This window comes from Vibrio rumoiensis 1S-45 (assembly GCF_000286955.2).
GTDB lineage: Bacteria > Pseudomonadota > Gammaproteobacteria > Enterobacterales > Vibrionaceae > Vibrio > Vibrio rumoiensis_A.
Genome location: NZ_AJYK02000012.1, coordinates 1 through 57,671, shown reverse-complemented (window position 1 = coordinate 57,671; position 57,671 = coordinate 1). Strand labels below are relative to the sequence as shown.

The following is a 57,671-nucleotide window of genomic DNA, read 5'->3' as shown; positions in this document are numbered from 1 at the left end:
CTATTGCTCAATTAACGACGCATGGTGATATCACCACGATTGTACTTGAAAATGAATCGCAGACTCGCCTGACCTCCAAAGACGATCCTTTCACTCTCGTCAATCAGTACCTAAAGACCTTATTACCAGCAATAGAGCCAATTGATGATTTCCCTTTTATTGGCGGTGCATTGGGTTACTTTAGTTACGATTTAGGTCGTCGAGTTGAATCATTACCCCAATTATCACACCAAGATATTCCGACCGCAGAGATGGCCATAGGCTTATACGAATGGGCATTGATTGTCGATCATCAAAAGCAACAGGCACATTTTGTTGGAAAGAACATTAAACAGCACCAAGCATGGTTAGAAAACCAATTTCAAAATCATTCTGATTCCGTATCGAAAGATTCGAAATTTAGACTGATTTCTGACTGGCAATCCAACATGTCGAAAGACAGTTATATTGAAAAGTTTAATACCATTCAAGAATACCTACGTTCTGGTGATTGTTATCAAATCAACCTAGCTCAGCGTTTCAAAGCGCAATATCAAGGCAGTGAATGGCAGGCTTATCAGGCATTAGAAACCTCTAATCACGCCCCTTTCTCTGCTTTTATACGCACCGGTGAAATTGCGGTGATGAGCATTTCGCCAGAACGATTTTTGGAATTAAATCAAAATAGTATTGAAACAAAACCAATAAAAGGCACGCGACCTCGCTCACCATCATTGGTCGAAGATCAACAACTCGCGCATGAACTCAAGCATGCTGAAAAAGATCAGGCAGAAAATTTAATGATTGTTGATTTGCTTCGGAATGATATTGGTCGTGTCGCCAATCCAGGCAGTGTTTCCGTTCCTGCTTTGTTTGAAGTTGAAAGCTTCCCCGCGGTGCATCATTTGGTGAGCACCATACGTGCTATACTCGATAAAGATCAAACAGCTAGCGATCTCCTGCGTGCATGTTTCCCTGGTGGCTCGATTACCGGAGCGCCTAAAGTTCGCGCAATGGAAATAATAGAAGAATTAGAACCCCATCGACGTAATGTGTATTGCGGCAGTATTGGTTATTTTAGTCGATGCGGTAATATGGACAGTAATATCACCATTCGCACGCTTATTGCTTACCAACAAAATTTGTACGCATGGGCTGGTGGCGGTATTGTTGCAGACAGTGATGCAGAATCGGAATACCAAGAAACTCTTGATAAAGTTAGCCGAATTCTACCCACTCTATCTAAGCTTGAATAATGTATATATCCAAACGACTTAGGTATAACCAAGACATAAATGCTTAATATTCAACTAAGGAGTATTCATGAATAAACAAGATTTATTACGACAGTTTTCTTTGAATATTCCTAGCTATTATCAGCCAGAAAGTTTGAATAGAGTCGCTCACTTGAAAAGTGAATCACTTCGAAAAGCAGCAGTGCTCATTCCATGTGTTGATCGCAAAGAAGGGCTGTCTGTCATTTTTACAAAGCGCGCTTCCCATTTAAAAAACCACCCGGGGCAAATTAGTTTTCCTGGTGGTAAGTATGAAGAGTTAGACCCTAGCCTATCTCACACTGCATTGCGCGAAGCCCATGAAGAAATTGGTTTGTCACCTTCTCAAGTTCAACTGATAGGTCAACTTCCCGAACTCACCACCATCAGCCGTTTTAGCGTGACGCCTTTCATGGGGATTGTAGACGAAAGATACAGCAGCCAAATCGACAAGAATGAAGTGGATTATATCTTTGAGGTGCCTGCATCTTATCTATTCGATCCTAGCAATCTGTTTACTAAGACATTGCAAGTTAAAGGCAAGCAACATCAAATCTTCGCCATTAATTATCAAACGCATTTTATTTGGGGCGTAACCGCTCAAATTATTCAAGCATTACAGGTGCAATTACATCACTCTATTTATCAACAACACCCATCATAATCCCTGCCTTGAATGACGCCTCACCATTCATTAGTTGAAGTACCAATAAACCTCATTTTATTAACCAAAAAATAACAATAAAAATTACATTTACTCATCAAAAGAAACGAGCTGTTTATCTCTGTCGTCATGCATTGTGCTCAATAAAGTGCCATTGAGTAAATAGCCATCAATTCCTATAGATTTATTGTTTTTTCGCATTAGTTTTTCTTATTATTGTTGTGTCATTTCCGTGATACAGCGCAAGTTATGCAACAACTCTGTAAAGTTTGCAATATTAATTGATTTTGATCCTGTTTTTATGGCTCGAAATAAGGATAATCCACGCCAATTCTTCCTGTTCCCAAAATTAAGAGAATTCAATAATGCAAACTAACACAGTAAATACTGCTCAAGAGCCTTCTACGGTATCAAGCAAGTGGACCTACAAAGACTTTTCTTGGGTCTTATCTTTATTCGGTACCGCCGTTGGTGCTGGTGTTCTTTTTCTTCCAATTAAAGCGGGTGCGGGCGGTTTTTGGCCACTTGTCATTTTGGCATTAATTGCCATGCCAATGATTTGGCTGGCTCACAAAGGTCTAGCTCGTTTCGTTCTTTCCGCTAAAAACCCAAATGCTGATATTACCGATACTGTCGAAGAACATTTTGGTAAAACTGGCGCAACGATTATTACTTTTGCTTATTTCTTTGCCATTTACCCTATCGTCTTAATCTACGGTGTGGGCATTACCAATACGGTCGATTCATTTTTAGTCAACCAACTCGGATTTGAATCTATTCCTCGTTGGTTATTATCTGGTGCTTTAATCAGTTTAATGACTTGTGGTGTGATCTTTGGTAAAGAATTGATGCTAAAAGTGACATCAATGATGGTGTACCCGCTTGTCTTCATTTTATTAGCGCTTTCTATTTTCCTTATTCCAGAATGGAATACTTCTATGGCTGAAGTAACACCAAACTGGGGTGAAATGCCAAAAATCATCTGGCTTGCCATTCCAATTATCGTTTTTTCTTTTAACCACAGCCCTATTATTAGCCAGTTTGCTAAAGAGCAACGCCGTGTTTATGGTGACAACGCGGTAAAGAAAACCGATATGATCACTGGCGGAGCAGCAACAATGCTAATGGCATTTGTTATGTTCTTTGTATTTTCAGTGGTGCTTTCTTTAACACCAGAGCAATTAGGTGAAGCTCAATCGCAAAACATCAGTGTTCTGTCTTACCTTGCAAACATTCACTCTTCTCCAATGATTTCGTATTTAGGGCCTATCGTTGCTTTTGCTGCGATCACTTCTAGCTACTTCGGCCACTTCCTTGGTGCTCATGAAGGCTTGGTGGGTTTAGTGAAATCACGTTCAAACATGACTGAAACAAAAGTTAACAAAGTATCGTTATTGTTCATCGTGTTAACCACTTGGGTCGTTTCTATCATCAACCCAAGCATACTAGGTATGATCGAATCAATGGGCGCACCAATGATTGCAGCCATTTTGTTTATCATGCCTATTTACGCAATGCGTAAGGTTCCAGCAATGGCGAAATTTAAAACATCACATTTTGCACAAATCTTTACAGCAATGTGTGGTGTTGCAGCTATTACTTCTGTAATCTACGCCTCTTTTTGAAATATGACGCTGTCTATATAGATATTTCAACTATAATTCAGCTAATCAATGTGAAGTCTCAGAAACAAAATAACAAAGCTGTTATACATGAAGCAGCATAGTAAAAAAATTAAAGCCTCTTAATCCAAGAGGCTTATCAGAGGTAATAACATGATCAGTGTTTTTGATATCTACAAAATTGGCGTTGGCCCTTCTAGCTCTCATACTGTTGGCCCAATGAAAGCCGGTAAACAATTTATTGATGATCTTCATGGTCTTGGTAAGTTGCATGATATTACAAAAATTACTGTCGATGTTTACGGTTCATTATCACTGACAGGGAAAGGTCACCATACTGATATCGCAATCATTATGGGTCTGGCAGGTAACACGCCAGAACACGTAGATATTGACGCCATTCCGAGCTTTATCGCTCGCGTGAATGAAACGGAACGCTTACCGCTTGGCGTGCATTGCCATACGGTTGATTTCCCAAAAGAAGGTGGAATGAACTTCCAGAAAACCAATCTTTCTTTGCATGAAAATGGCATGACCATTCATGCGTGGATTGGTGATGAAGTGGTTTTTTCTAAAACTTACTACTCTATTGGTGGTGGTTTCATTGTCGATGAAGAGCAATTTGGTAAGAAAGTAGAATCAGCTATTCAAGTTCCTTATGAGTTTAATTCCGCTAGTGAACTTCTGAGTCTATGTAAAGAACACGGTTTATCAATCAGTACGTTGGTAATGAAAAATGAGAGTGCACAACATTCGCAAGATGACGTTCACACTTACTTTGCCAATATTTGGAAAACCATGCGCGACTGCATGGAAAAAGGTATGAATACGGAAGGTATTTTACCGGGTCCACTGCGTGTTCCTCGTCGTGCATCTGCCCTTCGCCAACAACTACTAACGTCTTCAAATACATCAACAGATCCAATGGCAGTGATCGATTGGGTCAATATGTATGCGTTTGCGGTTAATGAAGAAAACGCTGCCGGTGGTCGAGTAGTAACCGCGCCCACTAACGGTGCGTGTGGCATCATCCCAGCTGTTTTGGCTTACTACGATAAATTCATCCAAACCGTCACGGAAAAAGATTACATTCGTTATTTTGCCGCTTCCGGTGCAATTGGTGGCTTATACAAACAAAATGCCTCTATTTCTGGCGCTGAAGTGGGTTGCCAAGGTGAAGTGGGTGTGGCGTGTTCTATGGCTGCAGCGGGTCTTGCGGAACTTCTCGGCGGTAGCCCTGAACAAGTTTGCATGGCGGCTGAAATCGGCATGGAGCATAACTTAGGCTTAACCTGTGACCCAGTTGCTGGCCAAGTTCAAGTTCCTTGTATCGAACGTAACGGTATCGCGGCCGTTAAAGCAATTAACTCAACTCGTATGGCAATGCGTCGTTCATCTGAGCCGCGTGTATCACTTGATAAAGTCATCGAAACCATGCTTGAAACTGGTAAAGACATGAACGCTAAATACCGTGAAACATCACAAGGCGGCTTGGCGGTAAAAGTTATTTGTTGATATTAGGCACGAAATTCTAGGTCCTAGAAAAAACAAAGGCGCACGAAGTGAAAACTTACGTGCGCCTTTCTTGTTATGAACTTCTTGTTATGATCAGTGTATCGCTAACGGCAAACACTCTATGATCCAGTATACAAGGGAGTACTTTTAGCCTGCTGCCGCTACAAATGCGATTTCTACCAACAATTCTGAATTAGCTAATTCGGCTTTCACACACGCTCGACTTGGTGCGCATCCTTCAGGAAACCATGCTTCCCACTCTTTATTAAAGGCGTCGAAATTGGCAAAATCAGTGATGTAGATGGTGCACGACAATACACGAGATTTATCACTACCAACACTGGCTAGCATTTCTTCTGCTTGAGCAAAAATTTGTTGCGCTTGACCACGAACATCCGCGGTGGTGTCTGAATCCGCTACTTCAACAAAATGCGCAATACCATTATAAACGGTCACATCTGACCAACGTGCGCATGGGTTAATACGGGTAATGCCCATGTAATCTCCTAACTTATGACTTTCTGTTAAATTACTTTTCTTTCATTGTGTTGCTGAACATTACTTGGGTTCGAGTATCGCCTTCAAATTTGCTTCAAATGCAAAGCTAACTGGCTGTTCAACAATGATGGTGCAATTATCTTGATCACCGACAAGGTGTAAGTTTAACGGTGCTTGGCTCGCTTGTTCTAATTGTTTGTCGGAAAAACGAACGCCAACGTATTCATACACCACACTGTCGGACTTCACATCTGGTTGGTAGATTTTAACATCGTAAGTTTCGCCCTTATCATCAAAGGCTTTATTTAATTCGTAAGCGCCACGAGAAGATTTCAACCTTACATATAATTCTGTTTGGTGATTTCCATTCTGATAAACCGAAGTACGATAGCGGTAACCTACCCCATCAAATTTATCGTCACATTTTGCCCAATACGAAGCAGTTTGAAGATCGCGGCTTTTGGTGATCGGATCGATTTGATAAGTCATATTTTCATTAACATCAGTGGCCGATCGTACCGACACTTGATCGCCATCAATGCTAGAACAACCAGCAAGCAGACCAGTAAACGATAAAGCTAATATCGTAGAGTATTTTTTCATGCTACGTTCTCAAAATTAGGGGGTACTTTTAAAGATAGCCATCAAAGGATTGGTTCGAAAGCAATAAAATAACAAATATTGTCTACTTAAGTAACTTTAATCGGTAACAAGATTAACCTGTAAACAAGCACTTTACGCTATCAAACATTGAACTCAAATCGCCATTCTCACATTTCTTTTATCGCTATTTTTGCCTCCTATCGCATCAAATGAAATTCAAACCATGAAAAATGCAACGAAACGCACAATAAAGGTTGAAGCAGATGCTGTGATAGGTAATATGTCATTACTTGCCACTATGAAATATATCGAATATTTTTCGAACAATAGTGCTAATAAATCATAAAATAGTTTGCTCACTCTACCCTCGGAAATGACACCTTTAGCTGTAACCACAGTTTTCGGTTAATCCTGAACCGAACGAGCATTTAATGGAGAATACACATAACATGACTTACGCGCCTGTAACAGACGTATTAAGCGGTAAATTACCAGTAGACAGTGAAGTTACTGTCCGTGGCTGGATCCGTTCACGTCGTGATTCCAAAGCTGGAATCTCTTTCCTTGCCATTTACGACGGCTCTTGTTTCGACCCGATTCAGGCCGTGGTCCCTAATGAGTTAAATAATTACAATGATGAAGTCCTAAAGCTGACAACCGGTTGTTCTGTTGAAGTGACGGGGACCATTGTTGAATCTCCAGCAAAAGGTCAAGATTTTGAACTGGCTGCGACCGCAGTAAAAGTGGTTGGTTGGGTTGAAGATGCCGACACATACCCAATGGCAAAAACTCGTCACTCAATCGAGTACTTACGTGAAGTGGCTCACCTTCGTCCACGTACTAACGTGATTGGTGCAGTTGCTCGTGTTCGTAACTGTTTATCTCAAGCCATTCACCGTTTCTACCATGAGCAAGGTTTCTTCTGGACATCGGCTCCGCTTATTACCGCATCTGATGCCGAAGGCGCAGGTGAAATGTTCCGTGTATCAACTCTGGATCACAACAACCTTCCGTTAGACGACAAAGGCAATGTTGATTACAACGAAGATTTCTTCGGTAAAGAAACTTTCCTAACCGTATCTGGTCAATTGAATGCGGAAGCTTACGCATGTGCATTAAGTAAAGTGTACACTTTCGGTCCGACTTTCCGTGCGGAAAACTCAAACACCAGTCGTCACCTTGCAGAATTCTGGATGGTTGAACCTGAAATTGCGTTCGCGGATCTGAATGACGCAGCAAAACTGGCTGAAGACATGCTGAAGTATGTATTTAAAGCGGTACTTGCTGAGCGTCGTGATGATCTTGAGTTCTTTGCTTCTCGCATTGATAAAGAAGCCATCACGCGTCTAGAGCAATTTGTTGACGCCGATTTTGCTCAAGTAGATTACACCGATGCCATTCAAATTCTAAAAGATTCAGGCCGTAAGTTTGAGTTTGATGTTGAATGGGGTATCGATATGTCTTCTGAGCATGAGCGCTACCTTGCTGAAGAACACTTCAAAGCACCGGTTATCGTGAAAAACTACCCGAAAGACATCAAAGCTTTCTACATGCGTTTGAATGACGATGGTAAAACCGTTGCGGCCATGGACGTTCTTGCCCCTGGCATCGGCGAAATCATCGGCGGTGCACAACGTGAAGAGCGTTTAGATGTACTTGATGCTCGTATGGTTGCAATGGGTATCGACCCTGAGCACATGTCTTGGTACCGCGACCTACGTCGTTACGGCACAGTTCCTCACGCTGGCTTCGGTCTTGGTTTTGAGCGTCTAGTGTCTTACGTAACTGGTATGGGCAACGTTCGTGACGTGATCCCATTCCCACGTACACCACGTAGCGCAAACTTCTAATCTTTTTAAAAGATAAATAACGCCATACTAAAAAGCCCGCTCAATATGAAATTGAACGGGCTTTTTCTATTACTGATTCAAGTAAGTGTCTTTAATAACCAATCTCTATGCCCAAAACTGCAGCTTCAAGTAAAAGGGTTATCACGATCAAATTAAAGAATTAGATATAGAAAGCTTCAACCGTGCCTTTTAATGTGATCAGCATTGGCTGACCAAAGCGGTCTTTTGCTTTTGGTGAAGCAATTTTCACCCAGCCTTCACTGATGCAATATTCTTCAACATCAGTACGTTCTTTACCATTAAAACGAATGCCAACTTGGTGATCAAAACATTCCGCTACGAAATGAGGGCTACGAGAATTCCCAGAAAGGCGATCGGGTAAGGTTGGTTTTGAATTAGTATCGCTCATGCTTATAGACCTGAAATAAATAAAAGTGCGCCATTGTAGACAATACATGCCTGACGCTCAAGACTTGAATCGTTTAGGTTTCTAACTGCTTAAGTTTCTAAAGGCTTATATTTACAGCGACTGACCATTAATCAATAACCGTTTTACGCCCAGCCAATAAACCTATTGAACCTGCAGTGGCACATACTATCACTATCATAATAATGACTGCCCCCCACCCATTTTGAATACTATGCAAATAGCCACCTAACATTGGGCCAATTGCTGCTAATGAATAACCAATAAACTGCGCCATCCCAGATAAGGTCGTTGCTTGTAGTGGGCTACTGGTTCTTAAGCTAATAAAAGACAAACCAAGAATAAACCAAGCGCCCGAGCACAATCCTAATAAAAATGACCAAGCATATGAAAATTGGGGTAAATATAATAAGCCTACCGAACACACTCCTGCGATGAAACAAATGCTGAACGCGGGTAGACGTTGGTCATTTAATTTAGCCATAAGAGGAATAATAAAAATGCCCGGTAATGCGGTACCGATTTGAAAGACACCATGAACAATACCTGCTTCTTCAGAGCTAAACCCCGTTTGAATCAATATACTCGGCAACCAAGCTATTACGGTATAAGTAAAATAAGATCCTAGTCCTAAATACAAAGAAACTTGCCACGCTAGTGCTTTATTCCATAAATTGACTGGCTTAAGATCCGAATTATTAACTGTTGTTGGCTTACTGTTATGCGGTAATTGCGGTAACCAAAAAATCATTGCGATAAACGTTAAGATGGAAAGTGCCGCCAGTGCACCTTGCCAGCCTAATTGATAATCATTGGCTAATGGAATAGAAAAAGCAGATGCAGCCCCCGAAGCAATCCCCATCGCAAGCACATAACTGGATGTCATAATGGCGACTTTCATTGGAAAATCACGTTTCACAACAATTGGCAGTAAAACATTACCAATGCTGACCCCAACACCAATAAGTGCAGTGCCTATAAAAAGCGCGCTGACATTACCTACCGAACGAAACAACAACCCAGCAGCGATAAGTACCAGGGCTGAAAAAATGGTGTACTCAAGACCAAATTTTTTGGCTAAATAGGCAGAGGGTGGCGCAAATAAAGCAAAACCAATAAGTGGTAAAGTGGTAAGCATGCCAGCTTGAGTTGCCGATAATTGAAATGATTGAGAAATCAAATCAATCATAGGTGCAATACCTGTCACCGGAGCTCGTAAGTTAGCTGCGATCAAAAGCACACCAATCACTAAAATCATGGTTTTATTTTTCGGGCTCATCAAAGGTTTAGAAGTGCTAGGCGATGTTGGCATGGTTTTCTCTATCGTTATTATTGTATGAGAAGTGAAACACGAATAACGATGAAGCTCAATCTTCTACTGAGTTATTTCGTAATACCGTTTAACATTGGTGGTCACTTTTCCCCAATGTGAAGCTTTCACCCTCTTTTGGTGTAATTCAAAAGCAGCTGTATCAATAAACTCTTCATATACATTAAATTTTTGTGGATTCAATGTGCATTGGGTGACATTAAAGACTAAACACCCGGGCTCTTCTAAAGTGAGACGCTGATGATTCACTAACTCAGCTAACACAACAGACAAATCCTTTGTCGGTATTATTATGTGCCCTTTTAAGGTGACTTTTGACATGGATATTCATTCCTTATTTGACATAAATACTCAAGGGTAGACTTTTTTAAAACGCTCACAAACTAACATCATGGTGTCATCAAATTCGATATTTTCTTGTTGGCACTCTTTTTCGAAAAAATCTCGATGGCTCATTTTCCAGTGATCCAAGCTTTTATCTCCTTCACCTTCTTGGAAAGCGAATTCTTCAGTCATAGCATTGAATGGTATTTCAAATACTTCTGTTGTTTCAATAATGCATTGAGGTTCACCTTGCCAGTTAAGAACTACCTGTAAGTGACCAACCGTGGGTACCGGTTCATTGGCAACGTCATACCAATATTTCAAACTACAGGTTGCGGTTTTTTCGCCTTTTACCACAAGATCTGCACAAGTATTTGCATCTTTCTCTGTTGAACAAAAATAATCAGCACTAAATGAGGTGTAACGACGGCGTAGATTTTCATTAAGAGCAAAGAGGTAATGGTTTAAAAATGATTTGGTTTGAGGTGTCATAGTCCAGTCCTTGGATTCATTCGAATAATGAAGAGTAAACGCAACTTGTGATCCTGTCATGACGTTATGAATTTTAAAGATTAAAAATGTTAACAATGACCATAAATGTCGGGTTATTTTGTTCAAAACTCGTCTTTACTTTAAATTTCTAGAGTAGATACGCATTGTAAGTAAATTAATTACACTGAATGCCCTTTGTTATAACGATTTACGGTTGTATCCGCGCGCTTATGGCGGTATAAATAATCGAATTATTTACTCATTTACATGGATGGAATTATGTTTGAAAAAGTACCTGCTGCACCTGCTGACCCGATTCTTGGTTTAACGGAAGAATTTAAGAATGATTCTCGTGATACTAAAATCAACTTAGGTGTAGGTATCTACAAAAACGAAGATGGTCAAACACCGGTTCTTGCGACAGTGAAAAAAGCAGAAGCTACTTTATTAGAATCTGAAAAAACCAAGTCTTACCTAACAATTGAAGGTACAGCTGAATATGGTCTAGCCGTACAAAAATTATTGTTTGGTGCTGATTCTAAGATTGTTACTGAGAAACTCGCAAAAACAGCCCAAGCACCGGGCGGTACGGGTGCGCTTCGTGTAGCGGGTGAATTTATCAAGCGTGAATTAGACGCCTCTAAAATTTGGATCAGCAACCCAACGTGGGCGAACCATTTTAGTGTGTTTGAAGCAGCGGGTCTGGAAACAGCGCAATACAATTACTACAACGCAGAAACCCACGATAAAGATTTTGAAGCCATGCTCGCAAGCCTTCAAGAAGCCCAAGCGGGTGATGTCATCCTTCTTCACGGTTGCTGTCATAACCCAACAGGCATCGATCCAACTGCTACTGAATGGGAACAACTGGCTAAACTGTGTGCAGAGAAAAATCTATTGCCTATGTTTGACTTTGCTTACCAAGGTTTTGCAAAAGGTGTTGAAGAAGATGCCTCTGGTCTTCGTACTTTCGCACAATATTGTGATGAGATTTTAGTGGCAAGTTCGTTCTCTAAAAACTTCGGTTTATACAATGAACGTGTTGGTGCTTTCACATTAGTGGCAGCGACATCAGAAACGGCAACCACCGCATTTTCTCAAGTGAAGAAAATCATTCGTTCAATCTACTCTAACCCACCGGCACACGGAGCAGCAGTAGTAACACAAATTTTGAACGATGGAGCCCTTCGCGTAGAATGGGAACAAGAAGTCGCTGAAATGCGTGACCGTATTCAAGAGATGCGTACCCTATTCGTTCAAACGTTAAAAGATGAAGGCGTGACTCAAGATTTCAGCTTCATTGAATCTCAAAACGGTATGTTCTCTTTCTCTGGTTTAAATAAAGATCAAGTGGCTCGTTTGAAAGATGAATTTGCTATCTACATTGTCGGTTCTGGTCGTATCAGCGTTGCTGGCATGACCAAAAATAACATGGGCCCACTTTGTAAAGGTATCGCAGCCGTTTTATAGCGTTTTTCCTTACGTATATCGTATCAAGATAAAATTGCCCCTAAAGACCAGCACCTGCTGGTCTTTTTTATTTGTTTACATTCATCGTTACTTTCGTTAATTCCTACAGTCCAATCCATTCATCCAGCACATGTTTTATGGATTCGATAGCAGCCTTACCTTCAATGTATCGTAGGAAACATCTGAAAAAAACCAACCAACTCAAAACAAAGCTGCAAAAATTCCTGATAAATGTGAAAGTTTTACCTATGAACGCCTTTCTACTGAATTAGCCCATCTAATTTGTGCTTTGATTGGAATATCACTTACTGGAAATATGTATGCTTAAAAAATTGATAATACTCGCTACTGCAATCTTACTTATAGGATTGTTTTTCGCTTTTGATTTACACCAGGTTTTAACCTTAGATGGGTTAAAGGCCCGCATGGATGACTTTAGCAACTGGCAACAGCGTTCCCCTGTATTGGTCGCAGTGGGCTTTTTTCTAATTTATGTATTAGTAACCGCACTTTCATTACCAGGTGCAGCAATACTCACACTGGCTGCTGGTGGATTATTTGGTTTAGCCACTGGTTTAATCATTGTTTCTTTCGCATCAACCATTGGTGCAACACTCGCATTCTTAGTATCGCGTTACTTGCTAAGAGAGTCGATTGAAAAGAAATTCTCTGCACGTTTAAAACCAATCAATGAAGGTATAGAAAGAGACGGCGCATTTTACTTATTCACTTTACGCCTAGTCCCTATCTTTCCATTTTTCTTAATTAACCTATTAATGGGTTTAACTAAGATCAAAACCATTACCTTCTACCTTGTAAGCCAAATTGGGATGCTTGCTGGTACGGTTGTGTTTGTAAATGCCGGTACTCAACTGGCTCAACTGGATAGTTTACAAGGCATTTTATCTTTCAACTTACTATTCTCTTTTGCATTACTAGGAGTCTTCCCTTTGGTAGCGAAATCGATCATCTCATCAATCAACAAACGTCGCGTCTATGCAAAATGGACAAAACCTAAAAAATTCGACCGCAATATGGTAGTCATTGGCGGTGGTGCAGCAGGTTTAGTGAGCAGCTATATTGCCGCTACCGTTCGTGCAAAAGTCACGTTAGTTGAAACTCATAAAATGGGTGGAGACTGCTTAAACTATGGGTGTGTTCCAAGTAAAGCGATCATCAAAAGCGCCAAAGTGGCAGAGCAGTTCCGCCATGCTGAAAATTACGGTCTGGATAACCACAACCCTACTTTCTCAGTTAAAAAGGTCATGCAGCGTGTGCACGATGTTGTGGCTCAAGTAGAACCGCATGACAGCATTGAACGCTACACAGGTTTAGGCGTAGAAGTCAAAACTGGATATGCCACCATCATTGACCCTTGGACAGTTGAGATCAAAGCTCAAGATGGCAGCACAGAACGCTTAACCACTCGCAGTATTGTTATTGCAACCGGTGCGCGTCCATTTGTTCCGCCACTGCCTGGTTTAAATGATGTGGGTTATGTCACCAGTGATACGTTATGGGAAACCTTTGCCGAACTCGATACCCCACCAAAACGCCTTGTTGTATTAGGCGGTGGACCAATCGGTTGTGAACTATCCCAAAGCTTTGCTCGTCTTGGTTCAAAAGTGATTCAAGTTGAAATGGCTGATCGCATTATGCTACGCGAAGATTTAGAAGTATCTGAGCTTGCACATAAAGAATTAACAGAAAGCGGTGTTGAGATCCTAACTGGTCACAAAGCACTTCGCTGTGAACTGCAAGGTGATAAAAAAATCATTGTTGTAGAGCATGAAGGTCAAGAAATTGAAATTGAATTCGACCAACTCCTTTGCGCTGTGGGTCGCTCTGCTCGCCTTGAAGGCTATGGGCTTGAAGAATTAGGTATTGAAACCAACCGTACTGTCCAAACTAACGATTACCTTGAAACCTTATACCCGAACATTTTTGCCGCGGGCGATATTGTCGGTCCTTACCAGTTTACCCACGTTGCCGCGCACCAAGCTTGGTTTGCTGCTGTGAATGCTCTATTTGGTACCTTTAAGAAGTTTAAAGTGGATTACCGAGTGATCCCTTGGACAACCTTCATCGACCCAGAAGTAGCGCGCGTAGGCTTAAATGAGACAGAAGCAAAGCAACAAGGTATTGACTACGAAGTCACGCGCTTTGAATTTGAAGAGTTAGATCGCGCTATTGCTGAAAGCAGCACCAAAGGTTTCATCAAAGTGATCACACCGAAAGGTAAAGACACGATTTTAGGTGTGACGATTGTTGGCCAACAAGCCGGTGATTTGATTGCGGAATTCGTTCTTGCAATGAAGCATGGCTTAGGCTTAAACAAAATCTTAGGCACAATTCACGCTTACCCTACTTGGGCGGAAGGAAATAAATATGCCGCTGGTGAATGGAAGCGAAACCATGCACCACAAACCATCTTAAATTGGTTAGAGAAATATCATACTTGGCGTCGTGGTTAAGCCACGCCAATATTTGGGGAGAGATTATCTTTCCCCTTATTTATTAATAATGTCTCTTACCTTATTCGATAAAATCAGGAATTGTTATGCCAGTACAAAAGAAAAAACTTACCTTTACTAATTCTCAAGGCATTGAGTTAGCTGGGCTTCTCGAATTGCCAGAGCAGCCTACCGCCTTCGCATTGTTTGCCCATTGCTTTACCTGCGGAAAAGATGTGTCATCTGCCTCTCGTATTGCTAGAACACTCGCAAGCCAAGGCATTGCTGTTTTTCGATTCGACTTCACAGGGCTTGGCAGCAGTGATGGTGATTTTGCCAATACTAACTTTTCTGCCAATGTTGAAGATCTTGAATCAGCAGCAAGTTACTTGCGTCAAAACTACCAAGCTCCTGACTTTTTAATTGGTCACAGTTTAGGTGGAACTGCTGTGCTTGCCGTTGCCGATAAAATCCCTGAGATTAAAGGTATCATCACCATTGGTTCCCCTGCAGAACCAAGTCATGTACTCAAGCAATTTGCGAATGATATTGATGAAATCGTCGAACAAGGATGTAAACAAGTCGATTTAGCTGGTCGTCCGTTTTCTATCAAAAAGCAATTCATTGATGATTTGCAAGAATATACTTTAATCGATCGTATCGCGAATTTGCATAAACCATTATTGGTTTTCCATTCTCCTATCGATAAAACCGTTTCAATTGAACAAGCCAAGAAAATCTACACCGCAGCGAAACATCCGAAAAGTTTTGTTAGTTTAGATAAAGCGGATCACTTGTTAATGAACAAGCAAGATGCAGAATACGTTGCAACAACGATTCAAGCTTGGGTACAACGCTACCTTACCATTTCAAGTAAGATCGAAGCGCCAACCACACAAGTTGAAAGTGGTCACGTTGTGGTAACAGAAAAAAACCATGCATTCTTACGTAACATCATTACCGACTCACATGAATTCCCATCCGATGAACCTATACGAGTTGGTGGCAGTAACTTAGGGCCGACCCCTTATGATTTACTATTAGCCTCGTTGGGATCGTGTACCTCAATGACATTACGCATGTACGCTAACCAAAAGAAATTCAATATCACTAAGATTGAAGTCAAACTGCGCCATGACCGTGTTCATAACGAAGACTGCCAAGCCTGCCTTGATGGAAAATTCGTTCAAGATGTCATTTATCGTGAATTGATCATTGAAGGTGATATTACTGAAGAACAACGCCAACGCATGCTACAAATTGCCGATCGCTGCCCTGTTCACCGTAGCCTACATAATGAAATCGATATTCAAACCGTGTTAGTCGATTAATCGTTAGAGTCTTGAAGCTCTAGCTAACCAATATAAAACGATGTGAGCTTTCTTTAATGATCGCTTCCATCGTTTTTTCTTTTTCTGTGTTCTTTTTCTGTGCTGTTTTCATTACTGACCTCGTTCATTTAGAACGCTTTTAAGATTAATGCTTTAGTTCCTTTTCTCGATTGCCTATAGTTACACAAATTCAAAAATGCAGTCGTGACCCTAATGGAAGCTGAATTACAAGAAATCCAAAATTTTCTCGCCCAATATCCACCTTTTGATGCATTGCCAGAAGATAAGTTAGCCTATGTTGCCAACAATACGGAAATTGCTTATTACCGTGAAAATACCCCCATCATCAAATTCGGCGATCATATCAAAGATTTATACATGGTGCGTTCTGGTGTCGTCGAAATATACCGTCGTAAAGGTGAGCTATATAACCGATTAGATGAAGGCGATATTTTCGGTCAGATGGGATTATTGATGAACGGTAAAGTTCGCCTACCTGCGACCGCAATTATGGATTCATTAATCTACTGCATACCGGAAGAGGTCTTTAACGACCTGTATGAAAATGAAGATACCTTTGCTGATTTTGTTGAAGTTGAAAATAACGCTCGCTTGCGCCAAGCCATCTCAGACAATAAAAACGCCAATGATTTAACGACATCAAAAGTAAAAACACTCATTACCCGAGAAGCCTTTACATTAAACAAAACCCAAACGATTCAAAATGCCGCCAAGCTGATGGCAGACGAAAACATTTCTGCACTATTAATCGTTGATGAAGCCATCCAAATTAATGAAGACAATGACAGCCAAGTCATCGGGATTATTACCGATCGGGACTTATGCACACGCGTTCTTGCTGAAGGGTTAGATCCTAATGCTCAAGTCAGTGAAGTGATGTCACACGAGTTAATATCATTGGATCACAATGCGTATGTGTATGAAGCCATGTTGGCAATGTTACGATGTAACGTTCACCACTTACCTATTCTCAAAAATAAACAACCCATCGGGATTATTGAAGTCTCCGATATTATCCGTTACGAGTCACAAAACAGCTTATTGCTAGTGAATCAAATCTTCCATCAGCAGTCTATTGATGACTTAGTTACCATTTCCGAGCAAGTCAAAGACTGCTTTGTGCGTTTGGTACATGAAGATGCCAATTCGCATATGGTAGGCAGTGCGATGGCCGTAATCGGTCGCAGTTTTAAGCAGCGTATTATTGAACTTGCAGAGGAACAATTAGGCGAACCCCCTATTCCATATTGCTTTCTAGCCTTAGGTTCAATGGCTCGTGATGAACAATTAATTGTAACGGATCAAGATAACGCGATCATTTTAGACAATAGCTACGATGCAAACTTACACAATGAATATTTTGCAAAGCTATCAGAATTTGTGTGCCAAGGGCTATCACGTTGCGGCTACCTGTTGTGTACTGGTGACATCATGGCAACCAACCCTATGTGGCGTATGACTCGTACTGAATGGGAAGAATGCTTTGCCGATTGGATTGATAATCCAAACCCGAAAGCATTACTTAACAGCTCAATCTTTTTTGATCTTGATGGTGTCTACGGGCGCGTAAAATGGGCTGAACATCTCAATGGTTTTATCGTTCGAAGAGCAAGTAAGAATAATAAGTTTTTAGCGTGCCTTGCGAGAAATGCCATAAGCCGAACTCCTCCACTCGGTTTCTTTAAAGAATTCGTCATGGAAAAAGATGGTCGTCATAATAATTCAATCAACCTTAAGCGTCGTGGTACTGCTCCATTAGCGGATCTGATACGAGTGCATGCATTAGCCGTAGGATCACGCTCACAGAACTCATTTGAGCGCTTAGATGACATCATTGAAGCCGGCATCTTACCTAAAGGTCGTGCGGAAGACTTACAAGATGCCATGGAATACATTTCAATGGTGCGCATTCGACATCAAGCATTAGATGTTGAAAACGAGGTCGAACCCGATAACAACATCGAACCTGAAAACATGTCCGATTTTGAACGTCGTAATTTAAAAGATGCATTCCAGATCCTCAGTAATGCACAGAATTTCATTAAGTACCGATATCATGGTAATTCATTTAAGAATTCCCCACCTCCAGCGACTAAAACTGCGCCGATACGTCGCAAGCGTTAACTAGGAAGTGATCATGAAAAATAAGCACCCCTTAGTTCAGCTTGATCCTAAGCTCACTTGGCAGCAATACTTTGTACAGCAGCAAGAATCGGCCAGTAATGGGTTATTAAAGCAGTTCTATCAAGCAGGTGTTATCGATCCGAATACTTTGCTATCTGAAGTTGAATTTGTCGCTTTAGATTTTGAAACAACCGGGTTGGATGTTGAAAAAGATGGCATCATCAGCATTGGACTGATCCCTTTTACACTCAATCGTATTTACTGCAAACACAGTAAACACTGGTTAGTGAAGCCTAGAAAACCACTTAATGAAGATTCTGTTGTGATCCATGGCATTACCCACAATGACTTATCCGATGCACCAGATTTACGTCGAATTCTAGAAGAAGTATTAGATTCATTAACCGGTAAAATTGTCGTTGTACATTACCAATATATTGAACGTCAATTTTTCGATCGCGCGTTAAAAGAACGAATAGGTGAAGGCATTCTTTTTCCCATGGTCGACACACTTGCCATTGAGTCAGCAATCCAAGCGAAAGCCGTTAGTGGCTGGTGGGATAAGTTACGTGGTAAAAAGCCGGAATCGGTGCGATTAGGTACAAGTAGAAGTCGTTATCACCTCCCTGCTTATCAACCTCATCATGCTTTGGTTGACGCCATTGCTACCGCAGAATTACTGCAAGCTCAAATTCTGCATCATTACAGCCCAGACACACCAATTAAAGATATTTGGTGTTAAGTTAGGTTTTTAATCTTATTTGTATCCTAGTTTAAAACTCAAATAAAAAAGGTTGGCGTGATGCCAACCTTTTGTTTTTTTAAATATATACCATTATTTCGAGGAACGAGGTTCTGTTCTTAAACCAAGTACCAAACTCACACACATAATCAACAGTACAAACACAAAGGGTAATGCTGTTGAAATGGCTGCAGCTTGAAGTGCGGCAATCGCGTTGCTGCCACCAACCCAAAGCAATGCAATTGCTACCGCACCTTGGATCACAGCCCAAAAAATGCGCTGAGGAACAGGTGAATCGATTTTACCACCAGCAGTGATACTATCGATAACCAACGAACCTGAATCTGATGAACTCACAAAGAACACCAAGATAAGTAAAATAGCGACACATGAAATTACTTGGCTCATTGGTAATGCATCAAACATTTGGAACATGGCCATCGTCGCATCATTGAAACCATTTTGACCTAACATGCCAATTTTGTTCACGAGTTGATCAATACCGACTCCGCCAAATGTTCCCATCCATACAGAAGTAATGATGGTTGGGATTAACAATACTGCAGTCACGAATTCACGAACCGTACGGCCACGTGATACACGAGCAATAAACATACCCACAAATGGTGACCAAGACATCCACCAAGCCCAGTAGAAAACGGTCCAACCATGCATCCAACCTTCATCTGCGCGGTTAAACGGGTTCGACAGTGGAATGATGTTTTCTACATAACTGATAATAGTCTCTGGCACAGTACGTGAAACCACTGCGAAACTTACAGCTGCAACAAATACTAATAAGATTAATGCAACGATCATATTGATATTACTAATCAGTTTCACGCCACCATCAATGCCGCGGACAACGGAAATGGTCGTCAAAATAGTCACACCGATAATCACAATAATTTGCAATCCAACCCCCGACTCAATGCCAAATACATGGCCTATACCGCTTGCCGCTTGTTGTGCACCAAAACCAAGTGAGGTGGATAAACCAAATAAAGTCGCTAATACTGCAAGAATATCAATGATATGCCCAGGCCAACCCCAAGTGCGATCCCCTAAAATAGGGTAAAAGATCGAACGAACAGAAAGTGGTAAGCCTTTGTTATAAGTAAAGAAGGCTAAAGACAAAGCCACAACCGCGTAAATCGCCCAAGGATGTAAACCCCAGTGATACATTGTCGCGCCAAGAGCCATACGTGCCGCTTCTGGAGTATTTGCAGCAACATTCAGTGGAGTACCAAACCAATCGGTATAATAAGCAGCCGGTTCAGCCACACTCCAAAACATTAACCCAATCCCCATACCAGCCGCAAAAAGCATCGCAAGCCATGATAGATAAGAATGTTCTGCTGTCGCCGTATCGCCACCTAAGCGGATTTTCCCGAATGGAGAAACGATTAATAACAAACAAAAAACGACAAAAATGTTACCCGCAATAATAAATAGCGAGTCAAAAGTGTTAATAATTGAATTTTTTATGCCATCTAACGCTGTTTTTGCGGTTAATGGATCGGCGACAAGCACACCAATTAAGAAAAGAAGAATCAAACCGGCACTAATGGTGAAAACGGAGTTATGCACATCAAACCCCCATTTTTGGACATTATCTTGCCCAACTGTATAGTCAGTGCTGTCTATACTGTATTTATCTATACCTTTTGTCATACAACCTCGTTCATTTGTGACACAAAATGTGTTTATGCTAGCAGGGAAATATTTCGCCCACTAAACAAAAAAGACTAAACACACATAATATTGACGGCTAAATCCTAACGATCGTGTCAGAAAAATCCACTAAAACCCATGAAAACAAGGTTTATTCGTTTAAAAAATAAACGATTATTGTTAAGTTATGACAATTATTCCCACTATTTTAATATTCAAATGACAATTGAATTATATTTCGCTCACTAAACATCGTCTGTTTTAAGCGGATAATAGGCCTTTTTCAACCGCGTATTTCGTCAATTCAGCCGTCGAGTGTAAATCTAGTTTGTGCTTGATGTTTTGTCTATGTGTTTCCACCGTTCGGTAACTAATATTCAATACTTTAGCGATTTTCTTGCTACTTTCACCTTGCGCGACCATTTTTAAAATCATATCTTCACGACGACTTAATGGGTTAATTTTTTGTGGAATGGGCGGAATGGATTGTGTAAACAAGGTTTGAGTGACGGATTCGCAGAAATACGTTGAGCCTTGATAGACGGTTTTAATCGCTTGGATCAATTTATCTGAAGAAATGTCTTTTAACATATAGCCCACTGCTCCCGCTTGCATCACCTTCATGATGTATTCACGGTTGTCATGCATCGTTAAGATCAGTACTTTCACATCTGGAAAATGTGCTTTGATCTCTGCTGTCGCTTCCAATCCAGTACAATGAGGCATACTGATATCCATTAAGACTACATCCGGCTTACTGGCTCGTACCGCTTCTACCGCTTCAATACCATTACTTGCCGTCGCCACAACATCAATATCATGTTCCAGTTCTAACCGCGCAACAAAACCATCCAAGACAACTTGGTGATCATCAACCACGACAATGTTTATTTTTGCTTCACTCATAATGCTCATACCTCCTTTTCATTCACACTTATCTGTCCATGATGGAGAATTTTTGCAGATTTCATGTCCATTTCTAATAATACCGTTATTTCTGTTCCGCCACCGCGTTCACTGTTTATATCAAAATCCCCTCCAATGAATTCAACACGCTCTCGCATATTCCGTAGCCCTATTCCTTTCTTTTTGACGATATCATTCAGTTGAAAACCCACTCCGTCATCGCGAACAATCAGTTGAATGGTATTTTTTAAACTTTGTAAACGGATATCAACATTGGAAGCGTACGCATGCTTTTCAATATTGGTCAGGGATTCTTGAACCACTCGATACAATGTCGTGCTAATTTCACTATCGATAGAGCCAGTTCTTAATTGAATGTCTCGATGAATAGGAAGCTGAGAGTGTTCAGAAAAGTCATCCAATAACGAATTTAATGCTGCTTCTAAACCTAGATCATCGAGTGCGCTGGGTCTTAAATTATGAGAAATTCGTCTTACTTCTAATATTGCCGTCTGCAGAGAAAGCTCAGCCTTATTGATTTGAGATAAGGTCCCACCATCCATCTCCGGCTTTTGTCCCATTTTGTGAGACAGTATATCCAAATGACATTTACTCGAAACCAACAGTTGGTTAATACCATCATGCAATTCGCGGGCGAGATGCTTTTTCTCATCTTCTTGAAATAAAACCGTTCGGTGCACCAATTCTTTTAAGCTTTTATCCGCTAATTTATGCTCATGAAGATTAATGGCAAGTGTTAAGACAATAATGACTGCAACCGTTACGGCTAATAAAGCAACAACCGAAAAAAAAGTGGCTTCAATGTTTTGATTGATGCTTTTAGTTAACTCGACCACTTCCCTTTCGATATCATCAATATATAACCCCGTTCCCACCATCCATTCCCACTTTCCGAGCCAAGTCGCGTAGCTCAGTTTTTCTTCCATTTTACCGCTGCTCGGCTGTTGCCATAGGTATTGGTGAAAGCCGCCCCCTGTTTGAGCTTCAAATAACAATGCTTGGATTAAATAATTTCCATTATTGTCTTGCAGGTTGATGAGGTTTTTTCCAATTAGCTCAGGTTGTGTTGGGTGAACAAGATTAACCCCATCTTTATCGTAAACAAAAAAGTAGCCATCTTCCCCATAGCGTAAATTATTTAAAATCGTCTTCACTTGGCGCTTAGCAGCATCATCCGTTACGTCTGCTTTATCATACACATGATTAATCGCAGCCATCGCCAATTGAAGATTGTCTTGCAGAGCATGTTCTCGCGATTCAAGCAGTTTGGCTCGGAAAGTTTCAATCTCTTTTTGCCCTAATGATTTTGTTTGGTGCACAAAGATCCAACTAATACTGGCAGTGACACACAGTAAAGGAATTAAAGCGAGAAGAAATAATTTTACTTTTAATGGCATTCCATTTGCCTAATGTTTGATCCAATTCATTTATTGATAGTAGCAATTTTCTAATTCATTCAAGAATAAACAAAAAGAAACCCCGCGATTGCTCACAAAACAATACACGGGGTTAAGAGTTTTCTACTCAATCTGTTTGAGTATTTTGATATATTTTAAAAAGCAGACATACCGTAGAACTCAGGTACGACTAACAATGAAATTAACACCGCAATCTGAATCAAGATAAAGGGCATGACACCTTTATAAATATCTCGCGTCGTAATGCCATTGGGTGCAACCCCTTTTAAGTAAAAAAGGCTAAAACCAAATGGTGGGGTTAAGAACGAGGTTTGTAGATTCATCGCAATCAAAATACCAAACCACATCATGTTAATGCCCATCAACTCAGCAACTGGTACTAAAATTGGCACGATGATGAAACAAATTTCAATAAAGTCGATAAAGAAACCCAACACCAAAATAACCAACATCGTCACAATCAAAAAGCCCCATTTGTCGCCCGGTAATGATGTCATCCACTCTTCGACGAGGTAATCACCACCGGTGTAAACAAACGCCATTGAAAACGCGGTTGCGCCAAGCAAAATCGCGAATACCATCGCAGTCACTTTGACCGTTTCTTGCGCACTTTCGTACAACATCTTCCAACTAAATTGACGATATAACAACGCAAGAACAATTGAACCTGCCCCGCCTAATGCCGCCGATTCTGTTGGTGTTGCAATGCCTGCAAAAATTGAACCTAAAACCACCACAATCAGAAGCAAAGGTGGAATGACCGCAAATAATGCCTTTCGTACTTCTTCCTTGCGCGAAACATTATCTTCACGCGTCATGCATTGCGCTTCTTCAGGGTTTAACTTCGCATAAATTAAAATATAAATAACATAAGCCACCACTAAAACTAAGCCCGGCCAAATCGCGGCATGGAATAAATCACCAACAGGAACACCTAATACATCGCCTAGTAAAATCAGCACAATAGAAGGTGGAATGATTTGCCCTAGGGTGCCCGATGCGCATATCGTTCCGCAGGCAAGTCCCTTGTTGTAGTTGTACTTCATCATTACTGGCAAGGAGATCAATCCCATTGCCACAACCGATGCACCAACTACCCCAGTAGAAGCGGCAAGTAGCACACCAACTAATACCGTTGAAATGGCGATACCGCCACGAATGCCACCAAACAAGCGAGCCATCGATTCTAACAACTGCTCTGCCAATTTGGTTTTTTGTAAAACAAGTCCCATGAATACAAATAAAGGTACTGCCATCAATACCGTATTTTGCATGATGGATTGAATTCGATACGGCATGAAGGCAAACATTTCTGGCCCTTCCGCCCAAATTCCAAATATCAGTGCAATACCACCAAAGGTAAAGGCAACTGGAAAACCAATAAGGAGCGCAAACAAAGCGACGATGAACATGACAATACCGATCATGATAAACCTCCTTGTGCATTGGCTGCTTTATCTTCTTGGCCAAGTTCTGGGTGCATTGGATTGATCAAACGATTAATAGAATTAAGTAGCATGCCGATACCACTGATCGCCATACAGAAAAAAGAAAGAGAAATCGTCGATTTAATAATCCAACGATAAGGTAAACCGCCCGGATCACCTGAGGTTTCACCAAGATCATAAGACTCTTGAGCAAAGTTAACGCCATACCAAGCGACTAATAAGCAAAATGGCATCAAAAAGACCAATACTCCGAATATATTAATGATCGCGCGAGTACGAACGGAAAGGTTTTCATAAAGCACATCGACACGAACGTGACCACTAGTGCGAATGGCGTAAGGTACGCCTAATAAGAACACCACTGAAAATAAATGCCATTCCATTTCTTGCATGCCAATCGACACATCATTAAAGGCATAACGCATCACGACGTCATAAACGACATTCAACATTAGTAAAATAAATAGCACACTGGCTACCCAGCCGAGCAAGTCACCAAACCGGTTAAACCCTCTCTCTAGCTTTAGCAATAAGCTCATTTCTCACTACTCCTTGAGAATGAATCCTTCCTATACCTTCCAATAAGGTAGGTATTCAAATGACGTAAATAATCAAAACCGCAAAGCCACATTGTTATCTTACGGATAAAAGGCTTTGCGGTTTCTCATCATTACCGTTCTACATTGTTTAACGGCTATTTAGCTTCGTTATCCAAGTAAGCTTTGGTTGAAATATCCGTCCACGCGCGCACCTCTTTTAAGTATGCCGCTTGCGAAGCTTGAATTTCTTTCGCTAATGGATCTTGAGATGCATGCTCTTTCAACAATTTATCATTAGCAGCACGTAACGCGTCCATAACTTCTGGCGGGAAGTCTTTCACTTTTACGTTCGGGTATTCGGTTTTAATGGATGCCCAGTTTTTGCCACTTTCGTGTACCGCTTGAATGTACATATCGTAGGCTGCTGTCTTCATTGAAATACGTAAGATTTCTTGTAGATCCGCAGGCAATTTTTCCCACACTTGCTTGTTCACAAGGAATTGAAGCTCTGATCCTGGCTCATGCCAACCTGTGTAGTAATACGGTGCAATTTTGTGGAATCCCATACGCAAATCCAGTGATGGACCAACCCACTCCAATGCATCAATCGTGCGGCGTTCAAGTGCTGTATAAAGCTCACCCGGGGCTATATTAGTTGGTTTTGCACCTAGCTCTGCCATGATTTCTCCGGCAAAGCCTGGGATACGCATTTTCAACCCTTTAAGGTCATCGACTGAATTGATCTCTTTTTGAAACCAGCCACCCATTTGAAACTCAGTGTTGCCACCAGGGAAAGATAAAAGGTTATGAGGGCTATAAACTTGGTTCATCAAGTCCATACCACCGCCATAATAGAACCAAGCATATTGTTCAGCAGGTAGCATGCCAAAAGGCATAGAAGTGAAATATAAAGTGTTAGGTACCTTGCCTTTCCAATAATAAGAACCTGAATGTCCCATATCATATTGGCCAGATTTCACCATATCGAACACACCGAGTGGCGCTTTATGCTTGTTAGCGGAATCGATACGGATTTCTAAACGACCATTCGACATTTCATTGGCCATTTTTGCCATGTTCTTGGTCGCATCGCCAAATATTGGGAAGTTTGCTCCCCATGTTTCAGCCAGTTTTAAGCGGTAAACTTTTTCGGCAGCAAATGCTTGAGTCGAAAACATGGCTCCCGTTGCCATTGCAACAATAAGCGTCTTTTTTAAGGCGCTTTGCGCGATCCTTTTCATTACATTCATTCTCGGCGTCCCTTGTTATTATAAAAATGCATTCAAAGACTAGAAGTATTTTAATAATTTCAAATCAGGATAATTACGCAAAAGAAATGATTCAGGCAAAAGAACCCATAAGCCACCTCAAACTAAAGTATTACGTATATATACTTACATAAAATATTAAAAATGATTTATATCAATGCTTTAATATTTAAAGATTAAAACTTACTACGTACTTTTAGGTAGGTATTATTTCTTGTTTTTTCTACTTATCAATTTAACAAATTGAGATATTGGTCTATTAATACTCTAATAAAACAAAACCCCCACTTAATAGAAAGTGAGGGTTTTATCGAATATTGATTGATTAAAGCTTCAATCTACTCGTAATTAAGCCAATTTATAAGTTACTTTGTTGCCCACTGCTTCTTTAATTACAAGATTTTCTTCAACTAACTTTTTCAAGCCACCGGTTGCCCAAGCTGCGGCTTTTGCATCTTCTTGGCCTGCTTCAAGACCAATGTTTTTAGGGCTAATACCGTCAGAGTTGGCAGCAACGATATCTAATACTTGTTGTTGTTTTGGTGTTAGTTTTACATCTTGAGATGCTTCTACGGCAGCTTCAACAGCAGCACTGGCAACTTTATCAACTTTAGCCGCAACAGTTTTTACTTTTACTGCCGCTTTTTCTGCTTTAGGCTTAACCTTTTTTACGGTTTTTTCAGCCGTTACTTTGGTTGCTTTAATTGTTTTTTTAAGTTTAAGTTGTACATTGCGCTTATGTGCAAGTCTCATTGAAGTTCTCCACAAGTCACTAAATTTAGTGTGGTAAAAAAAAGTTGAACGGAGTTATAACAAAAACCAAATCAAAATTACAGCTATCGGTTAAAAATTGAGCTAAATTACTATTATTTTATTGAAATGAGCTGAAAATCATCGATTGTCTGCAATTTTATTCATAATGTGATATAGCAAAAATAGTTGAAGTCATAGCAGGGTTAGAAGCACCCAAAGTCCCATGAGCCTAGTTTCCTACACAGTTAAGGTAAGTGAATGCTGCCAGAAAAGTTGCACCTTCACTTAAGGAAGGTAAACGTCAGTTTTTAAATCTAACTTGATTCTTTCCCCACATCACTTTTACCGTCATACTCAAATTACTTGGGTATATATTTTGCTTAACAGACTTCGTTATTAGGGGAAAAATGCCTACAACTCAACTTTTCCAACCTCAACCAAACATCCCCTTATGGGTAAAATACGCCTTATGGGCCGCGATAGTAATGATGAGTTTTATCATTGAAAGTTGGTTGAACCTGAAAGTGGCCTCTTTATTTTTTGCTACTGCATTAATTCTATTATTTGCCCTCAAGCAATATGTGTACGGACAAAATTTAGGCTTTACCTTTACTGAAACACATTTCCAACAACATTTATTTAAAGGTGGTTGGGTCTTAAATTGGACCAATATCCAACGCATTGGTGAGTGTTCGTATGATTTTCAAGGTTGGTGTACCCCTATTCCATGGATCGGTATTGAGATAAAAGAATATCAAAGTTGTATTGAACGTATGAGCCCTAAAATCATTACTCAAATTCTTCTCCATCAACGCAGTTTATTAATGGTCGGGCTAAAGCAGCATGGTAGACAAGGTGAGTTTGAAGATTTTGTTATGAATGATACACCCTATACACTCCCAAATGGACGTCGCTTATTAGGTTTACAAGCAATGCTAGCCAATAGAATGGCGATCCAAAAAGAATTATGGGGATTTGATTTGTTTATCGCAGAAGGTGATTTAATTAAATCGAAAGAAGTGTTCATTGGAATGGCTCGCCGCTATCTAGCTGCCAGCCATAACCATCAAGAACAGGATTAATATTGTGGCATTTCATCGGCAACAAATGGATTCGTTTTACGTTCCTGTCCAAATGTTGATTCTGGCCCATGACCGGGAATAAATCGGACTTCATTTCCTAACGGCCATAATTTGTTTTTAATGCTGTTAATCAAGGTTTGATAATCACCTTTAGGGAAATCGGTACGGCCAATTGCGCCATTAAAAAGTACATCCCCTACAAAGGCAATATTGGCGGATTGACTGTATAGCACGACATGACCAGGTGTATGCCCGGGCGTATGAATAACTTGCAGAACTTCCTCACCAAATTCGATGGTATCCCCCTCTTGCAGCCATTGTGTTGGCTCAAATGGGTCTATTGGTGGAAAGCCAAACATCTGACTTTGATTCATTAAGCCTTGTAGCCAGAATGCATCATCAATATGCGGCCCTATAACAGGAACATTCATTGCTGATTTAAGCTCTGGCGTGCCTCCAACATGATCAAGATGTCCGTGGGTCAATACGATTTTTTCAAGCGTCACACCAAGTGTATTGATGATGGTGATTAAGTGCTCCACTTCACCACCGGGATCAACAATGACCCCCTTCATGGTTTGATCGCACCAAACAATAGAGCAATTTTGTTGGAAAGGTGTCACGGGAACAGATTGGTATTGAAGGCTCATAATGGACTATCTCATCGGAAATTAATGGCAACTCATGCTCGAAACATTTTGTTCGACACTTTATGATCGAAACTATGCCAGTTCAGCCATCAATTAACAAGTCAGAGGGATTCGATAAGCCTCTTATCAACTGGGGATAGCATTCCAATGGTTATCCCAGCGAACCTTGGAATTATGATGCTGAATTTCGTTGATGGGTTTTCTAGTGACAACCTCACCAGAGCCTGAACTTACATAGAAACGCCCTTGGTGAGCCACCACGCCTGAAGCATCTGGTAACGGGTTTAGTTCTAGGAGTTTATTTTGTGATATTGACCAAATACCATAGCAATTACCCGGTGGTGATGTCGCAAGTACGTAATCATCAACCACCGCAATACTGGCAATATAATGATTAAACATAGCCCATTCTTCAGGTTCTGCATTTAATAGCGTTAACTCACCATCTCCTTTTTGCATCGCAATTAAAGAAGGGTAATCATCCGGTTCGCCACGATATTGTTGCCCACATAAGATTAAGTCATGCTGATCATAGCCAAGATGTCTTATGCTTAATTTCTTATCTGCCAGCCCAACTTGGCAGGTAATATTTCCTTGGCTATCTAGACGAGTTAATGTCGGCTGCATGGTATCAAGATTCAATGGTTCACGACCATATGTATGCACACCACCCACACCAACGGCATAGCTCCCATTATTCAAACGAATAATTTCATGCGGGCCGATCCCAATGCCATGCCATTCGTCCACTTTTTTATAACCGTTGTTGACATCATAAACACCAATCAAGCCTTGGCTTGTTTCTTGAATGCCTTGTGTTGCCAATAAATACTGTCCATCGAGGCTGAAAACGCCATGACCATAAAAATGCCGATTGCCTTCTGCTTGAATAAGCTGCTTTTTCTCACCAGTGTTATAATCAAACACTTGAAAGTAACTGCCTGGTCGACGAGCAAAGGCAACCGCATCGGTAAAGCCCATGGTACTCATCTGACTAATCGCCACCCCATGCGCTCTTTCTGGCAGCGGTATTTGAAAAATAGGATTGCCTTGCCAATCTGCAACCACACTGTGAAACTGCTGATTAAAGCCGACTGAATTGCCAATTAATGCTGCTTGCGGTTGATTGTTTTTTTGATAGAGCCAACTTAGCCCACCTAATGCCGTTGCACCGCCACCTAGAGCGGCAAGCATCAATAACTTTCTTCTTTTTGCATCAACGGAGTGGTCTTTACTTAACGTCTTATCCACCGACTTAGTCTCCATCGGTGGAGTTAAACCCAACCACAACACCTAGTTCAACGGCCGCTTCATCATGCAATAAGTATTTAATCCGCTCGAGTTTGTTGTATTGCGCAAGCGCTTCTCGATAGCCATCTTTGGTTTGCAGCATATCAAACAAGCTGCTTTCTTTTGGCCAAGTGCTTAACGTCTGATCAAATTGCGCGGCTAAACGATCAGCCAAATCAACATTTCCTTTAAGCCTTAATAGCGCATCTAACCCCTTCCCATTTGCAAGGTAAAGTTCACGAAGTGCTGCTACATTAGACTTAATCAACGCAAGAGATTGCTTTGAACGCCAAGCTTCTGAGAAATAAGGGCGTGGATGCCCAATTTTTGCTAACGGACGGCTCATTTTTTGCAAAACAAAATCCAATTGATTCATTAATAAACCAAGGTATTCCGCTTGCCATTGATCCTGATCATACGAAGCCCAAGGGTTCACTTTCCATTGTTGTTCAATCGTTTCAGCATTATTTTTTAGGTTATCACTGACTGCGTTAACCAATGTACAAGCCGATTTATTGCCTTTAGAAAATTCAGAATTAGTGTCAAAAAGTAACCACTCTAAGCCACTTAAGCCTTGCACAGTAACGCTTTGCTCGGCAATAGAGCTTGCATTCCACAAGGTATTATCTTGTAAAAGTTGCTCCATCTTACGACCAGTAATATTTTTCTTATCCGGCCAAAATTGAATATTCCAACCCAACGAAACCGCTTCTTGTGGCCCTTTTGCTTGTCCTTGTAATGACATCCAAGCATGCATTGAATCTAACCACTTAGCTTGAACATCACTCAGTGTCATGTTTGCTTCCGGCGAACAGTATTGGGAAACCGACGTTTGTAGGTTGCTGACTGTCGAGGAAAATTGCTGTGCAAAATGTTCTTCAATTTGATGAACTTGTTGCTGACTATTTGAAGGCTCAGACAAATTTTCAGCAGTAGAATATGAAGATGTGGTGTAATAAATCACACCACTTAATAGGCTCACTGAAACGACAACGGCTAGTGTTTTGAACATAATGACTCCATCAAAACGGTTTAATTTATAGCGAATTCAAAAAAGCGATCAACGCGGTGCGATCTGCCTTACTTAAATTCAACACTTTATTTTTTGCAGCTTGTGCTTCACCACCATGCCATAACACCGCTTCCATGGCATTTCTGGCGCGTCCATCATGTAAGAAATAGGTGTGACCATTCACTTCTTCTGTATAACCAAGCCCCCACAACGGTGGAGTTCTCCATTCCGTTCCTGTTGCTAGAAACTCAGGACGATGATCAGCTAAACCTTCTCCCATATCGTGCAGTAGCATGTCAGTGTATGGGTGAATCGTTTGTTCAGACAATGAAGGTAATTCTTCACGTTTAGCGGTTTTTATTTCCGGTGTATGACAAGAGGCGCAGCCAACATCTTCAAATAGTTCCTGACCACGCAGCACTGAAGAGTCAGTGGTGCTACGGCGGATCGGCACAGCTAAATGTTGTGAATAAAATTCCACAAAATTCATTATCTTATTGCTCACTTCAACGTTTTCATCATCAGGGCTATTACCATTAGGTAACTCAGCACAAATGGTTTGCTTGGGTGAACAATTTTCAGTGGGGAATAAGGTGCTGGTTAACCCTAAGTCACCATTAAAGGCTGCTGCATCTTGTTGAATAAGCGTAGGTTGCCCTGCTTTCCAACCAAATCGGCCGACAGCGGTCGATTGAGTTTGAGCGTCCCATACTTGATTTAACTTACCGGAGATCCCTTTGCCTTCTTTGGCCTGCAGCTCCGCAAGTTGCTGTAAGGTTTCTACCGATATTGATTCAAGTAAACCTAAACCAATCATAGGCGGGGCAACACGTGCTGACAGCATAGTATCAGGGTGCAACTCACCGTAATTTAAGTCGTGCAAAATTAACTTAGGTTTTCTTAATTCAATTTTCTCACCATCGCTGAAAGTCACATTAAATTTTTCATATTCAATTTTAATTTTACCTTCAGGTTTAGCGTTTGGAATCGCAAAATCTTCAAGCTGGTCGCCATAAGTGGGTTCGGGGATCACACCAGATTGAATTAACTGTTGTTTTTGCGCATCCGTTAATGCGGGAATACTCATTCTCACTAACATGGATACCGCTTGATCTTCTCCTTCTTCAGGAGGGTGACCACGACCATCTTTTATGTGGCAATTTTGGCAACCATTGGTATTGAATAATGGACCTAAGCCATCTCTTGCATCAGTCGTTGCCGGTGCTTGAACCCATGGATTACGAAAAAAACTATTACCCACACTAAAGTCTAATCGTTTAGAGATAGGTAAATTATTAGAAGGCATGGAAAACGCATTACTGCCTTGTTTATTCGTGCTGGTATCGCCACCAGATTTAACACCATAAGCGAATGCAGTTGTAGGAAGAGTGAAACATAAGAGGGTTGTTAAAAAAGAAAGTTTCATGGTACATCCTGTAAGGGCTCATATTACAGAGCCCTTTTCCATTTTCTAAAGATTAAAATTCATGATCAGCGTTATCTGGGCTTAGGCTTGTGATCCCAATTAAAGCCGCTGCTTTTTCAATCGCTTCAGTTTGTTTAACTAACGCATTGATTGACGCATTCACCAGTTCATTACCCACTTTGTTATTTGAAGCAATAAGTTGATCAAAGTGTTGGTTGTCTTTTTCAGCAGAATCAACCAATGTATGAACTTGATTGCGGGTGGCATCAAATTGTTCTGCAATTTGTTTTGCCGCTGCCGCATCTTTTTCTGCAACAAGATCTTTAATGCTTGCGCCTTTTACTACCGAGCCATCTACGCGAGTATAACTGCCGTTAAATACGTTGTAGATACCTTGTTCATTATAAAAATGTGAGTTGTGAGTATTATCAGAGAAACAGTCATGCTCGTCTTCTGTCGAGTTTGCTTCCAATGCCACTTTCATACGCTCACCAGCCAGTTCGCCTAATGAAAGTGAGCCCATACCGAACATCATCTTGCGAATACCATCTTCTGCCGGCTGGCTTAATAGTTCACTGCGATAATTGTCTTTACCTTCCGCAGCCCATTGCGCTTTCATCCACTCTAAATCTTGTACAAGCAACTGAGTTGCCGCTTCAAGGTATTGAGCACGACGGTCACAATTACCATTCGTACAGTCTTTACCTACTACATAGTCAGTGTATGGACGGTCACCAGCACCCGCTTGTGTACCCTGTAGATCTTGACCCCACAATAAGAACTCAATGGCATGATAACCAGTTGCCACGTTGGCTTCCGATCCTGCTAATTCATTCAAATTAGCCAAAAGCTCTGGTGTGATTTTAGATGCATCAATCTTGTCAGTACCAACTTGGATCGATTTATTCGCAATAATGTTAGCTTGTGCACCTTCATTACCAAGCTCAAAGTGATAGCCTTTAGCAACATAATCGATAAGCCCTTCATCTAAAGGCCACGCATTAAGCTGCCCTTCCCAATCATCCACGATGGCATTACCAAAACGGAAGGTTTCAGATTGTTGATAAGGTACTCGAGATGCTAACCAAGCTTTACGTGCTTGTTCAAGGGTTTGTTGTGATGGCGATTTAATCAATGCATCTACAGATGTCTGTAGTTGTTTCGCCGTGATAGAGGCATCATCAAAAACAGCATAAGCAAGGTCTGCGTAGTTTTTAACGACATCTTTTTGTTCTACAGCGGCAAATGCAGAATGACTGCCAAGCAGTAAAGCTGAAGCAATAATATGAGATGAGTTGAGTTTAAACATAGTTCTTCCCTGAATAAATACAGATGATAGTAAAAATAGTTATCATTAAGATATGAGTTTCGAAATCATACTTACTTACAGAAAATTTACAACTGTAACATCTATGATTATTGGCAAGTAACTCAATATTGATGGAAGAATAAGCGGTAGGTATATACACAGACATAAAAAAGGCCTCTGAGAGGCCTTTGGTTTTACTTTTCGAATTTCAGTCGATGTTTGCCATGGGAAGCTTTTGCTTTCAAATAACTTTCATTGCCATGTTTCATATGAACATGGGTAGGAATAACTTCTTCTAGTTCAATTCCAAACTCTTGTAATTCTTTCATTTTCTTTGGGTTATTGGTGATCAATTTGATTTTCTCAATCCCTAAGGCCTTCAACATTTCAGCGGCTTCGGAAAAATCACGTAAATCATCACCAAATCCAAGGTGATTATTCGCTTCATAGGTATTCATCCCTTCACTTTGCAAGCGATAGGCATCAATTTTGTTATACAAGCCAATACCACGCCCTTCTTGGCGCAAATACAACAATATACCGCCATGTAAACCCATTTTTACAATGGTCTCATCCAGTTGTTCGCCACAATCACAACGTGATGAATGGAAAACGTCACCCGTTAAGCATTCAGAATGCATACGAACTAATGGGGCTTGCTCAGATTTATCAGCCGCTTGAAAGATGATTGCGACGTGTTCTTTATCTGTTTTAAGACCGTGGAAGGACAATAATTCTGCATCAATATCACTTTTAGAGCCAACTTTAAAATCAACTCTGGCACGAACTTCAGCCATACTTCTCTCACTTTTATTATTTTACCAATTGCCATCATTGGTATTCCCCACACTTCCGTTGACAGCATAAAATGAGGGATAAATCACATAGCAAATTATTTTGTTATAATATAACGTTTAACTGAGTAATCAAGTAAAACCTCGACGGAAACACACATTCTCAAGACTCGCCATATGGTATTCATTATTTAATAATACGGTGGTTCTGGTGATGTTTCTATAAAATGCAAAAATTGATATAAAAAAACCGGAAGCTTAACACTTCCGGTTTAATACGTTGAATGATTAAGCTTATCGCTTATTCTTCATCGTTTGAGTCAGTTTCAGCAGCATCATCAGTTGATGGGTTGCTTGACGTTGGTTCTTCAGAAGCGTCCGAATTTTCAGCGTTTCCTTCACCATCAATAAGCACTTCATCTTCGACTTCTTCGATACGTTGTAATCCTACAACTTTCTCATCTTCTGAAGTACGAATCAGTGTCACACCTTGAGTGTTACGGCCTACTTGGCTCACTTCTGATACACGAGTACGTACTAAAGTACCTGCATTCGTAATCATCATAAACTCATCTGCATCTAGCGCCTGAACTGCACCGACTACTTGCCCGTTACGCTCAGAAACTTTAATCGATACAACACCTTTAGTGCCACGTCCTTTGGTTGGGTATTCAGTAATCACCGTACGTTTACCATAACCATTTTCAGTTACGGTAAGCACATCGCCACCATCGCTGACAGGAACAATCAGTGATACCACTTGATCGCCTTCTGCTAAACGAATACCACGTACACCAGAAGCAGTACGTCCCATTGCACGGACATGACCTTCACTGAAGCGAACCACTTTACCCTCTTTCGAGAACAGCATGATTTCATCTTCACCGTTAGTAATGTCAACACCAATAAGGGAATCATCTTCGCGTAGATTTACTGCAATTAAGCCGTTAGAACGTACATTCGCAAAGCTTGCTAACGATGTTTTCTTAACCGTACCGTCACCCGTTGCCATAAAGATAAACTTATCTTCGCTAAATTCAGTCACAGGAAGAATTGCGGTAATACGCTCGTTCTCTTCTAATGGAAGAATATTGACAATTGGTTTACCACGAGCATTACGGCTCGCAAACGGCAGTTGGTATGTTTTCAGGCGATAAGTTTTACCACGAGTCGAGAAACATAAAATATTATCGTGGGTGTTAGCAACAAGTAGACGTTCGATGAAATCTTCATCTTTCATCTTGGTTGCACTCTTACCTTTACCACCACGACGTTGTGCTTCGTAATCGCTTAGAATTTGGTATTTAACGTAACCTTCGTGAGAAAGTGTGACAACTACATCTTCTTGTGCAATCAACTCTTCCATATCGATATCATGCACAGCAGCAGTAATTTCGGTACGACGAGCATCACCAAAGCCTTCACGAACCGCTTCTAATTCTTCACGAATCACTTCCATCAAACGCTCTGTGCTTGAAAGAATGTGAATTAATTCAGCGATTTCATCAAGAAGTGCTTTGTATTCATCAAGAATTTTCTCATGCTCTAAGCCCGTTAGACGGTGTAGACGCAATTCAAGAATCGCTTGTGCTTGTTGCTCGGTTAAGAAGTATTCACCATCACGGATACCGTATTGGTCTTCCAACCAATCTGGACGTGCTGCATCTGTACCTGCTCGCTCAAGCATGCCAGCAACATTACCAAGCGGCCAACCACGAGAAACCAAACCAATTTTAGCTTCTGCTGGCGTTGGAGCATTTTTGATAAGTTCGATAATTTCATCGATATTTGATAAAGCAAGAGACAAGGCTTCAAGGATATGAGCACGATCACGAGCTTTACGTAATTCAAAAATCGTACGACGAGTGACGACTTCACGACGGTGATCAACGAAACACTTAAGCATTTCTTTTAAGTTGAACAATTTCGGTTGGCCGTTATCAAGAGCAACCATGTTCACACCAAACGTCGTTTGCAGCTGAGTTTGAGAGTACAAATTGTTTAAAACAACCTCACCCACAGCATCACGCTTACACTCAATCACGATACGCATGCCGTCTTTATCCGACTCATCACGCAGCGCACTAATGCCTTCAACTTTTTTGTCTTTTACTAATTCTGCAATTTTTTCAATGACACGAGCTTTGTTCACTTGGTACGGAATTTCCGTCACAACAATCGTCTCGCGACCATTCGTTTCAACATCAATGTGTGCTTTAGAACGCATGTAAACTTTACCGCGCCCTGTTTTATAAGCGTCGATAATGCCTTTACGGCCACTAATTAATGCTGCCGTTGGGAAGTCAGGCCCAGGAATATATTCCATCAACTCATCGATGGTGACATCTTCATTATTAATATATGCCAAGCAACCATCTAATACTTCACCTAGGTTATGAGGTGGAATGTTGGTGGCCATACCGACTGCAATACCTGAAGAACCATTGACAAGTAAGTTTGGAATTTTAGTAGGAAGAACGGCTGGAATTCTTTCGGTACCGTCGTAGTTATCGACGTAATCTACCGTTTCTTTATCAAGGTCAGCGAGAAGTTCATGTGCCATTTTGGACATGCGAACTTCGGTGTAACGCATCGCAGCGGCAGAGTCACCATCAATCGAACCGAAGTTACCCTGACCATCGACAAGCATATAACGAAGTGAGAATGGTTGAGCCATACGAACGATAGTATCGTAAACGGCGCTATCACCATGAGGGTGATACTTACCAATTACGTCACCAACCACACGGGCAGATTTTTTATAAGGCTTATTCCAATCATTACCCAGTACATTCATCGCGAATAAAACACGACGGTGAACGGGTTTTAGGCCGTCACGTACATCTGGAAGTGCACGACCCACGATGACAGACATCGCATAATCAAGATATGAACCGCGAAGTTCATCTTCAATATTTACTGGCGTAATTTGTTTAGCTAAATCGCTCATAGAGCCATTATCCCTCTATATCTTTTTGATCGCGTGATTTTGGTAAAAGCTGTAAAAATAGCTTTAAAATTGCGATACGCACAAGGTGTAAAAATATAACACAAAAATATGCAATCCGGCATCTATTTCATAGTGCTTTTAATCACTTGATGCCTACCTCACGCTTTAACTGCAGAAAAATTGAACTGAGTTAACTTTTATGTCTTTTTTCAGTAACTTTTCTTTTCACAGTATTGAAAGTCTCCATTTTCTTGCGCTTTCCTTTCCTGTTATAGTTGCGACTCGTTAATTACTCAAAGAATGACTAGAATGACGACTAAACAAAATGTTGATCCTGCTGAAATTAAGAAGTTTGAAGATATGGCTTCTCGTTGGTGGGATCTTAATGGTGAATTTAAGCCATTACACCAAATCAACCCATTGAGGCTTAACTTTGTCTTAGACAGTGCGAATGGTTTATTCGGTAAAAAAGTATTAGATGTCGGTTGTGGAGGCGGTATCTTAGCTGAAAGCATGGCAAAAGAAGGTGCTGAAGTCACAGGGCTCGATATGGGTAAAGAGCCATTAGAAGTCGCTAGACTGCACGCTCTAGAAGCCGGTGTCTCTCTTTCATATATACAAAGCACCATTGAAGATCATGCACAGCAAAACCCTCAAACTTATGATGTCGTCACTTGTATGGAAATGCTTGAACATGTTCCTGATCCTTTATCTGTTGTTCAAGCCTGCGCTACACTGGTGAAACCGGGTGGACATGTCTTCTTCTCGACCTTAAATCGTAATATGAAATCTTATTTATTTGCGATTGTCGGTGCGGAACAAATTATGAAGATAGTCCCGAAAGGCACACATGAACATGCTAAGTTCATCAAACCATCAGAGTTATTAAAAATGGTGGATCATACCCCACTGCAAGAACAGTCTATTACCGGTTTAAAATACAACCCTCTTACTGATGAGTACTCTTTAGGCAAAAATGTGGATGTAAATTACATTATCCACACCAAACTCATAAATTAATCATTATTAATAGAGATTAATTTTTAAAAATTCCACAAATGAGCGCAATGACTTTTCATCGCGCTTTTTTACATTATTGCAATCAAAAAATGTGCTTGATCGCTCATTATTAAATCACTCATTTTCGAGATCATTTTATTATAAAGATCAAGATAAATATTTTTTTGATCGCATAGAAAATCGGCACTTTTAAATTCACAATCTGCTTCATTCAAGCAATACATAATTGCAAAGGTTAGTGTCTACTTACAGAAAATTTTCTATCCCAATGTTATCCACAAGAGATCACATTTTCGTAACTTGAAAATTAAGCCCTTTCGCACTATCTTGTAACCCATACGTTGGAACGACCCAATATATAGTGTTTTCACTTCTCAACAGAGATAATGTGAAATCACAAATAATGCTTGCCAACAACCTAAATATCAAATTTTCAGCCTGTTATAATTTTAGTTAGGGAACTCAACTCGAATGAACGAACAATTGACAGTCACTAAGCGTGGCGGGTGCAAAGAAACGATTGATCTTGAGAAGATCCACCGAGTGATCACTTGGGCTGCGGAAGGCCTAGAAAACGTTTCGGTATCTCAAGTAGAACTTAAAGCGCACATTCAATTTTATGATGGCATTACCACTTCAGATATCCATGAAACCATCATAAAATCCGCTGCGGATCTTATTTCAGAGCAAACCCCTGATTATCAATATTTAGCCGCTCGTTTAGCCGTATTCCATCTACGTAAAAAAGCTTATGGTCAATTTGAGCCACCAAAACTCTTTGACCACGTATCAAAACTGGTTGATATGGGTAAATATGACAAGCATTTATTAGAAGATTACACTGCTGAAGAATTCCAAATCATCGATAATTTCATTGATCACAACCGTGATCTGAATTTTTCGTATGCCGCCGTTAAACAGCTTGAAGGCAAATACTTCGTTCAAAACCGTGTAACGAAAGAAATCTACGAAAGCGCACAGTTTTTATACATTTTGGTTGCTGCTTGTTTATTTGCTAAGTACCCACAAGAAACACGTTTAGATTACATCAAACGTTTTTACGATGCGGTGTCTACTTTTAAAATTTCTCTACCGACTCCAATTATGGCTGGTGTGCGTACCCCTACTCGTCAATTCAGCTCATGTGTATTAATTGAATGTGGTGATAGCCTTGATTCTATCAACGCTACTGCAAGCTCTATTGTTCGCTACGTATCTCAGCGTGCAGGTATTGGTATTAATGCTGGCCGTATCCGTGCGTTAGGCTCTGAGATCCGCAATGGCGAAGCATTCCATACTGGCTGTATCCCATTTTATAAATACTTTCAAACTGCCGTAAAATGCTGTTCTCAAGGTGGCGTTCGTGGCGGTGCTGCGACCATGTTTTATCCATTATGGCACGGTGAAGTTCAATCTCTATTAGTATTGAAAAATAACCGTGGTGTGGAAGAAAACCGTGTTCGTCACATGGATTATGGTGTTCAGTTAAACAAACTGATGTATTCACGCTTAATTAAAGGCGGTCACATCAGTTTATTCTCACCTTCTGATGTTCCTGGTCTATATGATGCATTCTTTGAAGATCAAGATAAATTTGAAGAACTGTATGTTAAATACGAAGCTGATTCATCTATCAAACGTGAGACAGTAAAAGCCGTTGATTTATTCTCATTGCTTATGCAAGAGCGTGCTTCAACCGGCCGCATTTACATTCAAAACGTCGATCACTGTAATACACACAGCCCTTTTGATCCAAGTGTCGCACCCGTTCGTCAATCTAACTTATGTCTGGAAATTGCTCTTCCAACAAAACCATTAAGTAATGTTGATGATGAAGAAGGCGAAATTGCCCTGTGTACTCTTTCAGCTTTCAACCTTGGCGAAATTAAATCGTTAACTGATTTTGAAGAACTTTCAGATTTAGTCGTTCGCGCATTAGATGCTTTGTTGGATTACCAAGATTACCCTCTTCCAGCAGCTCGTAAAGCGACCATGAACCGTCGTACTCTTGGTGTGGGTGTAATTAACTACGCTTACTATCTTGCGAAAAACGGTGTGAAATACTCTGATGGCAGTGCTAATGGTCTTACCCACCGCACTTTTGAAGCCATTCAATACTACTTGTTAAAAGCCTCTGTTGAGCTTGCGAAAGAAAAAGGCGCTTGTCCTGCTTTCAATGAAACAACTTATGCTCAAGGTATTCTACCAATCGATTCTTATAAGAAAGATTTAGATGCGATTTGTAATGAACCTCTACATCTTGATTGGGAAGCCTTGCGTAATGAAATCACAACACATGGATTACGCAACTCAACCTTAACAGCGCTAATGCCATCTGAAACGTCTTCACAAATTTCAAATGCAACCAATGGTATTGAACCACCACGCGGTTTTGTATCCGTTAAAGCATCAAAAGACGGTATCTTGAAGCAAGTCGTTCCTGAGTATCAAACACTCAAAAATCAATACGAGCTACTGTGGAAAATTCCGTCAAACAACGGTTACCTACAATTGGTAGGTATCATGCAAAAGTTTGTTGATCAGTCAATTTCTGCGAACACAAACTATGACCCAAGCGTACAGCCTAGCGGCAAGGTACCCATGAAGTTATTGTTGCAAGACTTACTAACTGCATACAAATATGGTTTAAAAACGTTGTACTACCATAACACTCGTGATGGTGCGAGCGATGACCAAAACGATTCAGGTGTAGTTATTGAAGTAGAAGATGATGATTGTGCAGGCGGCGCTTGTAAGATCTAATCATTATTCATGATTTTACGTAGCCTGCCTTACCGCAGGCTGCTTTCATTAAGAATTACCATAATGGTAAACGTGCATTTCACTTATCTTTACTCAATAAGTTGCACGATGAGTGGTGAGGATCACCGTTCATTTAAGAGGTTAACATGGCTTACAGTATTTTTAATCAGAATAAAAATGATCAATTAAAAGAACCTATGTTTCTAGGTCAGTCCGTCAACGTTGCTCGTTATGACCAACAAAAATTCGAAATTTTCGAAAAACTGATCGAAAAACAATTATCCTTTTTCTGGCGTCCAGAAGAAGTCGATGTATCAAGTGACCGTATTGATTACAATAAGTTACCTGAGCATGAAAAACACATTTTTATCAGTAATTTAAAATATCAAACACTGCTGGATTCAATACAAGGCCGTAGCCCTAACGTTGCTCTTTTACCATTAGTATCTTTGCCTGAATTAGAAACCTGGATTGAAACGTGGTCTTTCTCTGAAACTATCCATTCTCGTTCTTACACGCACATCATCCGTAATATTGTGAACAATCCAAGTGTTGTATTTGATGATATCGTCGAAAACGAGCACATTGTAAAGCGTGCGAAAGACATTGCACATTACTACGATGAATTGATCCGTTTAACAAATGATTACCACCGCTATGGTGAAGGTACACACACACTTAATGGTGAGACGGTTAAAGTTAGCTTGTACGATCTGAAAAAACAATTGTACCTATGCTTAATGTCTGTCAATGCATTAGAGGCCATTCGTTTTTATGTCAGCTTTGCGTGTTCATTTGCGTTTGCTGAGCGTGAGCTGATGGAAGGTAATGCTAAGATCATCAAATTGATTGCTCGTGATGAAGCTCTTCATCTGACTGGTACACAGCACATGCTGAATATCTTACGAAATGGTCAAGATGATTTCAGCTTTATGCAAATTGCTGAAGAATGTAAACAAGAGTGTTTTGATCTATTCAAACAAGCGGCAGAACAAGAAAAAGAATGGGCAGAATACCTATTTAAAGATGGTTCAATGATTGGCTTAAATAAAGATATTCTTTGTCAATATGTTGAGTACATTACGAACATTCGCATGCAAGCAGTTGGTTTAGATATGGCTTATCCTAATGCGACTAGCAATCCAATCCCTTGGATCAATGCTTGGTTATCTTCAGATAACGTACAAGTTGCCCCACAAGAAGCTGAAATCAGTTCTTATCTAGTTGGCCAAATCGATAATGAAGTCGATTCGGGTGACTTCGGTGATTTTGAACTGTAATAGGCACTAATTACTTATGAAAAAAATGCAAATCAACCATAACCGTCAAATATTGATTAACCCATCCGATACTTTATTAGAAGCGATGGAGCAAGCCAATTTAGCACCTGAGTTTCAATGCCGTGATGGGCATTGTGGCGCTTGCAAGTGTGAGTTGGTTTCTGGTGATGTCGAATATGTTGGATTTGCATTGGCATTTACTCATCCAAAAGAAATTTTACCTTGTATCTGCAAGGCTAAATCAGATGTAGTTTTAGAGCATGTTCGTTACCAATCAGTAAAACAACGCGCCTAATATGACTGCCTAAAAGATTAGATGTGAATTCTGCATTTTGATATCACTTACGTATATTAATAACAAAAAGGCTAAGTCTTAATATGAAGACTTAGCCTTTTTTCGTTTTGTACCTTACTTTACATGCTTTCACATAAGCCAATCAACTCATGAAATGAGCATCTATTTCAATACACGCGAATGAATTTAGAAATCGTAGCTGATACTTACAGTGGTGTAGATCTCATCGTTACTTTTATCCGAAGCAACTTCGGTATTATAAATATATTGAGCATCTAAAACTAACGCCACATTACCGACTAACTTATTGCTTAAATTTGCACCAAAAGTATAGGTTGTATTAGATTCACCATAATCAACTTCGGCATCCCCACCAATGGAAAGACTATCGGTTAGTTTTGTTTTTCCGTTGATGAAAGCGTTAGCAATTAAATCTTCAGATACCTGATTAGGTGCATCAATATCATTCGTCTGTCGTTTACTGTAACGATAACCAGGACCACCACCAACATTCAATTCACTAGATTCAGTTTTAATTAACGCTCTTTCTATACCAGTGGTCATTGAATAGACCGCACGATAAGTTTCAAATTGGTCATGCTCATATTCATTATCAATAAAAGCTTTATATCGTTCAGCAATCTGATAAGAAACCTTATAACTTAATGAATATTTGTTGGTTCCATCATCTTCAGAATCAGAGGACTTTGTATAGTAGGTGCTAGCCTTAAAATCGTTTGTCCATTTTTCTTTCTCATACTTCAGCCAGCCACCTGAATTCAAGGATGTCGAACTGGTAGAAGCATTAGAATAAATAAAGCCTAGCTTAGCACCACCAGAAAGTTTTCCACTATCCGTTACAGAGGTTGATTCATCAGCAGCGTAAGTAGATGTGGTAATAAACAGAATAGGTAGTGCTGGTAAAAGTGTTGATAATTTCATAATACATCTCATTTAAAATCATCAGCGCACATTATGAAAAACACTCATTTCATTTGTCATGTAAATGTCATGAACAACTTAATCAGTAACCAAATGCTCAAATACCCAACAGAAAACGCTAAAAAATTCTGTGGGTATTGAGTATGTTAGAAAACTTCATTTAAAGAAGGGTTATGCCGTCCTCCTCTACTACACTTGCTGCATTCGATCGTTCGATAACTTTTAACAGAACAGACTGAATGGTTTCATCATCTCTAATTTCATTTTCACATTTAAAATTTTGTACCTGAACTTGCTCTCCTTCCGCCTCTAGATAGCTAATCGAGACCTCGGTGGCTAAATCCTTGTCTTGGCCAAAGTAAGTAATCGTGACAAGTGGGTAACCTTTAAACCCATTTTTTACTTTTTTGGCGATACGTTTCTTCGCTTTATCTACATTCATTGCTTTCTCTCAATAACGGATAACCGTTCAAAATGCCCAAATTCCACGAATGGAGATTCATCGTTAATATGACGACGCAACATATCTAATAGTACCGTAGTGATTAATACTTGCTGAGCTTTAATCGGATAAGTACGCTTAAAAGTCACATTTTGAACGTAATTTCCTAGTTTAGAGCTCAATGCTAAAGCAAAGCTTTCATCATCTAGTTTAAAATTGGCTAAAACAATATCGGATTGCGTATCCAAACGGTATTCATTGGCCAGCAATAACGCATCCGTCAATTCAGTTAATGGTTCAGCTTGATTATCAACAACACTTTGAATGAATGATTGCTGGGTTGATTCAGATTGATACATTTGGCGCGCTAATTCACCACCAGTCACTTGCTCTAATGCAGATAACTGCCATTGTTTATCCATCAACCCATCACCTAAGACTTCAATTAATGGCTGATTAATACCTAATACATTATCTTTCAATTGTTCTGTAATCGCAGTTAATACCGTTTCAATTTTTGAATCTGAATACGGACTAAATACTTTCACTTCAATAAAAGGCATGTACGAACGGTAACCTAAGCTAAAAGCCTCTGGTATATCTAACGAGCTTAATGTATCCGCAATTCCAGATTCACCTAGACCGAAGGTATAAATCTTATTGCATACTAATCTTTCAACATCAGGAAAGCGTGATTTTAAAGTCGGTAAGATTTCATCACGTACCATTTTTTTAAATTCAAACGGCACTCCTGGGGTAAACAAAACCAGTGCACCGTTTAATTCGATACTAAATCCACATGCTGTGCCAACTGGGTTATCGATAACTATAGCGCCCTGCGGAAGCATCGCTTGCTTTGCATTACTGTCAGCCATAGGACGGCCAATACGTGAAAAATACTCGGTGATGGTCGCCAACCACTCTTGGTTTAATTCAAGTGCAACTCCAGCTGCTTGAGCTGCCGCAAGAGAGCTTAAATCATCACTTGTAGGTCCTAAGCCTCCATTTACTATAACAACGTCACTACGCTGACTGAGTGCAATAATCTCGGTGGTTAATTCTTCAAGTTGATCGCCAACGGTACTTCGATAATCGAGAGCGAAACCTTGCTCAAAAAACAGTTCCGATAACCAAGACGCATTAGTATCAACAATGTCGCCATGTAATACCTCTTCCCCTGTACTCAGCATGGAAATTTTGACCATCTACTAACCCTCTTGATTTTTATATTGATAAAATGAATTATTCGGAACAAATAAATACGAAAACAATATAGAAACTTGAACATTGTTGAACGTTTTATTGATATTATCCAACACCTTGAACGCTAGCATAAGTTGTAATCAATGAATCACCCGAAAAATAAGGATATACCGAGTGAATAAATCTGCCATCGTTGCATTGATTACCAGCATCCCAAGTATTGCGTTTGCAAGCCCGACATCAGCCGATACGCCCCTGCAATACGGTTCATTTTCCTATTCCGTAAGCTGTGATATCAACATTGCCAATGAAACTTATTGCCAGCCACCAAAAGCCAATAAAGATTTTTCATTAAATCTCAATGCTAATGCAGCGACCAATAGTGACAACATACCACGTTACCTTACTACATCGGATGGTAGAGATTGGGATTACCTCTTAGAACAAACTTACACTATTTTAGGGCTCAGTGTCGCCACCGTCGGCCTAATGACATTATTACCAGAAAGTGTAACAAAATGGGACAGCGATCAACGCTCGTTAAGTGGATTAGGGGATAAGTGGAAAGAAAATGTGTCTGAAGGCCCGGTATGGGATGAGGATGCCCATTATCTTAATTATATTATGCACCCATATTTTGGTGGTGTGTATTACACCGCTGCCCGCCATTCAGGTTTTAATGAATTCGACTCATTCCTTTATTCATTTACCATGTCGACATTTTTCTGGGAATACGGTGTAGAAGCGTTTGCAGAAGTCCCATCTTGGCAAGATTTATTTATCACACCTTTTTTTGGCGCGATGGTGGGTGAAAGTATGTATAAAGCCGAGCATTATTTGACTACTGAAATGGATGGTGAAGTTTTTGGTTCAAGCATTTTAGGGAATATCAGTTTATTTTTCTTAAACCCTGTAGGGCATATTCACCATTGGGTCACAGATTCATGGGGCGCAGATGCAGACGCCAGCTTTAATACTACACCTTGGTTTGGCAATCAAGATGCGGCGAATTTTGCTATAGATTCTGGTGCGCCGTTTGATTCACAATTTGTCTCCTTAAATTTTTCAGTCCGTTTTTAAGTAAAGTGAATTAAAAATACAAATAAATTGGAAACGAATACAGTAATTTTAAGATTTCAATGATGCTTTTTCCCATTTGGTGGATACACTTATAAGTATTGAAACTGGTTAAATAATGGTAATGGGAGAATATGATGTCTGAATCCACCTTATTTATCGTTAACTTTTCGGGTGAAGCCCAGCCTACATCGTTGAAACGACTAGCTTTAATGAGTCACCAAAGCCATGCTCGTTGGGTCGTGAGTAAGATTAACTATTTAGATCAACAAGTGGCTGGCCTCATCAAAATTGAATGCCCCACCGATCAAGTAAACGCCATTCAGCAAGCGTTTTTATCCGAACCAAGCCTTACTGTTCATTTCGCGCCTGCTACGCCTATAAAACATCCTGAAGAAGAAGTCTATGAGCTAAGGTTTGATACTGATGAACGCTCTGGTATTGTCAGCGAAATCACCCATACTCTTGAAAAAGAACGAGCACAAATTCTAAGCATTCATAGTCATCGCGTATTTCTAGCGGGCGAAACCGGAATTCAAGAAGGCATGTTTACCTCTCGGTTAAGTATTCAAATCCCTTCTGAAACCAACATCCAAGATATTATCTCTGAATTACAAGCTATTAGTGCTGGCACACGAGTCATTAACGAAACACTCTAAGGCTGGAAATAAAAAGGTAAGGCTTCACAAACAAGCCTCACCTTATCAATAAGCTTTCTAAAATTACAAACCTAAAGCACTAAGATCAAAAGTAAGATCGCCATTTTCTGATATGTTAAAGGACACTTTATTTTTATCTGTGCCAGTCAGATCGGTATCGGTACAACCACTGAATACAAACCAATCATATTGATAAGATAAAGTGTACTGATTCCCTGCGATATGGCTAACTTCAAGTAGAGTAATACCATTATCATTTAGTGCTCTTGGATCGATATAATCCAAGTTAGGAATGAGCTTGTGTTGAAATTCTTTTGGTTGCTCCTCTAAAAAAACCAGTAATAACTGCGCTGATTTAGCACCATGTTGAGCAATAACATTTGACGATTTAACGAGCATAGCGAGCACTCCTTCATTTCATAACAAACAACGTATTTTGTTAGCTCCTTTACTCTATGCCCTTCATTTCTCTTTGAAAAGAAAAAATGCCACCATGATTCAACATGACGGCATTTTCTGACAATTCACAAGCGAAAGTGATATTCCTTATCAAACTTTCAACCACTGTTCCCAAATGACTTCGAATTAGCTAACCGACCACTGCGACAAAGTCCGCTTAAAGTCTTGATAGTCAAATTCATTGAGTTTTTGGATCTCACCATTGCTGCGTTGGCAATACACACTCGGCATTTTTAAACCATTAAACCAGTTTAGTTTTACCATGGTATAGCCGGCACTATCTAATATGTGTAAACGCTGACCTATTTTTAATGGCTCGTCAAAGCGAGCAATACAGAACTGATCCCCAGCAAGACAAGAACAAGAACCAATGACATATTCGTGGTCACCACTTTCAGAAGCCTCACCAATCGAAGCTGGTTCATTATAAATCAAAGTATCTAGGCGATGAGCTTCAGTCGCAGAATCCACAATGGCCGTTTTCATACCATTTTCAACAATATCCACCACGGTAACCACTAAATCGGCTGTTTTGGTAATGATCGCCTCACCTGGCTCCAAGTAAACCTGTACGCCATGTTTTTCACTAAAATGCTTTAATGCTTGAGCCAACTTTTCTACTTCATAACCCGGCCAAGTAAAGAATACACCGCCACCAAGGCTCACCCAGTCAAGCTTATCTAAATAGGCACCGAAACGTTGTGAAATACTGGTGAGCAGGTCAATGAAATCATCCGCCGATTTGTTCTCACAGTTCATGTGGAACATCACGCCATCAAGCTCATCAAAGAGCTCACTGGTTAACTGCCCTTCTTGCACACCTAAGCGAGAAAATTGACGCGCGGGATCGGCTAAATCTTGCCCAGCTCGGCTCACGCCCGGATTTAAACGAATACCAATAGATGCCTTGCCTTCCACAAGGTGACGATGTGCGTTAAGTTGACTTAATGAGTTGAAGATCATCTTGTCACACATGCCAACCACCGCTTTTACATCTTCTTCGCTGTAGCCGACACTGTAAGCGTGTGTCTCTTTTCCAAAGGTTTCGTAGCCTAACTTAACTTCGTAAGGGCCACTACTTGTCGTGCCATCAAGATAAGGTTTAATGATGTCGAACACACCCCAAGTAGAAAAACACTTGAGTGCTAACACTAATTTCACACCACTTAATTCTTTAAGTTTTTTTGCAATTTCAAGATTATGGATAAGCTTAGACTCGTCAATCATGAAATAAGGGGTTTGGAGATTGTTTGGCATCGTTGAGAACCAGTTTCTAGGTGCTAGTTCCTCGTTTCAAGGAAAGCACTGACTTAAACAATTAAATAGGCAGTAATAACAACTATTACTGCCTAAATCTTTAAAGGGGTAGCTCAGGGACTAGACCCTCGTTTTTTACTTTAAGATATTAATCTTCGGTTGACCCGGCGCTAGTTCTTGAACATGCCAATCTAGACCAATACTTGGCATGGTTTCTAGGAAACCATCAGGATCCAATTGTTCCATGTTGAAGACACCGGCTTCGTTCCAGCTACCTTTAAAGTACTGAAGCGCAGCGGTAATGGCAGGAACACCCGTAGTATAAGCAATCGCTTGGTGCTCAACATCTTGGTAAGCCACTTCGTGATCCGCGTTGTTATAAATAAACACACTGCGTGCTTTGCCGTCTTTGATGCCTTGAACCCAAGTACCAATACAGGTTTTACCTGTGTAACCCGGAGCAAGAGACGTTGGATCGGGCAATAACGCTTTCAATACTTTTAACGGCTCAACCACAGTGCCATCTTGCAGCGTGATTGGATCTGGGCTTAGTAGACCAATGTCTTTCATACAATTGAAGTAATTCAAGTAGGTATCACCAAAACCCATCCAGAATTCAATGCGCTTGGCCGGAATGAATTCTTGCATTGAACGAACTTCATCGTGCGCCATTGAATACACTTTAAATTCACCACAATTAGGGAAATCAAATTCAAGCATACGCGTATGACATGGAACTTGTTTCCAACTGCCCTCTTCCCAATAGAAAGAATCACCCTGGATTTCAAGCATATTGGTTTCTGGGTCAAAGTTAGTGGCAAACTTTTTACCGTGATCGCCCGCGTTCACATCCATGACATCAATGGTATCGATCTCATCAAATAAGTGTTTCACTGCATAAGCGGCAAAGACACTCACGACACCCGGATCAAAACCTGCGCCTAAAATGCCGGTAATACCTGCTTGTGCAAATTTTTCACGGAATGCCCATTGTGGATCGTATGCTTCTGGTACTTGTTGTCCTTCGCTACATAAATCAACCGCAACGGATGTATCAAGATAAGACACTTTGGCTTGGTAACACGCTTCCATAATGGTGACGTTAACCCAAGGAGGACCGGCATTAATAACCAAGTCAGGTTTCACTTCGTTAATTAATGCGACTAAAGAGGCAACATCGTCAGCATCTACAAATCGAGCTTCTAATTTTTTAGAGGGATCTTTTAAGTTGTTCTTTCCCTTAATTGACTCAATAATTTTCTCGCACTTGCCTATCGTACGAGAGGCTAAAGTAATATCACCAAGAACATCATTATTTTGAGCCGCTTTATGAGCGACAACCCAACCAACTCCACCAGCACCAATTTGTAAAATAGACATCTTTTATGCACCTTCCTTCTTAATGTTTAAACTTCACTATTGCAAATCTAAATAGTGAAAATATGTATTTCATTGGATATCAATCCTGAATAATTCAAAGTTAATATCTAAATAAAAATTTACGCCTTACCATCATTCAATAGTAAGGCGTAATTATGATTAACGTAATGAACCTTCGCTGGTTAACACTTGAGCTAATTCATTAATCTCATTGAGCAGTTTTTCAAAATCAGACAGTTTAAGACACGGATTCAAAATCGTAAATTTCAATGCCGCTTTACCATCCACCGTAGTTTCACCTAATACGGCAATACCACGAATTAACGCTTCAATGCGGATCTTACGGTTAAGATCATCTTGCGCTTCTACAGACAAATTTGCATTACTATAACGCATCAATACGGTAGATAATGCTGGCGGTGCCAGTAGTTCAAATGCGGCATTGTTTGCCACTAATTGAGCGACCTGTTGAGTCTGTTCAATTAAGTGATCGTACATATCACCAAGCGCTTGAGTACCAACACTTTGCATGGTCATGAATACTTTGAGTGCATCAAAACGACGTGTAGTTGCCATTGACTTATCAACCAAGTTTGGCAATTCATCGGTTTCACGATTCAAGTAATCCGCATGATGCAATAAGTACTTAAAGTTCGCTTTGTCTTTTAGCAATACGGCGCCGCAGCTGATTGGTTGATAGAACAACTTATGGAAATCGACACTAATTGACGAGGCACGTTCAATACCGGCTAAACGGTCTTTATGACTGCTTAAGATCAAAGCGCCACCATAGGCACCATCCACATGAAGCCATAGATCATGTTGCTCGGCTAAATCAGCTAATGCGTTTAAATCATCAATCGCACCGTGATCGGTTGTGCCCGCAGTCCCTACCATGGCAAATGGAATTAAACCACTTGCTTTTAACTCACTTAAGGTAGAGGCCATAGCATTGGTATCAATGGTGCCATCAATATGCGTATCAACACACACGACGGCCGCTTCACCCAATCCCATTAACGAAGCCGTTTTTTGTACGGTAAAATGTGATTTTTTAGAACACACAATACGCAATTTGTCGGCGTATTCAGGCAAACCTAACTTTTGAATCGAATGCTGGCTTAACTTATCGGCAATCCAGTCACGAGCAAGTAATAGCCCCATTTGGTTACTTTGCGTTCCACCACTGGTGAACACACCATCGGCTTTATCGCCTAATTCATATTTCGCACATAACCAATCCGATACTCGCTGCTCAACATAGGTCGCAGCAGACGCTTGATCCCATGAATCCATCGATTGATTTAATGACGCAATCATCGCTTCCGCCGCAATCGCTGGAACTAATGGCGGTGTATGCAAATGAGCAATGCAATTTGGGTGCTGAACAAAAATAGAGTTCTTCGCCACCAAGTTGGTGGTGCTGTTGATCACTTGCTGTAAATCACTGTTGCTTGAATCTAAATTCACCGCTTCAATTTGCGCTTTCAGCAATTGCGGGTCAATACCTGAATAAGGCTTATCCACGGCTTCAAATACTGCTTTCATTGCTTGAGTGGTTTGATTCATCGCTTGCTCAAAGCTATCAGCACCTTTAGCACCTGTTTGAATAAAGTGCTGTTGCCAATCTTGATGTTCAAATTCTTGTTGTGACGGCTGAGGATTTTCAGGATCAATACCACCACCAGCAGCAATAATCGCCGCTTTCAATGTTTTCAATGCAAAATCAATTTGTTCAAAGCTAATGATGATCGGTGGCAAGAAACGCAATACCGAACCATCACGCCCACCCTTTTCAATCATCAAGCCACGCTCAAGTGCTGCGCGTTGAATTTTTAAGGTCAGATCCGATGCTGGAATGCGTTCACCAAACTTGTTTAGCTCACCGTTCGGGTTGACCACTTCTGCGCCTAGCATTAAACCTTTACCGCGCACTTCAGCAATACAACCGACTTCACGTTGAATTTGCTCTAAGCCTTCACGCAAATATTGACCGGCAGATTTTGCATGCTCAACTAAGTTATCACGTTGAATAATTTCTAACGCCTTTGCACCAGAAACCATTGCAAGCTGATTACCACGGAATGTTCCAGTGTGTTCGCCCGGATTCCATGTATCGATCGATTTATTGAAGACTAAAATCGACATCGGTAAACCACCACCAATCGCCTTTGATAAACAAAGAATATCCGGTGAAATACCCGATTCTTCAAATGCAAAGTTATGACCTGTTTTACCTACGCCACATTGGATTTCATCAAAAATCAATAAAATGCCGTGCTCTTGAGTAATACGGCGCAGCTCACGTAGCCAAAAAGCAGGCGCTGGGATCACACCACCTTCGCCTTGAACTGGTTCAACAATGATAGCCGCTGGCTTTTGAATACCACTTTCATCATCATTTAACATACGTTCAATATAACGAATGCTTTGCTTCGCGCCTTCATCTCCACCCAGACCAAATGGGCAGCGTAGGCTGTATGGGAAAGGCATAAAGTGAACATCAGACATTAAACCAGTACGACGCGCTTTCGTGCCAAGGTTCCCCATCATGCCCATCGTACCGTTAGTCATTCCATGATAAGCACCACGAAATGCCACCATAGTATTGCGACCTGTGGTTTGTTTCGCCAGTTTGATGGCAGCTTCTACTGCATCTGCGCCAGAAGGACCGCAGAATTGGATCACGGAATTTTCAGCAAAATCTTGAGGTAAAAAGGCTTTCACTTGTTTAATAAAACGATCTTTCGATGGTGTTGTAATATCAAGTGTTTGGTAAGGCAGTCCTGAATCAAGCTGTTCTTTTAACGCTTGGTTAATTTCAGGGTGGTTATAGCCAAGTACTAAGGTACCTGCTCCCGCCAAACAATCTAAAAACAGTTGGCCACGTGTATCTTCAACTAAAGCACCATAAGCACGTTTAATCGCAATCGGTAAACGACGTGGATACGAACGAACCGCTGATTCATGTTGTTCTTGATCAAGCAAAACCTGATCGAGTTCAAGATCATACACACCATCGATATAAGGAATATTGGTGGTAAACGGTGTGTGAGCATTATTAAGCTCAAAATCAAAAGCTGTGGTCATTTAAGAGAACCCTTCAAACGGTATATACAAGCAAATATTGGCTGGATTAATAGCCAAACCACTTCAACTTATTCATGTAATTTTATGGTATAGGTTGAAGATACTAAAAGCAGCCCTTGCCACTTGAATGAGATCATCAAGTACAATAAGGGCATGAAATGCAAAAGCAATTCGATGAATTAGTAGTTTGAACTCAAGGTTCGGTTATATTTGAAGTACGACGATTTAACGGAGCACAACTGTAGCAAGTTAGGCTCGTAATATTGGCCCATTCCATCGTACGCAAAAATGCCACGATTGAGCGGTTTAGATGTGTAAAGCTGATTTTTAAAATCTGGGTTAATGTATTCAATGTTGGGCTTCCTATAACAATACGTTTGTCTTTTACGTATCGGTTCCCGTCTACTGATAACATGATGTTAGCAGTACCTACTCATACGTAATGGCACAATCAGCTTGAATGTCCTTACGCGTATCCCCCTAAGGTAAAACTTTGAACCTTGAGATTGTTGCGGAAAATAGCACAAAAATTATTTATAACGCAATCAATTTTAATAGGGTAAATTAAAATAATTATTACCCTATTAATTGACCTTATCTAACATTCTGTTTATTAATGAATTTGAAGATGTCATTCAGTTTGGATATGCATCAATCAAATCGGTTGATACATTGCTTGTATCTCTTTTGAATAAGTCGCGTAAATATTTTTTCTACGCAATTTTAGCGTCGGTGTGATCAAACCTTCTTCAATAGAAAAAGCATTCGGTAATAGCGTGAATTTTTTGATCTTCTCAAAACTGGCAAGCTCTTTTTGCATGATTTTTAATCGCTGTTCAAAGTGCTCGATCACATAACTATTACGTAGAAGCTCCAAAGGAGACTCATAACGAATACCCTTTTCTTTTGCCCAAGCATCTAACGACTCAAAAGTAGGTACAATGAGCGCGGTTACATAGCTTTTTGCATCGGCTATAATTGCCACTTGTTCAATGAATGGGCAGCAACCTACCTTGCCTTCAACGCGCTGTGGGGCAATATACTTTCCATTAGAGGTTTTCATTAACTCTTTAATGCGGTCGGTAATATAAAGGTTACCTTCCTCATCAAATTCACCGGCATCACCCGTTTTTAGCCAACCATTTTCAAAATTTGATACGGTTTCTTCTGGGCGATTATAATAACCACGCATCACCGTTTCACCACGGATAAGTATTTCATTATCTGTACCAAGCTTTATTTCCATACCTGATAATGGTTTGCCATTTGAGCCTGTCACTCTATTTCCAATAGTATTACAGGTTACGGTTGCGGTGGTTTCTGTCATACCATAGCCACATAACACAGGCACATTAATCGCATGAAAAAAAGCAGCCACATTGGCATCTAAAGCTGCACCGCCACAAGGCATAAATTTTAATTTCCCACCAAGTGCATTTCTCAGTTTTTCAAACACTAATTTATCGGCAAGATTATGCTGCCAAGTTAAAAATGGAGTACCTTTCGCACGCCCTTGAGTCACATCAAATTGACGAGAGCCAACCTTCAATGCCCAAGCAAAAATGCCTTGTTTAACTTTACTGCCTTTTGAAACTTGATCTTGAATGGCGCTGTACACTTTCTCTAAGAAACGCGGTACAACACATAGTGTATTTGGTCGTGTTGCGACAATCGCTTGTTTAATACGGTTCGTATCTTGCAAATAGACGTTTTTACCACCACGACTTAAAACATAGAAAGTCCAACTGCGTTCAAAAACATGACTTAGCGGTAAAAAAGCGAGTGACGTATCCTGATCGGTAAAATCTAAAATCTCATCATGTTGCGAAATGGTCGATGCAAAATTTCGATAATCTAACATGACACCTTTTGGATCTCCTGTAGTACCCGAGGTATAGATCAAGGTAACAAGATCGCTTAAATTAGCTTCAACCAAGCGTTGTTCAAATTGCTCGTTCGTCTCATTTTCAATTAAGAAATCATCTTCAAGCAAAGAATATAAATGAAAATGCTGCTTGGTATAGTCTAGGTCTACCGAATCATCAAATACCACAATGGTTTCAATCATCGGCACTAAAGCTTGTAATCTACACGCCATTTCATATTGCTGTTCATCATTAACGAACAGTACCTTTACATCCGAATCCTCAAGAATAAACTGAGCTTGCTCTAATGTATTGGTTGGATAAAGTGGAACGACAACACTACGTGCTTTTAATATGGCGAGATCAACACATGTCCATTGAGGGCAATTCTGAGATAGGATGGCGCATTTATCTTGAACATCTACACCTAACTGGATAAGCACGCTTGCGAGCTTGTTGGTGTGCTTATTCAATTGTTCCCATGAAACTTGATCCCATGGTGCTTTAGTTTCAAACCCTTCTAACGCAATCGCGTCACCTTTTAGTGAACTTTGCTGTTGTATTAACCGAATAAGATGAAAAGCTTCAAGAGACATAGATTTTACCCATTTGAGAGTACACGTATTTGAGAGTACAGGTGTTACGTTTTAACCGGATATTACCTTAATTTCATAAAAAAGCGAAACACTTGTAAGCTTAACTAAACGATCAAATTGAAAGTAAATATGTAGAATTCAGTCATACATAAATTAAAGCATGGAAACATAAAGAGTAAATTAAAAAACAAATAAAAAAGCCAGTAGAGGTCCCTACTGGCTTTCATCATAAGTTCATTAATTCGTTTTTAATATTACTTACCAGTGTAAGTGTCGTGAGATTTTTCTAATTCGTAGAAAGTTGCTTGTACGTAATCGTCTAAATCACCAGAGATATTTTGGTTGTATACACCTGCTTTGAAGTACATGTATTTACCACCAACATCGTAACCACTTTCACTCATGTCAACCACTTGCTTCGCACCAAGCTTACCATCACGTGTAACACTGACGGTCATCGTGTTGCCTTTTACTTCAATACGATAGCTGAATTTCTCACCAAGCCCGATACCTTCATCGCCAATTTCACCTGTCATACCACCAATCAAATTGTAGTAAGTATCGGTACCTTGTAGTGTGTTTTCGTGTGCAAAGTAAACCGTTCCTTTCTCATGGTTAGGCAGTTTACGGTAGTACAAACGAATTGGTTCATCATCTTGATCGTGAATTTGACCGATAATAAAGCGTCCAACTTCACCTGGCTCACCTGTAGTAGTCGTGTGATCAATTTTTAATGTCGCTTCTAATACGCCATCGACACCACCCGCTGCTTTTTGATCCGCGACTGGCGCAGAGCTAAATACCCAGTTGTTTTTATTTACACCTTTAGTTGAAATTGAACCGTCACCCGCGCGTAACATTTCTCGTAATTCTGTACGTGCATATTTTGTATTTGCTGACGTACGAGTACCTTTTACAAAAGTCTTGAATACCAAGCCACCATCAGCGGCTGTATAAAATACATCAGGGTGCTCATAACCATTAGCTAAATCCCATTCTGAAACATCATCAGGGCGACCATTATTATCGTGATCAAATGGTTGCGATAAATACCATGTTGTTAAATCAAAGTTCTGACCTGGTTTATTTCCAGCTTTTGGCGCTGCTGGCAAAGTCGGAGTTGGTAGTGCTGACGAAGTGTCACATTTAACGGTGGTTAAACAAGGATAGACAGCTGGCGCACCAAAATTACCTTTACGTAAATCTTTACGGGCATTTTTCTGGGCTTTTTCTTCTGCTTTCATTTGAGCGATTGTTGTTTGCTCTGCGGCAATAACATCAGGAGTGATAATTTGATTACTTGGACAAGCATTAATTCCACAATTTAATGGTGCTAATTCTGTCACACTATTCCAATCGTTTGATGAATTACCATGACCTACATATTTGATATAACGCGCAGTTACTGGGGCAAATTCAAAACGCTCATACCCAATAACGCCACCTGAGCTTTCTTGATTTTGAAGCACTGGCGTCCAAGTTTTGCCATCGGTGCTGACTAAAAGATCAAATTTAGTTTTACGCTCATTACCTTTGCTAAACGCTGCACGAATAGCATTAAATTCATGTGCTGAACCGTAATCAAGTACCGCCCATTGCCCATCACCACTTGCAGACCAACGAGTTTTAATATCATTATCAAAAAGTCTATCAGGGCCGTTACCATCGTGCCCGCTCGCTTCAACCGCTACTGGTGTTAATACTGGCTCAGCATCTGCGCCAAGTTGATTACTCAGATTGTTTGTATCACTTCCATTACTTGAACAACCTGCTGCTAGGATTATCGAAGAGGCTAACAGGGTCTTAAGATAGATATGTTTCATTTTTATATCACCTATATGCGATTAAATTACAAAAACCAAGACAGTGATTTCAATCTCTTGATTTACTCCATTAATTTAATATATATACTTTCATATTCTTATAATACAAATAAGAGAATTGTAGTAAAAACTAGACAATGATCAGGAAATTAGAATCAATCTTCATAGATTATTTGGGTAAGATCTTACTTTTGAATAAAAGTAAAAATGATGAATTTACTATTTTATTAATTGGAATGACACACGAGGTTCCCGATCATC

At 40.3% G+C, this 57,671-nt stretch carries 46 protein-coding genes (1 of these 46 running past the window's edge); 17 read left to right on the top strand and 29 right to left on the bottom strand.

The features are described from left to right. From pabB to A1QC_RS02170, 4 genes are all read left to right on the top strand, one after another. Positions 1-1,235, top strand: partial view of an aminodeoxychorismate synthase component 1 gene (gene pabB / locus A1QC_RS02185; protein ID WP_141705958.1) — the 3' portion only. 202 nt of this gene lie to the left of the window's left edge; the window shows 1,235 of its 1,437 coding nt (coding positions 203-1,437); the start codon falls outside the window, past its left edge; the stop codon is at positions 1,233-1,235. A 67-nt stretch (positions 1,236-1,302) separates the two neighbouring features. Beyond that, complete coding sequence (locus tag A1QC_RS02180; protein ID WP_017024593.1) at positions 1,303-1,917, top strand: CoA pyrophosphatase; 615 nt, start codon at positions 1,303-1,305, stop codon at positions 1,915-1,917. A gap of 365 nt (positions 1,918-2,282) precedes the next feature. Continuing rightward, positions 2,283-3,542 carry an aromatic amino acid transport family protein gene (locus tag A1QC_RS02175; RefSeq protein ID WP_017024592.1) on the top strand — a complete coding sequence of 420 codons (1,260 nt, stop codon included), beginning with the start codon at positions 2,283-2,285 and terminating at the stop codon, positions 3,540-3,542. A 150-nt stretch (positions 3,543-3,692) separates the two neighbouring features. Continuing rightward, positions 3,693-5,054 carry an L-serine ammonia-lyase gene (locus tag A1QC_RS02170; RefSeq protein ID WP_017024591.1) on the top strand — a complete coding sequence of 454 codons (1,362 nt, stop codon included), beginning with the start codon at positions 3,693-3,695 and terminating at the stop codon, positions 5,052-5,054. Between the two features lie 147 nt (positions 5,055-5,201). Here the strand turns inward: A1QC_RS02170 and A1QC_RS02165 are convergent, their stop codons facing one another. Next, positions 5,202-5,552, bottom strand: coding sequence for a RidA family protein (locus tag A1QC_RS02165; RefSeq protein ID WP_017024590.1), 351 nt, complete (start codon positions 5,550-5,552; stop codon positions 5,202-5,204). 60 nt (positions 5,553-5,612) lie between these two features. Beyond that, complete coding sequence (locus A1QC_RS02160) at positions 5,613-6,155, bottom strand: hypothetical protein (RefSeq protein WP_017024589.1); 543 nt, start codon at positions 6,153-6,155, stop codon at positions 5,613-5,615. A 449-nt stretch (positions 6,156-6,604) separates the two neighbouring features. On the opposite strand from A1QC_RS02160, the gene asnS reads away from it, so the two are divergent. Further along, the gene (asnS, locus tag A1QC_RS02155) at positions 6,605-8,005 is read left to right on the top strand and encodes an asparagine--tRNA ligase (RefSeq protein ID WP_017024587.1); all 1,401 of its coding nucleotides are present in this window, start codon (positions 6,605-6,607) and stop codon (positions 8,003-8,005) included. A 160-nt stretch (positions 8,006-8,165) separates the two neighbouring features. Here the strand turns inward: asnS and A1QC_RS02150 are convergent, their stop codons facing one another. The 4 genes from A1QC_RS02150 to A1QC_RS02135 form a co-directional block, all read right to left on the bottom strand. After that, positions 8,166-8,414: a DUF3297 family protein gene (locus tag A1QC_RS02150; protein WP_017024586.1), complete on the bottom strand. Its 249-nt coding sequence runs from the start codon at positions 8,412-8,414 to the stop codon at positions 8,166-8,168. A 127-nt stretch (positions 8,415-8,541) separates the two neighbouring features. Next, complete coding sequence (locus tag A1QC_RS02145; protein ID WP_017024585.1) at positions 8,542-9,744, bottom strand: MFS transporter; 1,203 nt, start codon at positions 9,742-9,744, stop codon at positions 8,542-8,544. A gap of 63 nt (positions 9,745-9,807) precedes the next feature. Beyond that, complete coding sequence (locus A1QC_RS02140; RefSeq protein ID WP_017024584.1) at positions 9,808-10,083, bottom strand: putative quinol monooxygenase; 276 nt, start codon at positions 10,081-10,083, stop codon at positions 9,808-9,810. A gap of 30 nt (positions 10,084-10,113) precedes the next feature. After that, entirely contained in the window at positions 10,114-10,578 is a 465-nt protein-coding gene (locus A1QC_RS02135; RefSeq protein WP_017024583.1) for an ASCH domain-containing protein, read from the bottom strand. Positions 10,579-10,857: 279 nt separating this feature from the next. Between A1QC_RS02135 and A1QC_RS02130 the strand changes: the two genes are divergently transcribed. The 5 genes from A1QC_RS02130 (at position 10,858) to A1QC_RS02110 (ending at position 18,719) form a co-directional block, all read left to right on the top strand. Continuing rightward, positions 10,858-12,048, top strand: a complete 1,191-nt coding sequence (locus A1QC_RS02130; RefSeq protein WP_017024582.1) for an amino acid aminotransferase — start codon at positions 10,858-10,860, stop codon at positions 12,046-12,048. Positions 12,049-12,368: 320 nt separating this feature from the next. After that, a complete protein-coding gene (locus tag A1QC_RS02125; protein ID WP_017024581.1) occupies positions 12,369-14,522 on the top strand; it encodes an FAD-dependent oxidoreductase in 2,154 nt (717 codons plus the stop codon). A gap of 86 nt (positions 14,523-14,608) precedes the next feature. Further along, positions 14,609-15,832 carry a bifunctional alpha/beta hydrolase/OsmC family protein gene (locus tag A1QC_RS02120; RefSeq protein WP_017024580.1) on the top strand — a complete coding sequence of 408 codons (1,224 nt, stop codon included), beginning with the start codon at positions 14,609-14,611 and terminating at the stop codon, positions 15,830-15,832. A 213-nt stretch (positions 15,833-16,045) separates the two neighbouring features. Further along, positions 16,046-17,977, top strand: coding sequence for a DUF294 nucleotidyltransferase-like domain-containing protein (locus tag A1QC_RS02115; RefSeq protein WP_017024578.1), 1,932 nt, complete (start codon positions 16,046-16,048; stop codon positions 17,975-17,977). Positions 17,978-17,990: 13 nt separating this feature from the next. Next, positions 17,991-18,719 carry a 3'-5' exonuclease gene (locus A1QC_RS02110; protein WP_017024577.1) on the top strand — a complete coding sequence of 243 codons (729 nt, stop codon included), beginning with the start codon at positions 17,991-17,993 and terminating at the stop codon, positions 18,717-18,719. 93 nt (positions 18,720-18,812) lie between these two features. Here the strand turns inward: A1QC_RS02110 and A1QC_RS02105 are convergent, their stop codons facing one another. The 7 genes from A1QC_RS02105 to A1QC_RS02075 all read right to left on the bottom strand — a co-directional run bounded on the left by A1QC_RS02105 (position 18,813) and on the right by A1QC_RS02075 (position 26,746). Further along, on the bottom strand, positions 18,813-20,393 hold the full coding sequence (locus A1QC_RS02105) for a BCCT family transporter (RefSeq protein ID WP_017024576.1): 1,581 nt from the start codon (positions 20,391-20,393) through the stop codon (positions 18,813-18,815). 261 nt (positions 20,394-20,654) lie between these two features. Then, positions 20,655-21,308: a response regulator transcription factor gene (locus A1QC_RS02100; protein ID WP_017024575.1), complete on the bottom strand. Its 654-nt coding sequence runs from the start codon at positions 21,306-21,308 to the stop codon at positions 20,655-20,657. Then, positions 21,305-22,717: a cache domain-containing protein gene (locus A1QC_RS02095; protein WP_017024574.1), complete on the bottom strand. Its 1,413-nt coding sequence runs from the start codon at positions 22,715-22,717 to the stop codon at positions 21,305-21,307. Before A1QC_RS02095 ends, A1QC_RS02100 begins: the two co-directional genes overlap by 4 nt. A gap of 155 nt (positions 22,718-22,872) precedes the next feature. Further along, the gene (locus A1QC_RS02090; protein ID WP_017024573.1) at positions 22,873-24,165 is read right to left on the bottom strand and encodes a TRAP transporter large permease; all 1,293 of its coding nucleotides are present in this window, start codon (positions 24,163-24,165) and stop codon (positions 22,873-22,875) included. After that, entirely contained in the window at positions 24,162-24,725 is a 564-nt protein-coding gene (locus A1QC_RS02085; RefSeq protein WP_017024572.1) for a TRAP transporter small permease subunit, read from the bottom strand. Before A1QC_RS02085 ends, A1QC_RS02090 begins: the two co-directional genes overlap by 4 nt. Positions 24,726-24,880: 155 nt before the next feature. Beyond that, positions 24,881-25,918, bottom strand: a complete 1,038-nt coding sequence (locus A1QC_RS02080; RefSeq protein ID WP_431305830.1) for a TRAP transporter substrate-binding protein — start codon at positions 25,916-25,918, stop codon at positions 24,881-24,883. Between the two features lie 423 nt (positions 25,919-26,341). Next, a complete protein-coding gene (locus tag A1QC_RS02075; protein ID WP_017024570.1) occupies positions 26,342-26,746 on the bottom strand; it encodes a hypothetical protein in 405 nt (134 codons plus the stop codon). A gap of 407 nt (positions 26,747-27,153) precedes the next feature. On the opposite strand from A1QC_RS02075, the gene A1QC_RS02070 reads away from it, so the two are divergent. After that, positions 27,154-27,828, top strand: a complete 675-nt coding sequence (locus A1QC_RS02070; protein WP_017024568.1) for a DUF2982 domain-containing protein — start codon at positions 27,154-27,156, stop codon at positions 27,826-27,828. Here the strand turns inward: A1QC_RS02070 and A1QC_RS02065 are convergent. The 7 genes from A1QC_RS02065 to gyrA all read right to left on the bottom strand — a co-directional run bounded on the left by A1QC_RS02065 (position 27,825) and on the right by gyrA (position 37,259). Then, positions 27,825-28,478 carry an MBL fold metallo-hydrolase gene (locus A1QC_RS02065; protein ID WP_017024566.1) on the bottom strand — a complete coding sequence of 218 codons (654 nt, stop codon included), beginning with the start codon at positions 28,476-28,478 and terminating at the stop codon, positions 27,825-27,827. The two genes, A1QC_RS02070 and A1QC_RS02065, sit on opposite strands and share 4 nt — an antisense overlap. 126 nt (positions 28,479-28,604) lie before the next feature. After that, positions 28,605-29,744, bottom strand: coding sequence for a DUF1513 domain-containing protein (locus A1QC_RS02060; RefSeq protein WP_017024565.1), 1,140 nt, complete (start codon positions 29,742-29,744; stop codon positions 28,605-28,607). Next, positions 29,734-30,780 (bottom strand): imelysin family protein, encoded by a 1,047-nt coding sequence (locus tag A1QC_RS02055; RefSeq protein WP_017024564.1) that lies wholly within the window; start codon positions 30,778-30,780, stop codon positions 29,734-29,736. Before A1QC_RS02055 ends, A1QC_RS02060 begins: the two co-directional genes overlap by 11 nt. A 25-nt stretch (positions 30,781-30,805) precedes the next feature. Then, complete coding sequence (locus tag A1QC_RS02050) at positions 30,806-32,206, bottom strand: di-heme oxidoredictase family protein (RefSeq protein ID WP_017024563.1); 1,401 nt, start codon at positions 32,204-32,206, stop codon at positions 30,806-30,808. Positions 32,207-32,258: 52 nt separating this feature from the next. After that, positions 32,259-33,515: an imelysin family protein gene (locus A1QC_RS02045; protein WP_017024562.1), complete on the bottom strand. Its 1,257-nt coding sequence runs from the start codon at positions 33,513-33,515 to the stop codon at positions 32,259-32,261. 194 nt (positions 33,516-33,709) lie between these two features. Continuing rightward, entirely contained in the window at positions 33,710-34,312 is a 603-nt protein-coding gene (locus A1QC_RS02040; RefSeq protein WP_017024561.1) for a GTP cyclohydrolase II, read from the bottom strand. Between the two features lie 298 nt (positions 34,313-34,610). Continuing rightward, positions 34,611-37,259, bottom strand: a complete 2,649-nt coding sequence (gyrA, locus tag A1QC_RS02035; RefSeq protein ID WP_017024560.1) for a DNA topoisomerase (ATP-hydrolyzing) subunit A — start codon at positions 37,257-37,259, stop codon at positions 34,611-34,613. A gap of 309 nt (positions 37,260-37,568) precedes the next feature. On the opposite strand from gyrA, the gene ubiG reads away from it, so the two are divergent. The 4 genes from ubiG to yfaE all read left to right on the top strand — a co-directional run bounded on the left by ubiG (position 37,569) and on the right by yfaE (position 42,617). Further along, on the top strand, positions 37,569-38,279 hold the full coding sequence (gene ubiG / locus A1QC_RS02030) for a bifunctional 2-polyprenyl-6-hydroxyphenol methylase/3-demethylubiquinol 3-O-methyltransferase UbiG (protein WP_017024559.1): 711 nt from the start codon (positions 37,569-37,571) through the stop codon (positions 38,277-38,279). 471 nt (positions 38,280-38,750) lie between these two features. After that, positions 38,751-41,042, top strand: a complete 2,292-nt coding sequence (gene nrdA, locus A1QC_RS02025) for a class 1a ribonucleoside-diphosphate reductase subunit alpha (protein ID WP_017024557.1) — start codon at positions 38,751-38,753, stop codon at positions 41,040-41,042. Between the two features lie 146 nt (positions 41,043-41,188). Next, positions 41,189-42,322 (top strand): class Ia ribonucleoside-diphosphate reductase subunit beta, encoded by a 1,134-nt coding sequence (gene nrdB, locus A1QC_RS02020; RefSeq protein WP_017024556.1) that lies wholly within the window; start codon positions 41,189-41,191, stop codon positions 42,320-42,322. Between the two features lie 16 nt (positions 42,323-42,338). Next, on the top strand, positions 42,339-42,617 hold the full coding sequence (gene yfaE, locus A1QC_RS02015) for a class I ribonucleotide reductase maintenance protein YfaE (RefSeq protein ID WP_017024555.1): 279 nt from the start codon (positions 42,339-42,341) through the stop codon (positions 42,615-42,617). Between the two features lie 186 nt (positions 42,618-42,803). Here the strand turns inward: yfaE and A1QC_RS02010 are convergent, their stop codons facing one another. The 3 genes from A1QC_RS02010 to A1QC_RS02000 all read right to left on the bottom strand — a co-directional run bounded on the left by A1QC_RS02010 (position 42,804) and on the right by A1QC_RS02000 (position 45,206). After that, entirely contained in the window at positions 42,804-43,559 is a 756-nt protein-coding gene (locus tag A1QC_RS02010; RefSeq protein ID WP_017024554.1) for a DUF481 domain-containing protein, read from the bottom strand. A gap of 160 nt (positions 43,560-43,719) precedes the next feature. Beyond that, positions 43,720-44,001 carry a hypothetical protein gene (locus A1QC_RS02005; RefSeq protein WP_017024553.1) on the bottom strand — a complete coding sequence of 94 codons (282 nt, stop codon included), beginning with the start codon at positions 43,999-44,001 and terminating at the stop codon, positions 43,720-43,722. Further along, positions 43,998-45,206, bottom strand: a complete 1,209-nt coding sequence (locus tag A1QC_RS02000; RefSeq protein WP_017024552.1) for a CinA family nicotinamide mononucleotide deamidase-related protein — start codon at positions 45,204-45,206, stop codon at positions 43,998-44,000. Before A1QC_RS02000 ends, A1QC_RS02005 begins: the two co-directional genes overlap by 4 nt. A gap of 172 nt (positions 45,207-45,378) precedes the next feature. Here A1QC_RS02000 and A1QC_RS01995 point away from each other — a divergent pair, with 172 nt between their 5' ends. Together A1QC_RS01995 and A1QC_RS01990 are read left to right on the top strand one after the other, a co-directional pair. Then, a complete protein-coding gene (locus tag A1QC_RS01995) occupies positions 45,379-46,284 on the top strand; it encodes a DUF3943 domain-containing protein (protein WP_017024551.1) in 906 nt (301 codons plus the stop codon). Between the two features lie 134 nt (positions 46,285-46,418). Further along, the gene (locus tag A1QC_RS01990; protein WP_017024550.1) at positions 46,419-46,940 is read left to right on the top strand and encodes an ACT domain-containing protein; all 522 of its coding nucleotides are present in this window, start codon (positions 46,419-46,421) and stop codon (positions 46,938-46,940) included. 63 nt (positions 46,941-47,003) lie between these two features. On the opposite strand, the gene A1QC_RS01985 is transcribed toward A1QC_RS01990, so the two are convergent. The 6 genes from A1QC_RS01985 to A1QC_RS01960 form a co-directional block, all read right to left on the bottom strand. Then, positions 47,004-47,339, bottom strand: a complete 336-nt coding sequence (locus tag A1QC_RS01985) for a hypothetical protein (RefSeq protein WP_017024549.1) — start codon at positions 47,337-47,339, stop codon at positions 47,004-47,006. 186 nt (positions 47,340-47,525) lie between these two features. Then, positions 47,526-48,656: a carboxynorspermidine decarboxylase gene (gene nspC, locus A1QC_RS01980; protein ID WP_017024548.1), complete on the bottom strand. Its 1,131-nt coding sequence runs from the start codon at positions 48,654-48,656 to the stop codon at positions 47,526-47,528. 135 nt (positions 48,657-48,791) lie between these two features. Next, positions 48,792-50,036, bottom strand: a complete 1,245-nt coding sequence (locus A1QC_RS01975; RefSeq protein ID WP_017024547.1) for a carboxynorspermidine synthase — start codon at positions 50,034-50,036, stop codon at positions 48,792-48,794. A 159-nt stretch (positions 50,037-50,195) separates the two neighbouring features. Continuing rightward, positions 50,196-53,126 (bottom strand): pyridoxal phosphate-dependent class III aminotransferase, encoded by a 2,931-nt coding sequence (locus A1QC_RS01970; protein WP_017024546.1) that lies wholly within the window; start codon positions 53,124-53,126, stop codon positions 50,196-50,198. A gap of 655 nt (positions 53,127-53,781) precedes the next feature. After that, the gene (locus tag A1QC_RS01965) at positions 53,782-55,587 is read right to left on the bottom strand and encodes an AMP-dependent synthetase/ligase (RefSeq protein ID WP_017024545.1); all 1,806 of its coding nucleotides are present in this window, start codon (positions 55,585-55,587) and stop codon (positions 53,782-53,784) included. A 254-nt stretch (positions 55,588-55,841) separates the two neighbouring features. Then, positions 55,842-57,410: a polysaccharide lyase family 7 protein gene (locus A1QC_RS01960; RefSeq protein WP_017024544.1), complete on the bottom strand. Its 1,569-nt coding sequence runs from the start codon at positions 57,408-57,410 to the stop codon at positions 55,842-55,844. Between the last annotated feature and the right edge of the window lie 261 nt (positions 57,411-57,671).

Bases quoted from the DNA above. Each gene is read 5' to 3' on its own strand.
- A1QC_RS02180 (WP_017024593.1), top strand. From the start codon at position 1,303: ATGAATAAACAAGATTTATTACGACAGTTTTCTTTGAATATTCCTAGC.
- A1QC_RS02175 (WP_017024592.1), top strand. From the start codon at position 2,283: ATGCAAACTAACACAGTAAATACTGCTCAAGAGCCTTCTACGGTATCA.
- A1QC_RS02170 (WP_017024591.1), top strand. From the start codon at position 3,693: ATGATCAGTGTTTTTGATATCTACAAAATTGGCGTTGGCCCTTCTAGC.
- A1QC_RS02165 (WP_017024590.1), bottom strand. From the start codon at position 5,552: ATGGGCATTACCCGTATTAACCCATGCGCACGTTGGTCAGATGTGACC.
- A1QC_RS02160 (WP_017024589.1), bottom strand. From the start codon at position 6,155: ATGAAAAAATACTCTACGATATTAGCTTTATCGTTTACTGGTCTGCTT.
- asnS (WP_017024587.1), top strand. From the start codon at position 6,605: ATGACTTACGCGCCTGTAACAGACGTATTAAGCGGTAAATTACCAGTA.
- A1QC_RS02150 (WP_017024586.1), bottom strand. From the start codon at position 8,414: ATGAGCGATACTAATTCAAAACCAACCTTACCCGATCGCCTTTCTGGG.
- A1QC_RS02145 (WP_017024585.1), bottom strand. From the start codon at position 9,744: ATGCCAACATCGCCTAGCACTTCTAAACCTTTGATGAGCCCGAAAAAT.
- A1QC_RS02140 (WP_017024584.1), bottom strand. From the start codon at position 10,083: ATGTCAAAAGTCACCTTAAAAGGGCACATAATAATACCGACAAAGGAT.
- A1QC_RS02135 (WP_017024583.1), bottom strand. From the start codon at position 10,578: ATGACACCTCAAACCAAATCATTTTTAAACCATTACCTCTTTGCTCTT.
- A1QC_RS02130 (WP_017024582.1), top strand. From the start codon at position 10,858: ATGTTTGAAAAAGTACCTGCTGCACCTGCTGACCCGATTCTTGGTTTA.
- A1QC_RS02125 (WP_017024581.1), top strand. From the start codon at position 12,369: ATGCTTAAAAAATTGATAATACTCGCTACTGCAATCTTACTTATAGGA.
- A1QC_RS02120 (WP_017024580.1), top strand. From the start codon at position 14,609: ATGCCAGTACAAAAGAAAAAACTTACCTTTACTAATTCTCAAGGCATT.
- A1QC_RS02115 (WP_017024578.1), top strand. From the start codon at position 16,046: ATGGAAGCTGAATTACAAGAAATCCAAAATTTTCTCGCCCAATATCCA.
- A1QC_RS02110 (WP_017024577.1), top strand. From the start codon at position 17,991: ATGAAAAATAAGCACCCCTTAGTTCAGCTTGATCCTAAGCTCACTTGG.
- A1QC_RS02105 (WP_017024576.1), bottom strand. From the start codon at position 20,393: ATGACAAAAGGTATAGATAAATACAGTATAGACAGCACTGACTATACA.
- A1QC_RS02100 (WP_017024575.1), bottom strand. From the start codon at position 21,308: ATGAGCATTATGAGTGAAGCAAAAATAAACATTGTCGTGGTTGATGAT.
- A1QC_RS02095 (WP_017024574.1), bottom strand. From the start codon at position 22,717: ATGCCATTAAAAGTAAAATTATTTCTTCTCGCTTTAATTCCTTTACTG.
- A1QC_RS02090 (WP_017024573.1), bottom strand. From the start codon at position 24,165: ATGATCGGTATTGTCATGTTCATCGTCGCTTTGTTTGCGCTCCTTATT.
- A1QC_RS02085 (WP_017024572.1), bottom strand. From the start codon at position 24,725: ATGAGCTTATTGCTAAAGCTAGAGAGAGGGTTTAACCGGTTTGGTGAC.
- A1QC_RS02080 (WP_431305830.1), bottom strand. From the start codon at position 25,918: ATGGCAACGGGAGCCATGTTTTCGACTCAAGCATTTGCTGCCGAAAAA.
- A1QC_RS02075 (WP_017024570.1), bottom strand. From the start codon at position 26,746: ATGAGACTTGCACATAAGCGCAATGTACAACTTAAACTTAAAAAAACA.
- A1QC_RS02070 (WP_017024568.1), top strand. From the start codon at position 27,154: ATGCCTACAACTCAACTTTTCCAACCTCAACCAAACATCCCCTTATGG.
- A1QC_RS02065 (WP_017024566.1), bottom strand. From the start codon at position 28,478: ATGAGCCTTCAATACCAATCTGTTCCCGTGACACCTTTCCAACAAAAT.
- A1QC_RS02060 (WP_017024565.1), bottom strand. From the start codon at position 29,744: ATGGAGACTAAGTCGGTGGATAAGACGTTAAGTAAAGACCACTCCGTT.
- A1QC_RS02055 (WP_017024564.1), bottom strand. From the start codon at position 30,780: ATGTTCAAAACACTAGCCGTTGTCGTTTCAGTGAGCCTATTAAGTGGT.
- A1QC_RS02050 (WP_017024563.1), bottom strand. From the start codon at position 32,206: ATGAAACTTTCTTTTTTAACAACCCTCTTATGTTTCACTCTTCCTACA.
- A1QC_RS02045 (WP_017024562.1), bottom strand. From the start codon at position 33,515: ATGTTTAAACTCAACTCATCTCATATTATTGCTTCAGCTTTACTGCTT.
- A1QC_RS02040 (WP_017024561.1), bottom strand. From the start codon at position 34,312: ATGGCTGAAGTTCGTGCCAGAGTTGATTTTAAAGTTGGCTCTAAAAGT.
- gyrA (WP_017024560.1), bottom strand. From the start codon at position 37,259: ATGAGCGATTTAGCTAAACAAATTACGCCAGTAAATATTGAAGATGAA.
- ubiG (WP_017024559.1), top strand. From the start codon at position 37,569: ATGACGACTAAACAAAATGTTGATCCTGCTGAAATTAAGAAGTTTGAA.
- nrdA (WP_017024557.1), top strand. From the start codon at position 38,751: ATGAACGAACAATTGACAGTCACTAAGCGTGGCGGGTGCAAAGAAACG.
- nrdB (WP_017024556.1), top strand. From the start codon at position 41,189: ATGGCTTACAGTATTTTTAATCAGAATAAAAATGATCAATTAAAAGAA.
- yfaE (WP_017024555.1), top strand. From the start codon at position 42,339: ATGAAAAAAATGCAAATCAACCATAACCGTCAAATATTGATTAACCCA.
- A1QC_RS02010 (WP_017024554.1), bottom strand. From the start codon at position 43,559: ATGAAATTATCAACACTTTTACCAGCACTACCTATTCTGTTTATTACC.
- A1QC_RS02005 (WP_017024553.1), bottom strand. From the start codon at position 44,001: ATGAATGTAGATAAAGCGAAGAAACGTATCGCCAAAAAAGTAAAAAAT.
- A1QC_RS02000 (WP_017024552.1), bottom strand. From the start codon at position 45,206: ATGGTCAAAATTTCCATGCTGAGTACAGGGGAAGAGGTATTACATGGC.
- A1QC_RS01990 (WP_017024550.1), top strand. From the start codon at position 46,419: ATGTCTGAATCCACCTTATTTATCGTTAACTTTTCGGGTGAAGCCCAG.
- A1QC_RS01985 (WP_017024549.1), bottom strand. From the start codon at position 47,339: ATGCTCGTTAAATCGTCAAATGTTATTGCTCAACATGGTGCTAAATCA.
- nspC (WP_017024548.1), bottom strand. From the start codon at position 48,656: ATGCCAAACAATCTCCAAACCCCTTATTTCATGATTGACGAGTCTAAG.
- A1QC_RS01975 (WP_017024547.1), bottom strand. From the start codon at position 50,036: ATGTCTATTTTACAAATTGGTGCTGGTGGAGTTGGTTGGGTTGTCGCT.
- A1QC_RS01970 (WP_017024546.1), bottom strand. From the start codon at position 53,126: ATGACCACAGCTTTTGATTTTGAGCTTAATAATGCTCACACACCGTTT.
- A1QC_RS01965 (WP_017024545.1), bottom strand. From the start codon at position 55,587: ATGTCTCTTGAAGCTTTTCATCTTATTCGGTTAATACAACAGCAAAGT.
- A1QC_RS01960 (WP_017024544.1), bottom strand. From the start codon at position 57,410: ATGAAACATATCTATCTTAAGACCCTGTTAGCCTCTTCGATAATCCTA.